General features: G+C 50.6%; 53 protein-coding genes and 1 riboswitch (1 of these 54 running past the window's edge). Of the genes, 27 read left to right on the top strand and 26 right to left on the bottom strand.

The window, feature by feature from the left end:
* The 4 genes in view from DFR42_RS22775 to DFR42_RS22760 are tightly spaced (at most 25 nt apart) and all read right to left on the bottom strand, a layout consistent with a single transcriptional unit that may run on beyond the window.
* A protein-coding gene (locus DFR42_RS22775; RefSeq protein WP_110257349.1) for a glutathionylspermidine synthase family protein crosses the window boundary here: on the bottom strand, nucleotides 1–1107 show its 5' portion. Its footprint begins 27 nt before the window's first position; only the first 1107 of its 1134 coding nucleotides appear in the window; it begins with the start codon at nucleotides 1105–1107; its stop codon lies beyond the left edge, outside the window.
* Nucleotides 1107–1580, bottom strand: coding sequence for a hypothetical protein (locus DFR42_RS22770; RefSeq protein WP_146218946.1), 474 nt, complete (start codon nucleotides 1578–1580; stop codon nucleotides 1107–1109). Before DFR42_RS22770 ends, DFR42_RS22775 begins: the two co-directional genes overlap by 1 nt.
* Nucleotides 1581–1605: 25 nt before the next feature.
* On the bottom strand, nucleotides 1606–2841 hold the full coding sequence (speE, locus tag DFR42_RS22765) for a polyamine aminopropyltransferase (RefSeq protein ID WP_110257347.1): 1236 nt from the start codon (nucleotides 2839–2841) through the stop codon (nucleotides 1606–1608).
* A gap of 10 nt (nucleotides 2842–2851) precedes the next feature.
* Nucleotides 2852–6247: a DEAD/DEAH box helicase gene (locus DFR42_RS22760; RefSeq protein ID WP_110257346.1), complete on the bottom strand. Its 3396-nt coding sequence runs from the start codon at nucleotides 6245–6247 to the stop codon at nucleotides 2852–2854.
* A 182-nt stretch (nucleotides 6248–6429) separates the two neighbouring features.
* Between DFR42_RS22760 and tkt the strand changes: the two genes are divergently transcribed.
* The 7 genes from tkt (at nucleotide 6430) to DFR42_RS22725 (ending at nucleotide 14216) form a co-directional block, all read left to right on the top strand.
* Nucleotides 6430–8433, top strand: a complete 2004-nt coding sequence (tkt, locus tag DFR42_RS22755) for a transketolase (RefSeq protein WP_110257345.1) — start codon at nucleotides 6430–6432, stop codon at nucleotides 8431–8433.
* A gap of 30 nt (nucleotides 8434–8463) precedes the next feature.
* The gene (locus DFR42_RS22750; RefSeq protein ID WP_245937052.1) at nucleotides 8464–9063 is read left to right on the top strand and encodes a GNAT family N-acetyltransferase; all 600 of its coding nucleotides are present in this window, start codon (nucleotides 8464–8466) and stop codon (nucleotides 9061–9063) included.
* A gap of 208 nt (nucleotides 9064–9271) precedes the next feature.
* Nucleotides 9272–10285: a type I glyceraldehyde-3-phosphate dehydrogenase gene (gene gap / locus DFR42_RS22745; RefSeq protein WP_110257344.1), complete on the top strand. Its 1014-nt coding sequence runs from the start codon at nucleotides 9272–9274 to the stop codon at nucleotides 10283–10285.
* Nucleotides 10286–10415: 130 nt separating this feature from the next.
* On the top strand, nucleotides 10416–11096 hold the full coding sequence (lepB, locus tag DFR42_RS22740; RefSeq protein WP_342766862.1) for a signal peptidase I: 681 nt from the start codon (nucleotides 10416–10418) through the stop codon (nucleotides 11094–11096).
* Between the two features lie 147 nt (nucleotides 11097–11243).
* A complete protein-coding gene (locus DFR42_RS22735) occupies nucleotides 11244–11711 on the top strand; it encodes a BON domain-containing protein (RefSeq protein ID WP_110257343.1) in 468 nt (155 codons plus the stop codon).
* 167 nt (nucleotides 11712–11878) lie between these two features.
* Complete coding sequence (locus DFR42_RS22730; protein ID WP_245937051.1) at nucleotides 11879–12340, top strand: cache domain-containing protein; 462 nt, start codon at nucleotides 11879–11881, stop codon at nucleotides 12338–12340.
* Nucleotides 12341–12683: 343 nt separating this feature from the next.
* The gene (locus DFR42_RS22725; RefSeq protein WP_170133643.1) at nucleotides 12684–14216 is read left to right on the top strand and encodes a M57 family metalloprotease; all 1533 of its coding nucleotides are present in this window, start codon (nucleotides 12684–12686) and stop codon (nucleotides 14214–14216) included.
* Nucleotides 14217–14320: 104 nt separating this feature from the next.
* Here the strand turns inward: DFR42_RS22725 and DFR42_RS22720 are convergent, their stop codons facing one another.
* Nucleotides 14321–15100: an IclR family transcriptional regulator gene (locus DFR42_RS22720; protein ID WP_110257474.1), complete on the bottom strand. Its 780-nt coding sequence runs from the start codon at nucleotides 15098–15100 to the stop codon at nucleotides 14321–14323.
* Nucleotides 15101–15328: 228 nt separating this feature from the next.
* Between DFR42_RS22720 and DFR42_RS22715 the strand changes: the two genes are divergently transcribed.
* From DFR42_RS22715 to DFR42_RS22640, 17 genes are all read left to right on the top strand, one after another.
* Nucleotides 15329–15727 (top strand): diacylglycerol kinase, encoded by a 399-nt coding sequence (locus DFR42_RS22715; protein WP_110257341.1) that lies wholly within the window; start codon nucleotides 15329–15331, stop codon nucleotides 15725–15727.
* 8 nt (nucleotides 15728–15735) lie between these two features.
* Nucleotides 15736–16773 carry a nicotinate-nucleotide--dimethylbenzimidazole phosphoribosyltransferase gene (gene cobT, locus DFR42_RS22710; RefSeq protein ID WP_110257340.1) on the top strand — a complete coding sequence of 346 codons (1038 nt, stop codon included), beginning with the start codon at nucleotides 15736–15738 and terminating at the stop codon, nucleotides 16771–16773.
* A 26-nt stretch (nucleotides 16774–16799) separates the two neighbouring features.
* The gene (locus DFR42_RS22705; RefSeq protein ID WP_110257339.1) at nucleotides 16800–17567 is read left to right on the top strand and encodes an adenosylcobinamide-GDP ribazoletransferase; all 768 of its coding nucleotides are present in this window, start codon (nucleotides 16800–16802) and stop codon (nucleotides 17565–17567) included.
* Between the two features lies 1 nt (nucleotide 17568).
* A complete protein-coding gene (locus tag DFR42_RS22700; protein WP_110257338.1) occupies nucleotides 17569–18117 on the top strand; it encodes a histidine phosphatase family protein in 549 nt (182 codons plus the stop codon).
* Nucleotides 18118–18163: 46 nt separating this feature from the next.
* On the top strand, nucleotides 18164–18508 hold the full coding sequence (locus tag DFR42_RS22695; protein WP_110257337.1) for a PilZ domain-containing protein: 345 nt from the start codon (nucleotides 18164–18166) through the stop codon (nucleotides 18506–18508).
* Between the two features lie 115 nt (nucleotides 18509–18623).
* A riboswitch (cobalamin riboswitch) is annotated at nucleotides 18624–18861 on the top strand.
* Nucleotides 18862–19030: 169 nt separating this feature from the next.
* Entirely contained in the window at nucleotides 19031–20905 is a 1875-nt protein-coding gene (locus DFR42_RS22690; protein ID WP_110257336.1) for a TonB-dependent receptor domain-containing protein, read from the top strand.
* 140 nt (nucleotides 20906–21045) lie between these two features.
* The gene (locus DFR42_RS22685; protein WP_425450901.1) at nucleotides 21046–22101 is read left to right on the top strand and encodes a FecCD family ABC transporter permease; all 1056 of its coding nucleotides are present in this window, start codon (nucleotides 21046–21048) and stop codon (nucleotides 22099–22101) included.
* A complete protein-coding gene (locus tag DFR42_RS22680) occupies nucleotides 22101–22874 on the top strand; it encodes an ABC transporter ATP-binding protein (protein WP_110257335.1) in 774 nt (257 codons plus the stop codon). The genes DFR42_RS22685 and DFR42_RS22680 overlap by 1 nt, the downstream gene beginning before the upstream one ends.
* Before the next feature lie 19 nt (nucleotides 22875–22893).
* The gene (gene cobO / locus DFR42_RS22675) at nucleotides 22894–23532 is read left to right on the top strand and encodes a cob(I)yrinic acid a,c-diamide adenosyltransferase (RefSeq protein ID WP_245937050.1); all 639 of its coding nucleotides are present in this window, start codon (nucleotides 22894–22896) and stop codon (nucleotides 23530–23532) included.
* Nucleotides 23526–24839: a cobyrinic acid a,c-diamide synthase CobB gene (locus DFR42_RS22670; RefSeq protein ID WP_110257334.1), complete on the top strand. Its 1314-nt coding sequence runs from the start codon at nucleotides 23526–23528 to the stop codon at nucleotides 24837–24839. Before cobO ends, DFR42_RS22670 begins: the two co-directional genes overlap by 7 nt.
* Nucleotides 24836–25414 carry a bifunctional adenosylcobinamide kinase/adenosylcobinamide-phosphate guanylyltransferase gene (cobU, locus tag DFR42_RS22665; RefSeq protein WP_110257333.1) on the top strand — a complete coding sequence of 193 codons (579 nt, stop codon included), beginning with the start codon at nucleotides 24836–24838 and terminating at the stop codon, nucleotides 25412–25414. The genes DFR42_RS22670 and cobU overlap by 4 nt, the downstream gene beginning before the upstream one ends.
* Nucleotides 25414–26361 (top strand): adenosylcobinamide-phosphate synthase CbiB, encoded by a 948-nt coding sequence (gene cbiB / locus DFR42_RS22660; protein ID WP_110257471.1) that lies wholly within the window; start codon nucleotides 25414–25416, stop codon nucleotides 26359–26361. Before cobU ends, cbiB begins: the two co-directional genes overlap by 1 nt.
* Entirely contained in the window at nucleotides 26354–27367 is a 1014-nt protein-coding gene (cobD, locus tag DFR42_RS22655; protein WP_110257332.1) for a threonine-phosphate decarboxylase CobD, read from the top strand. The genes cbiB and cobD overlap by 8 nt, the downstream gene beginning before the upstream one ends.
* Nucleotides 27368–27455: 88 nt before the next feature.
* Complete coding sequence (locus DFR42_RS22650) at nucleotides 27456–28370, top strand: cobalamin-binding protein (RefSeq protein ID WP_110257331.1); 915 nt, start codon at nucleotides 27456–27458, stop codon at nucleotides 28368–28370.
* On the top strand, nucleotides 28367–28567 hold the full coding sequence (locus DFR42_RS29965; protein ID WP_342766860.1) for a TroA family protein: 201 nt from the start codon (nucleotides 28367–28369) through the stop codon (nucleotides 28565–28567). The genes DFR42_RS22650 and DFR42_RS29965 overlap by 4 nt, the downstream gene beginning before the upstream one ends.
* Nucleotides 28500–29174, top strand: a complete 675-nt coding sequence (locus DFR42_RS22645) for an ABC transporter substrate-binding protein (RefSeq protein ID WP_342766865.1) — start codon at nucleotides 28500–28502, stop codon at nucleotides 29172–29174. Before DFR42_RS29965 ends, DFR42_RS22645 begins: the two co-directional genes overlap by 68 nt.
* Nucleotides 29175–29210: 36 nt before the next feature.
* On the top strand, nucleotides 29211–30632 hold the full coding sequence (locus tag DFR42_RS22640) for a cobyric acid synthase (protein ID WP_110257470.1): 1422 nt from the start codon (nucleotides 29211–29213) through the stop codon (nucleotides 30630–30632).
* On the opposite strand, the gene DFR42_RS22635 is transcribed toward DFR42_RS22640, so the two are convergent.
* From DFR42_RS22635 to DFR42_RS22615, 5 genes are all read right to left on the bottom strand, one after another.
* Nucleotides 30629–31036: a hypothetical protein gene (locus DFR42_RS22635; RefSeq protein WP_110257330.1), complete on the bottom strand. Its 408-nt coding sequence runs from the start codon at nucleotides 31034–31036 to the stop codon at nucleotides 30629–30631. The genes DFR42_RS22640 and DFR42_RS22635 overlap by 4 nt on opposite strands.
* 77 nt (nucleotides 31037–31113) lie before the next feature.
* Complete coding sequence (locus DFR42_RS22630) at nucleotides 31114–32715, bottom strand: PepSY-associated TM helix domain-containing protein (protein ID WP_110257329.1); 1602 nt, start codon at nucleotides 32713–32715, stop codon at nucleotides 31114–31116.
* 11 nt (nucleotides 32716–32726) lie between these two features.
* On the bottom strand, nucleotides 32727–33020 hold the full coding sequence (locus tag DFR42_RS22625; RefSeq protein ID WP_110257328.1) for a hypothetical protein: 294 nt from the start codon (nucleotides 33018–33020) through the stop codon (nucleotides 32727–32729).
* Nucleotides 33010–33276 carry a hypothetical protein gene (locus DFR42_RS22620; protein WP_110257327.1) on the bottom strand — a complete coding sequence of 89 codons (267 nt, stop codon included), beginning with the start codon at nucleotides 33274–33276 and terminating at the stop codon, nucleotides 33010–33012. Before DFR42_RS22620 ends, DFR42_RS22625 begins: the two co-directional genes overlap by 11 nt.
* Nucleotides 33277–33364: 88 nt before the next feature.
* Nucleotides 33365–35317 carry a TonB-dependent receptor domain-containing protein gene (locus tag DFR42_RS22615; RefSeq protein WP_110257326.1) on the bottom strand — a complete coding sequence of 651 codons (1953 nt, stop codon included), beginning with the start codon at nucleotides 35315–35317 and terminating at the stop codon, nucleotides 33365–33367.
* Nucleotides 35318–35583: 266 nt separating this feature from the next.
* Here DFR42_RS22615 and DFR42_RS22610 point away from each other — a divergent pair, with 266 nt between their 5' ends.
* The 3 genes from DFR42_RS22610 to DFR42_RS22600 are packed head-to-tail and all read left to right on the top strand — an operon-like array spanning nucleotide 35584 to nucleotide 37323.
* Nucleotides 35584–36078, top strand: a complete 495-nt coding sequence (locus DFR42_RS22610) for a MarR family winged helix-turn-helix transcriptional regulator (protein WP_110257325.1) — start codon at nucleotides 35584–35586, stop codon at nucleotides 36076–36078.
* 47 nt (nucleotides 36079–36125) lie between these two features.
* Complete coding sequence (locus DFR42_RS22605) at nucleotides 36126–36527, top strand: DUF1398 family protein (RefSeq protein ID WP_110257324.1); 402 nt, start codon at nucleotides 36126–36128, stop codon at nucleotides 36525–36527.
* 10 nt (nucleotides 36528–36537) lie between these two features.
* The gene (locus tag DFR42_RS22600; protein ID WP_146218945.1) at nucleotides 36538–37323 is read left to right on the top strand and encodes a hypothetical protein; all 786 of its coding nucleotides are present in this window, start codon (nucleotides 36538–36540) and stop codon (nucleotides 37321–37323) included.
* 75 nt (nucleotides 37324–37398) lie between these two features.
* On the opposite strand, the gene DFR42_RS22595 is transcribed toward DFR42_RS22600, so the two are convergent.
* The 16 genes from DFR42_RS22595 to DFR42_RS22515 form a co-directional block, all read right to left on the bottom strand.
* Nucleotides 37399–38091 carry a tetratricopeptide repeat protein gene (locus tag DFR42_RS22595; RefSeq protein WP_110257322.1) on the bottom strand — a complete coding sequence of 231 codons (693 nt, stop codon included), beginning with the start codon at nucleotides 38089–38091 and terminating at the stop codon, nucleotides 37399–37401.
* A 32-nt stretch (nucleotides 38092–38123) separates the two neighbouring features.
* Entirely contained in the window at nucleotides 38124–38807 is a 684-nt protein-coding gene (locus DFR42_RS22590) for a hypothetical protein (protein ID WP_170133642.1), read from the bottom strand.
* A 5-nt stretch (nucleotides 38808–38812) separates the two neighbouring features.
* A complete protein-coding gene (locus tag DFR42_RS22585) occupies nucleotides 38813–39451 on the bottom strand; it encodes a CatA-like O-acetyltransferase (protein WP_170133641.1) in 639 nt (212 codons plus the stop codon).
* Nucleotides 39452–39523: 72 nt separating this feature from the next.
* Nucleotides 39524–40459 (bottom strand): transaldolase, encoded by a 936-nt coding sequence (tal, locus tag DFR42_RS22580; protein WP_110257319.1) that lies wholly within the window; start codon nucleotides 40457–40459, stop codon nucleotides 39524–39526.
* 33 nt (nucleotides 40460–40492) lie between these two features.
* Nucleotides 40493–41551 carry a selenide, water dikinase SelD gene (gene selD, locus DFR42_RS22575; protein WP_110257318.1) on the bottom strand — a complete coding sequence of 353 codons (1059 nt, stop codon included), beginning with the start codon at nucleotides 41549–41551 and terminating at the stop codon, nucleotides 40493–40495.
* 153 nt (nucleotides 41552–41704) lie between these two features.
* Nucleotides 41705–43156 (bottom strand): DEAD/DEAH box helicase, encoded by a 1452-nt coding sequence (locus DFR42_RS22570; RefSeq protein ID WP_110257317.1) that lies wholly within the window; start codon nucleotides 43154–43156, stop codon nucleotides 41705–41707.
* A gap of 420 nt (nucleotides 43157–43576) precedes the next feature.
* On the bottom strand, nucleotides 43577–44767 hold the full coding sequence (bcsZ, locus tag DFR42_RS22565) for a cellulose synthase complex periplasmic endoglucanase BcsZ (protein WP_245937049.1): 1191 nt from the start codon (nucleotides 44765–44767) through the stop codon (nucleotides 43577–43579).
* A 109-nt stretch (nucleotides 44768–44876) separates the two neighbouring features.
* Nucleotides 44877–45671 (bottom strand): enoyl-ACP reductase FabI, encoded by a 795-nt coding sequence (gene fabI, locus DFR42_RS22560; RefSeq protein ID WP_110257315.1) that lies wholly within the window; start codon nucleotides 45669–45671, stop codon nucleotides 44877–44879.
* A 333-nt stretch (nucleotides 45672–46004) separates the two neighbouring features.
* Nucleotides 46005–47327 (bottom strand): metallopeptidase TldD-related protein, encoded by a 1323-nt coding sequence (locus tag DFR42_RS22555; protein WP_110257314.1) that lies wholly within the window; start codon nucleotides 47325–47327, stop codon nucleotides 46005–46007.
* The gene (locus DFR42_RS22550; protein ID WP_425450900.1) at nucleotides 47327–48700 is read right to left on the bottom strand and encodes a TldD/PmbA family protein; all 1374 of its coding nucleotides are present in this window, start codon (nucleotides 48698–48700) and stop codon (nucleotides 47327–47329) included. The genes DFR42_RS22555 and DFR42_RS22550 overlap by 1 nt, the downstream gene beginning before the upstream one ends.
* A gap of 247 nt (nucleotides 48701–48947) precedes the next feature.
* A complete protein-coding gene (locus DFR42_RS22540; protein ID WP_110257311.1) occupies nucleotides 48948–50648 on the bottom strand; it encodes an ABC transporter ATP-binding protein in 1701 nt (566 codons plus the stop codon).
* 9 nt (nucleotides 50649–50657) lie between these two features.
* Nucleotides 50658–51773: an ABC transporter permease gene (locus DFR42_RS22535; protein WP_110257310.1), complete on the bottom strand. Its 1116-nt coding sequence runs from the start codon at nucleotides 51771–51773 to the stop codon at nucleotides 50658–50660.
* A gap of 9 nt (nucleotides 51774–51782) precedes the next feature.
* Complete coding sequence (locus tag DFR42_RS22530) at nucleotides 51783–52721, bottom strand: ABC transporter permease (RefSeq protein ID WP_110257309.1); 939 nt, start codon at nucleotides 52719–52721, stop codon at nucleotides 51783–51785.
* A gap of 51 nt (nucleotides 52722–52772) precedes the next feature.
* On the bottom strand, nucleotides 52773–54605 hold the full coding sequence (locus tag DFR42_RS22525) for an ABC transporter substrate-binding protein (protein ID WP_110257308.1): 1833 nt from the start codon (nucleotides 54603–54605) through the stop codon (nucleotides 52773–52775).
* 92 nt (nucleotides 54606–54697) lie between these two features.
* On the bottom strand, nucleotides 54698–56494 hold the full coding sequence (locus tag DFR42_RS22520; protein WP_110257469.1) for an ABC transporter substrate-binding protein: 1797 nt from the start codon (nucleotides 56492–56494) through the stop codon (nucleotides 54698–54700).
* A gap of 115 nt (nucleotides 56495–56609) precedes the next feature.
* Complete coding sequence (locus DFR42_RS22515) at nucleotides 56610–56987, bottom strand: hypothetical protein (protein ID WP_110257307.1); 378 nt, start codon at nucleotides 56985–56987, stop codon at nucleotides 56610–56612.
* Nucleotides 56988–57671: the final 684 nt, after the last annotated feature.

Genomic DNA, 57671 nt, shown 5'->3' with positions numbered 1-57671 from the left:
ACGGCTGGTATTTTTTGTGATCAGGGTTTCATCTTCGCGTATGCCTATGCCTGCTGGTTCATCACCAACGATCCAGGCACCTATAGATGTATATGCGGGTGTAATACCATCATCAAACTTTGGTTGCGGCGCATAAGCCTGGTAGATAAAGCCTTCTGCACCATAGTCACCACCAGTATGCATGACTTCACCATTGGCATAGATGGAAATATTCTCACCCTCGCGTGAATACAAAGGCTTTTTCACATGATTGCCACTGATGCGCCAGGCATCAAAATAAGCAGGCAAGAGGTTAGGATGATTCGGGAACAGTTCCCACAATATCGGTAATATAGCCTTGTTAGACAATATCATTTTCCAGGCTGGTTCTATTATGCGCATGGGGCGCTTCAGCAAATGATTGGCAAAGTCTTCGCGGCACAGCCATTCCCAGGGATAGAGCTTGAACAGATTATCTATCCTGCTGTCTGCGTCATCGACAAACACGCCCTCATCTTCATCCCAGCCCAGGGATTCTATCGCGCACTGCTTGGTGGCAAAGCCCGCCTGTATGGCTGTGTCGCGCAGGTAAGAGAGATTGCCTTCATCTTCTTCATTGCCGCCCGCGCAGGCGAAATGCAATAAACCCAGGCCAGGGAATTTCTTCCATTGCTCTATGAGTTTTTCATGCAGGGAATTGAACTGGTCAGCATCCGGATGCACATCTTGCAACCAATACCATTGGGCGACACTGGATTCGACCAGCCCGGTGGGCGTGTCGGCATTGTATTCCAGCATCTTGGGTGCGCCATTGCCGTCCCAGCTCAGGTCAAAACGACCGTAAAGGGAAAATTCTTTGGCACGCCAGCTATCTTCAACTTGTGACCAGAACGCTGGTGGTATGGCAAATTTTTCCTGCATGCCGTGTTTGACGACATGCTCTACCGCTTGCAAGGACATCTGGTGCAGGTCCAGGCTGGCTTGTTCCAGCGTATCTATCTGTTCTGCCGTAAAACGATAGGCATAGCGTTCATCCCAGTACAGGCCATCTATGGAGTGGTAGCTAAAGCCCAGGGATTCAAATTGCTGCTGCCAGTTCGTGCGTGGTGTCAGGGACGTGCGTATCATCAACCGCCTCCGCTGCTGCGGGAACTACTACCAAAACCACCGCGGCTGACGCTGCTGCGAGTAGTCGTCGTGCTGCGACTAATGGCATGGTCACTGCCCGAATTGTGCGCGCCAAAACTTCTTTGCAGGGTATCACGGTAGCCAGGTGAATAATATGGCCCGAAAAAGCTATGGGAATACCCGGTATAGTGACTGCCACTACCCGTATAGCTGCTGCCAGTCGTAGAGGCTGGTGTGCTGGTGGTTTGCAGGTCACTGCTGCTGGCAACAGTTTCACATGCCGCACCGTCACCCCAGTCTTTGCGGCAATCTTCAAGGCTCTTGTATTGATCGCGGATAGTTGTCAGTTCCTGGCTGCCACCAGTGTCAGTGTTGCCGCTACACGCAGTCAGAGCGGCACTTGTTACCAGCATTAATGGCAGAGTCCTGCTGACTCTGCGTTTGCCATGTCGTTTTATTTTTGCGGCACTCACGGTTTCTCCTGTATCCCCATGTGGGTTAAGACATCAGCTCTTTTACATAATTGGGTAAAGCAAATAATGCCTGATGTATCTCGCCATTGTAATACTTTAGCAATGGCAATCCACGGTGTTTGATCTGAAGATTTACCGTTGACGCCGATATTGTTAACGGATTGCTGCGCTTGCTGGCAATCGCCATGCCCCAGAGCGCGCCGTACAATGGGATGAAAACGGTATATGGGTGCAACTGTGGAAATGTCGGGCGAAGTTTCTGCAAGGTATCTGCAAAGCGTTGCGGATGATAATAGGGGCTGCCCAGATGCAATACCAGCATGCCTTGCTCAGTCAGCCTTTGTGCACAGGCCTGGAAAAATTCTTCTGTCATGCAGGTGGCGGCCAGCGTGCTGCCATTCGGACTGACCGGGTCGGTCAGGTCCAGCAGTATCAGGTCAAATTGTTCTGCACTATTATGGATGTAGGCAAAGCCATCTTCATAACGGTGTTGTATTTTTGGATCATCCAGTGCGCCGCGATGGACACTGCCCAAATACTGGCGTGCCATCTTGACGACTTCTGCATCAATTTCGCAGAGCGTGATACTGCTGATGCTTGGATGTTTCAATAATTCTTCGCAGGAACCACCATCGCCACCACCGATGATGAGGGCAGTGCGTGGCTCCGGATGGGTCATCGCCGCAGGGTGCACCAGGCATTCATGATAAAAGAATTCATCTTTTTCTGAAGTCATCATGGCACCGTCTATGCGCATGACCTTGCCAAAATCTGTGGTATCGGCAATCTCGATATCCTGCATAGTGCTGCGCTGGCGCGCCAATACCTGATTGATACGGGTGGCGGCAAAGCTGTCTTCTGTCAGCGCTTCAAATGTCATGGCGTGGCTATGCTCACCGCGTTGCAATTCCTGGCGCGAGACTGTGCGTGGCTGGAAAACAGCAATCAATGCATCAACAATTTGCCTGGCCTTGCTGCCATTATCATGATTGAAGTTGCAGACATACACGTCCAGCGTCACTGCATTGCGTTCTGGCCAGGTATGGATGGCGACGTGCGACTCTGCCAGCAGCAAGGCTCCGGTGACGCCAGCCGGGCTGCCATCTTCATGCGTGAAGGGGTGAAATTTTTCCCCAACGATGGTCAGGCCAGCAGCAACGGTGATGTCGCTGAGGCAAAGACGCAGGCTTTGTGGGCTGACGAAATATTCTGGCGCTGCTTCACAATTGAAACAGTCGGCGGTCAGGTGTAAGCCTTCCATAAGTCTTTCTTTAATTCAATGGTTCAAAAATGCCCTGCAAATCTTCTGCAGTCAGTTGCACACTGGCGATTTCACCCTGGTCAAGTATGGCACGTGCCAGGTCTGATTTCTTGATCTGCATTTCCTGTATCTTTTCTTCCAGCGTGCCCTTGGCAATCAGGCGATAGACAAATACTGGTTTATCTTGGCCTATGCGCCAGGCGCGGTCGGTAGCCTGGTTTTCTGCTGCCGGGTTCCACCACGGGTCATAGTGGATGACGGTGTCGGCTGCAGTCAGATTCAGGCCCACGCCGCCAGCTTTCAAACTGATCAGGAATAGGGGGATATCACCTTCCTGGAAGCGGCGTACCACTTCACCACGGTGTTCTGTATCGCCTGTCAGTATGGCGAAGCGCAATTGTTTTTCAGTCAGCGCTTCGGCGATCAGGGCCAGCATGCTGGTGAATTGTGAAAACACCAGGATCTTGCGGCCTTCCGCCAGCAAGTCATCAATCATGCTCAGTAATTCTTCCAGCTTGGCTGACGGTGGCATCTTATCCTTACCAGCTTTTGCAGACTTAGTTGCGCTGGTAGCGTTAGTGGCTTTTGCACCAGTAATCTTGACCAGGCGCGGATCGCAGCATACCTGACGCAGTTTCAACAGCGCATCAAGGATGACGATCTGGCTGCGTGCCACACCTTTCTTGGCGATTTCTTCGCGGACTTTTTCATCCATGGCCAGGCGCACGGTTTCATACAGATCGCGTTGCGCGCCGCTAAGTTCTATGTGGCGCAAGACTTCGGTCTTGGCGGGTAGTTCTGTCGCCACCTTGTCCTTGGTACGGCGCAACAAGAAGGGTTTGATGCGGCGCGTCAGCAAGGCATGGCGCTGGCTGTCACCGAGTTTTTCTATGGGGTGCTGGAAGTCCTTGGTAAATGACTTGATGTCACCCAGCAGGCCAGGCATCAGGAAATTGAATTGCGACCACAGTTCGCCCAGGTGATTTTGCAGCGGTGTACCGGTCAGACACAGGCGGTGATTGGCCTGCAGCAGGCTGGCAGTCTGGCTGGCCTTGGCCTGGGCATTCTTGATGTATTGGGCTTCATCGAGTATCAGCAAATGATAGCGGTGCTGGCGCAGCGCTTCTTCATCGCGTGGCAACAGGGCGTAAGTAGTAAGTACCAGGTCTACCTGCGGGATTTGTTCAAATAATTTACTACGGTCTTTGCCTTGCAAGACCAGCACGCGCAGATCAGGCGTGAAGCGTTGTGCCTCGCTGGCCCAGTTATCCATCAGGCTGGTGGGGGCAACCACCAGTGCCGGCTGGGTCAGGCGGCCAGCTTCTTTTTCCATCAGAATATGGGTCAGGGTTTGTATGGTTTTGCCCAGGCCCATGTCATCAGCGAGTATGCCGGCAAGCTGGTATTCACGCAAAAACTGCATCCATGCGACGCCTTCTTTTTGATAATCGCGCAGGCTGGCCTGCAAACCTGCGGGTGGCGTGATGCTGTTGATACCCCCAAATTCTGCCAGACGCTTGCCAAAGTTTTGCTGGCGTTCGCCACCTATCCAGCGCAAGTGGGTAGTGGCAGACAATTCCGCCAGGCGTGCCGCATCCAGCATGGGCATGCGCAGCTTGTCTCCTTGCTGTTCATTGAAATACAACTCACCCAGGATCAGCAGGATAGGCTTTATGCGTGCATAGGGCAGGGCGACGCGGGTATTGTCAGGCAGGGCCAGCAAGACTTGCTCATCATCGGCGCGCTGGTTCACTTGTTGCAAGCTAAAGTCTTGCGGTGCCTGGCGTATCAGACTGACCAATAAGGGCAGCAATGAAATCTTGGCCTGGTTGACAACGATACCCAGTTCCAGCTCAAACCAGACAGATTGCTGGTTATCTTCATCAACCTCGGCATACCAGTCTTCCACTTCTTGCAGATTGTAGCGGTAATCGTTTTGCTGACGTATATCCCAGCCCTGGCTGATCATTTCAGGCAAGTCTCTTGTTGCAAAATTCAGCCAGGCATTCTGGTCTGGCAGGCAGAGCAACAGTTCTTTTTCATGGCCTGCCACAGCTTGCGCCTGAAAGCCCAGATCCTGCAGGGTTTGCCTGGAACTTAGTTCTGCTGGCAAATCCCTGAGTATTTTTTCCAGGCCATGCTGGCCACGGCGCAGCAAATGATCGCCTGGCTGCTCTGATTCAGCTACTGCGTCTTCATAGGCGAACCTCAGGATGGCGTAATCAGTGCACGTGCCGGATGACGTCAGACTATTCAGTTCCAGCACCGGGCGCATACGGATGTCTGCACGCAATTGTGCTTCCAGTTCTGCCGGTAAGGGAATCAGGTTTTGCAAGCCCATGTCCAGTAGACGGTTGGCTATCGCCTGCCGGGTTTCTGCGCGGCCAACAGCCAGGAGTGGCGCTTCCTGCACCAGGTTGATCAGGGCAGGTAGCGGGAACTTGTTGGTCGCTGCCACATGCAGCTCGCCACAGCTATCTTGTCCTATCAGCCAGGGTGGCTCGGTTGGCAGGATATATGGCGGGGCAGGTGCATCCTCTTCGTTGCTATCGAGTTGCCAGCGCAGGCGCAGGTAGTCATTTTCTTCGTGCCAGGCCAGGTGTGCCTGTTGCAAAGGCTGGTAAGCCAGCCTGGATAAATGATTTTGCTTATTCTCGGTATTGAGCCAATACAGTTTGCCAGCCTTGGCGACACGCTCAAGCAATACCGCACCCATCCGGCCCTTGGGAGAATAATGCGAGTAATAAAACGAATTCATGGTGCACATATTGAATAGTGCCAGCAATTCGTAATCTGCCTCCTGTAAAAAGCTGGCTGACTTCATCATGTCGCGCACAGCCAGTGACAGCTTGGTGTATTTCAGGTCGCCCTTGGCATTCTGCTTGGCCTTGCCGGGTATCAGGCGCACTTCCTTGCTGCCTGCTATGGTGGAAAGGCTGAAAATCAGCATGCCATCTTCCAGCTCGTCTTTGGCAAATTCTGTGTCGGCTAGCGGGGCTGGGGCAGGGGATTCATGCGTGGCAAATTCCAGCTCACGCAACCATTTCTGTTCATTGAAACCCAGTGCTGCATCATTGCCATCAGCATGGCCGGGCTGAGCATGGGCTTTGTTGTGATGGTCGAGGATATTCAGTAAAACTGCCGCCACATGTTTGCAATTATATTCAACCGGGCAACTGCAAGAGCCGTTCACGGCTTCCAGTTTGCCGTTTTCAAATACCAGCTCTATCTCTTGCGCATAAATATTGCGGCCACTGCCCTGGACTTCGCTCTCGACAAAGTCATTGTCAAAACTCCAGCCCCTGACCTTGCTTTCTGTTGCATAACTGATACCACGTATGAACACCTCATGAGGAAATTGCCGGGCAAGTTCGTCGAGGGAGAAGTGACGTTTTTTTGATGACATGCGTAAGCTTTATAGGTAAACCCAGTGATTTTACAGTTTAAAAGAGCAAGTTTGCGCTTCTGAAGCGTCGCAATTGTAGTATGGACCTCATGCTCTGGTAAAATATCGGGTTTTCGCGGGGAGAGTTTCATGTCCCCAGCTCGCAACACTGACCAGTTTTCTCAAGACTACCTTCTGACACCATGATTTCATCTCTTCAGCCAGCAACACTCACCAAAATGGCCAATGCAATTCGTGCCTTGTCCATGGATGCCGTACAAAAAGCCAATTCTGGCCACCCAGGAGCACCTATGGGCATGGCCGATATCGCTGTTGCTTTGTGGAAAGGCTTTTATCGTCACAATCCGGCCAATCCTAAATGGATCAACCGCGACCGCTTTGTGTTGTCGAATGGTCATGGCTCTATGTTGCATTACTCGCTGTTGCACCTGACAGGCTATGACCTGCCTATCGAAGAAATCAAGAATTTCCGTCAACTGCATTCCAAGACTGCCGGTCACCCTGAAGTACATATCACACCAGGCGTGGAAACAACTACCGGCCCACTGGGTCAGGGTATTACCAATGCCGTCGGTATGGCACTGGCTGAAAAACTGCTGGCAGCTGAATTCAATCAGGGTGACCTGAAAGTCGTTGATCATTACACCTATGTATTCATGGGCGATGGCTGCCTGATGGAAGGCATTTCGCATGAAGCCTGCTCACTGGCTGGCACGCTGCAACTGAATAAACTGATCGCTTTCTGGGATGATAATGGCATCTCCATCGACGGTCATGTCGAGGGCTGGTTCACCGACAACACACCAAAACGCTTTGAAGCCTATGGCTGGAATGTGATCCCTGCCATTGATGGTCACAATGCTGAAGCCGTGGCCAATGCGATTGCTGCTGCCAAAACATCTGACAAACCTACCCTGATCTGCTGCAAAACCGTGATCGGCAAGGGTTCGCCAAATATGGAAGGCACGCACAATGTGCATGGTGCCGCCCTGGGCGACAAGGAAATTGCCGCAGTACGTGCGCACATAGGCTGGGAATACCCACCGTTTGAAGTACCGGCTGACGTTTATGAAGCCTGGGATGCCAAAGCAGATGGCGCCAAAGCCGAAGCTGAATGGAATACGCAATTTGCAGCCTACACAACCCAGTTCCCGCAAAAAGCGGCTGAACTGACACGTCGCATGAATGGTGACTTGCCAGCCAACTTCGACGAAGTGGTGGCGAATGCGATTGCATCCTGCGTAGAGAAAAAAGAAAACATCGCTACCCGTAAAGCCAGCCAGAATGCGATCCAGGCATTTGCCCCATCGCTGCCAGAGTTCCTCGGTGGTTCTGCCGATCTGACAGGTTCCAACCTGACCAACTGGAAAGAGTGCGTCGCTGTACGTGGCAACCAGGCTGGTAACCATATCAATTATGGTGTGCGTGAATTCGGCATGAGCGCGATGATGAATGGTATCGCCCTGCATGGCGGTTATATCCCGTTTGGCGCAACCTTCCTGACTTTCTCTGATTACAGCCGCAATGCCATACGCATGGCTGCGCTGATGAAAATCCGTACTCTGTTTGTGTTCACCCATGACTCTATCGGCCTGGGTGAAGATGGTCCTACGCATCAATCCGTTGAGCACGTTTCCAGCATGCGCCTGATCCCTAACCTGGATAACTGGCGTCCATGCGACACAGTGGAATCTGCCGCTGCCTGGGCGCATGCAGTCAAACGCAATGACGGTCCATCGACCCTGATTTTCTCTCGTCAGAACCTGCCGTACCAAGAGCGCACTTCCCAGCAAATCGCTGATATCCAGCGTGGCGGCTATGTCTTGCAAGACGTGGCTGACGCAAAAGCGGTATTGATCGCCACTGGTTCTGAAATTGAACTGGCTGTTAAATCTGCGGCTGAACTGGCACAACAAGGTATTGCGGTGCGCGTGGTGTCCATGCCTTCGACGGACGTATTTGACCGCCAGGATGCGGCTTACAAGGCTGCAGTACTGGGCAAGGGCTTGCCGCGTATCGCCATCGAAGCCGGTGTCACTGACTTCTGGTATAAATATGTAGGTTTGGAAGGTGCCGTGGTTGGTATCGATACTTTCGGTGAATCTGCACCGGCTGGTGTCCTGTTCAAACATTTTGGCTTCACTGTCGACAACGTCGTTGCCAAAGTAAAAGCGACTTTAGTTTAGTATTGACTTAAAACAAGCTGGAAGACGGAATTGACAGACATTACTGTGAGCAGCATCAAAGAGGTCAGCCTGCGTCGTGCTACTGTAGACGACGCAGAGGCGATTGCTGCTGTGCGTGTGGAAAGCTGGCAGGCTACTTACCGTGGCATGATCCCGGATAATTATCTGGACGAAATGCGCGTAGAAGACAGCATGCTGCAATGGCGGCAAATTCTGCAAGCCATGGCGCAGGCAGAAGACCGCATCTGCGTGTATGTGGCTGAGAGCGAAGGCCATATCATAGGCTTCGCTTCCGGTATGATGCTGCCTGAACCCAAGCTGGGCATGCAGGCTGAGCTGACTGCAGTATATCTGCGACCAGCCTGGCAGCGTTCTGGTATAGGCCGTCGCATGGTACAGAAAGTTGCCCGTACCCTGCAGGCGCAGGGTGCAGATAGTTTGCTGGTGTGGGTCATCTCCGGCAATTCCATCGCCCGCAATTTTTATGAAGAGCTGGGCGGCGCGCTGCTGATAGAGCAGGCATTTAGCTGGGATGGCATGGATTTGATGGAAGTGGGTTACGGCTGGCGCGATTTGTCGGTGCTGATGGCATCTGTCAACGCCATGCGTACTTCCGCTTCTTTGCATTGAACGTATTTTTGAAGACCGAAAAGCTCACCACAGAGACACGGAGACAAAGAGGAAAAACAAGAGAAAAACTGATAAATGATGACACGCATAAGCAAAATAGCTTTTGCCGTTCTCTTGCAGTTCTCTGTGTCTCTGTGCCTCTGTGTTGAGAGGTCTTAAAGTTTTACCTATTGTATTTATTGTTGTTTAGTCCTTTGGAGATAAAACCATGACGATTCGCGTCGCAATCAACGGCTATGGCCGTATCGGCCGCAACATCCTTCGCGCTCATTACGAAGGTGGCAAGTTCAAGAACGAGATCCAGATCGTTGCGATCAATGACCTCGGCAATGCAGAATCCAATGCCCACCTGACCCGTTATGACACGGCCCACGGCAAGTTCCCAGGCACAGTCACGGTCGAAGGCGACACCATGATCGTCAATGGCGACAAGATCAAGGTATTTGCAGAACGCAATCCAGCCAATATCCCTTGGGGTGAATTGAATGTCGATGTCGTGCTGGAATGCACAGGCTTCTTCACGACAAAAGAAAAAGCCTCTGCCCATCTGGCTGGCGGCGCGAAAAAAGTCATTATCTCTGCCCCAGGCGGCAAAGATGTTGATGCAACCATCGTCTACGGCGTTAATCACAATGTATTGAAATCCACTGACACAGTGATTTCCAATGCATCCTGCACAACCAACTGCCTGGCACCTCTGGCCAAGCCTTTGAATGATGCCATCGGTATCGTCAACGGCTTGATGACAACTATCCATGCCTACACCAATGACCAGGTGTTGACTGATGTCATGCATGAAGACTTGCGTCGTGCACGTTCTGCCACCATGAGCATGATCCCGACCAAAACTGGCGCAGCTGCTGCCGTTGGCCTGGTATTGCCAGAACTGAATGGCAAACTGGACGGTTACGCAATGCGCGTTCCAACCATCAATGTATCCGTTGTTGACCTGACTTTCGTTGCTGCTCGCGATACTTCTGTTGAAGAAATCAACAAGGTATTGAAAGAGGCATCCGAAGGTGCCCTGAAAGGTATCCTGGATTACAACACAGCACCGCTGGTTTCTGTGGATTTCAACCACAATCCAGCTTCCAGTACTTATGATGAAACACTGACAAAAGTATCTGGCCGTCTGGTTAAAGTATCCAGCTGGTATGATAATGAGTGGGGTTTCTCCAACCGTATGCTGGACACTACTGTTGCACTGATGCATGCAAAATAATCTGCCTAATATGTTGTTCAGATAGTTTTTGCAGCATGCTTAAAAATACCCCGAACTTTCGGGGTATTTTTTTGTCTATTGAGGGTAAGCTTGGTTCAATGAACGATATTTTTTGCTCTGGGAGATAGTTGTGAAACTCAAGAAACTGATTGCCGACAATAAAGGTTTCATCGTACTCATGCTGGGCATGGTCTTTGTGCGCAGCGCGCTGGCTGATTACTATATCGTGCCTACCAGCTCCATGTACCCGACACTGCTGGAAGGGGATCGCGTCATCTGCGACCGTCTGGCCTATGACGTCAAATTGCCGTTCACGGATGTCGTTCTCAAGCATGTGTCTGATCCGCAACGTGGCGATGTGGTTACCTTCTCTTCGCCAGCAGATGGTGTGCGTCTGATAAAGCGCCTGGTCGCTGTGCCCGGTGATGTAGTGGAAATGCGCGAAGAGAAACTGTTCATTAATGGTGTTGCCGCCAGCTATGAACCTCTGGAGCCACGTAGTGACGATCATCTGACACCAAAACGTGAATACAAAGGCCAGCAATTGGTTTTTAGAGAAAAGTTGGGCAGTTTGCAACATGACATGATCGTCATGCCAGAACGCGAAGCTTTGCGCTCTTTTGCTCCCGTCAAAGTCCCTGAGGGCGAATATATGATGCTGGGGGACAACCGTGACAATAGCCAGGATTCCCGCTATATAGGCCTGGTCAAGCGTGAATTGATTACCGGTCAGGTAAAGCGCTTGATGTACTCACTGAATGGGGACCAGTATTATTCGCCACGGTTCGAGCGTTTTGGAGCGAAAATTTAAAAAAAACAGACAGGCGAACACAAGTAAATCAAAAGCCAGTGCCACCCCGCACTGGCTTTTTTATGGCATGCACCAATCCTGAAAATTGTTTAATATGCAAACTGTGATGTAGCAACTTTCATGTTGTAGCCACCAGTCGGAGTGTGCATGTCTCTCACCGCAAATCAAAGTCTGCTCGCTATCGCGTCCCTGATTACCTTGTTCATGGTGACAGCGCAAGCCGAAGAGGCAAGAAGCAATTATTTCAATGATCCTTTCCTCAATGTCACCTCGGCCATCAAGGACTGTCCGGTTCCTGCCGGACCTGTGCTCACCGAGGCACAAGCCAGGGCAGAAGCGCATTCCAGAATAGAGCGCGGCACCAGTTGTTACCACTCAGGGCAATGTCGCCTGCCCAATTCCTATTTGTATGACCAGGAAATTATTCCCAGAGCAAAACGCGCGATAGAGGCAGATGGACGCTTTGCAGAAACCAGCATCTGGATAGAAGGGCAGCGGCGCTTTGTCACTTTGAAAGGCTGCGTACAAACATCTGGCCAGGCAAAAGAACTGGAAAAACTGGTGCGAAGACTGGATGATGTAGAGGGTGTTGTTAATTTGCTTAACTACAAATAAGTTAAAGCACTATGCTGTAGTTGAACTAATTGCAAAGAAAGGCAAATTTATTGCACTGCACAGTGACTATTACTGGACTGTAAAGCGCAAGTCATGAATGATTGGTTCTGCAAAGCAATATTCACTAAGCGTCGGCTGAAATGGCCGGCCACACCAAGGAGAAAGTCATGAAATTAATGAGCAAACTGTTTTTGTTGGCAGTAATGGGTTTCTTTATGTCGTCTTCAGCGATGGCAAGGGAAGAGCGCGGCACGACTGCCCAGGCTCAGGCCATGGTCAAAAAAGGCATTGCCCATATCAAGAAAAACGGTAAAGAAAAAGCGTTTGCCGACTTCAATGATACCGCCAACAAGGATTTTCATGACCGCGACCTTTACCTGTTTGTGTATGACATGAATGGTCAGAGCTTGTCGCATGGTGCCAATCCAAAGATGATAGGCAAGAATTTGTTGGACTTGAAGGTGGAAGGCAAGCCCATCATCAAGGACATGATCACGGCGCTGAAGACCAAGAATGATGGCTGGATTGATTATCAATGGCCAAATCCGGTGACCAAGGCGCTGGAAACCAAATCCAGTTATTTTGAGAAAGTTGATGATTACTTTGTCGGCGCGGGCGCTTATAAATGAACTCTGTCAGCGTCATGATTTGACAAAAAATGCCCTTGGTTCCCAAGGGTTTTTTTTGTGGCAAGCATGTATCTGGCACATCGATATGAAAGTTTTATGCTTGATCTGGCTGCCAGAAATTTGACTTGTTTCCAACTTTCCAGGGTGCCTGGATGCAATAAAACCCCCTTAACATACTTTAACTATTGATCCCGGGTTTGTATCGGATTCACGACAAACACGCTTATTTTGTGGCGTAAAATAATTTAACTGTCTTGTGATTTGCTTTGTCGTTTGTGCTGTTGCGTCAGATTAATTTTTCCCTTATTTCACTAAGAATGCTTTTTATTGAATGGGTAGGATCATGCCAGACAAGACCGTTATTGCAAAACCGTTTTCAGGTGATTACAGGATAGATGTACTGATTGATGACATCAATTATCGCTGGAATGCAGGCAAGACTTTGGGTACTGCTGTAGAAATCAGTTACAGCTTTATCAAGGCGCCAGCTTCTTATGCTTCCGATTCTGACAAGAACGGTTTCAAAGCGTTTACCGCAGAGCAAATGGCAGCTGCCAGAGCTATCTTTACAGAAATTTCCCAGGTGTTGAATGTGACCTTTAAGGAAGTTGCTGACACTGATATCCAGTCCGGCATCAGGCTGGCAAACAATATCCAGGAAAAAAGTGCAGGGTATGCCAAGCTTCCCGTGCCGACGGCTGACGGTACGGCATTTTCTGCTGGCAGTGGCGATCTGTTTATGTCAACCACCTACATGAATGTCAGTTATGAAAAGGGGAGCGAGGCCTACAAGATACTGATACATGAGATAGGACATGCACTGGGGCTTAATCACCCGGGTAACTACAATGCAGGTGAGCCGCCGAGTGCAGAGGCGGGCAATTATCTGGCGACAGCGGAGGACAGTAGTTGGATTTCCATCATGTCCTATAACGCGATCGCGCAAAACCAGCAAGGCGAGTTTTTTGCCACCTACGATATGCTGGCTTTGAAGTATTTGTATGGCAGCAAGGCCTTCCACACCGGTGATGATGTTTATGCCTATAGTGACGTCGATGGGCGTACGCTCAAGATCATCAACGATACAGGAGGTGTTGATACCATAGATGTATCGAAGGTCAGTGCTGCAGTGACCATCAACCTCACGCCGGGATCGTTGAATTCTGTTGGACGCATTGCAAATGGCGATGCAGCGATCAATAATTTGTCCATCGCATTTGATGCAACGATAGAAAATATCATAGGTACAGCTTTTAACGACAAATTGACAGGTAATGCTGCGAGCAATCTCATCCGTGGTGGTGGCGGTGATGATGTGATTGATGGTGGCGCAGGGATGGACACTGCTCAATACTCCGGCCTGAGATCGGCTTTTACTGTGACGGGAAGTGGCAGTGGTTTTACTGTATCCAAGCCAAGTTCGCAGGGGGTAGACACGCTTAGCAATGTTGAACGACTAAAATTTTCAGACCTGTCTGTCGCGCTGGACATCGATGGTATCGCCGGACAGGCATACCGTATCTATCAGGCGGCTTTTGGCCGCACGCCTGATCTGGCGGGTCTTGGTTACTGGATCAAGGACATGGACAAGGGTTCCAGCCTGACAACGGTGGCTGCAGGATTCATGCAATCGAAAGAATTCCAGACACTATATGGCGCCAATCCTTCGGTTGATACTTTCCTGACGACCTTGTACAAGAATATTTTAGGGCGCGTCCCTGATCAGGCTGGCTACGATTATTGGAAAAATGAAATAAGTGCTAATAGAATTAGCTTTGCCGGAACGCTGGCCAGCTTTACTGAAGGGCAGGAAAACAAGGTGAAAGTTATCGGCACCATACAGAATGGTATCGATTTTATTGAGTATCTTGGTTAGAGCAAAAGTATGAGGAAACCCAATATCCCTGTAATAAATTGATGCTCACCGTAACAAGCTTACTGGGGCAGGCTTGCTGGATCTGGAATTCTTTATCGGTTGATTTACCTGCCCTCGACAAAGCCCAGTGTCAATGAAATCTGTCTGGCTGTGTCGGTCAGGTTGCTCAGCCATTCTTCCTGCAAGCGGTCTGCCGGGGCAGAAATCGACAGGCCAGCGATCATTTTTCCACTGTCATCATGGATGCCTGCTGCCATGCAGCGCACACCCAGTTCCAGTTCCTCATTATCCCTGGCATAACCGTTGTCTCTGACTGCGGCCAGTTCTTTTTCCAGTTTGGCCAGGTCAGTAATCGAATTTTTATTATGGCCCGCCAGCCCGGTCCGGGTTGCATAGGCGCGTATGGCCTTGGGTTCATCCAGTGACAGGAATAATTTGCCAGTAGAGGTCAGGTGCAAGGGGGCGCGGCCACCAATGGCACGCACCACCTGCATGCCGGAACGTTCAGAAAATGCCCTGTCTATATACACAATTTCATCGCCCTGGCGTACCGACAGGTTGATGGTCTGGTTAGTCTGGCGGTGCAGGGCGCGCATAAATTCCAGTGCGGCTTCACGCACATTCAGACGGCTCTTGACGATATTGCCCAGTTCAAGCAAGCGCATGCCCAAGCGATAAGAGCCAGTGTCGGCACGGTCTACAAAACGGGTTAGCACCATATCATTCAAGATACGGTGTGCTGTCGATGGATGCAAACCAGTAACTATGGCCAACTCCTTCAGGCTGACAGGATCCTGGTAGCGCGACAGGGCATCCAGCAAGGACACCATGCGCTCTATGACCTGGATGGAAGTTTTGTCTGAAGATGCCGTATCGTTTTTCATATTATGGTTGGTGCGCTGCAATATATAAGTTATACCATAATGTGAAATGTACGTCACGATTTCGTCGCCAAAATGCTGCGTCAGCTTAGGCATATATCAATGGCCCGGTCAATAATCCAACTGGCCATCAGCAAATCTGCTTGTTCCAGACATATAGTCCTGTAAAATTCGCCACCTGAGCGAAGGCAAGTGCTTATGCCTTCTGAGCATATGGTTTAAGGAAGATAAATGTCTGAAAAAGAACAAGCAGTCAGTGAATTTAAAAGCAAAAGTGGTTTGCGCCGCATATTTTCGGCCATCCTGTATTCCATAGATGGTCTGCGTTCTGCCTGGAAAAATGAGCATGCTTTCCGTCAGGAACTGGTACTGGTTGTAACTGGCGCCATCATCGCCCTGATTTTGCCAGTGTCGGCTTTTGAAAAACTGATGATGATTGCGGTATTGATACTGATATTGATCGTGGAATTGATTAACTCTGCGATTGAAGCAGTGGTTGACCGCGTCTCGCTTGAACGTCATACCTTGTCCAAGAATGCCAAGGATTTTGGTAGTGCTGCAGTCTTGTTGACCGTATTGATCGCCCTGGCGACCTGGGTAGTAATTTTGCTGGATCGCTTTTACTACTGATTTCTCTTATGCAAAGTACAAACATAATCGCTATCGCTAATCCAGCACTGGAAGCAGAGCTGGCTGCCGCCATCAATAATAAAACCAAGCCTCCTGGCAGCTTGGGCCGCCTTGAGCACCTTGCTGCGCAAATAGGCTTGATACAGCAGACTACGCAACCTGCATTGCATGAGCCTGCCATCATCGTGTTTGCTGGCGATCATGGTGTTGTGGCAGAGGGTGTTTCTGCTTTCCCTCAGGATGTGACCTGGCAGATGGTTGAAAATTTCCTGGCGGATGGTGCAGCGATCAATGTTTTCGCAAGGCAAAATGCTATTGCCCTGCATGTCGTGGATACCGGTGTCAATCATGACTTTGGTCCACGTGAAAAACTGCTGAACATGAAAATAGCAGGCGGCACGCGTAATTTTGCCAAAGAAGCTGCAATGACGGCTGAACAATGTCAGGCAGCCATGCAAAATGGCGCTGAGTTGGTAGCAGGTTTGTCAGGAAATGTACTGGGTTTTGGTGAAATGGGCATAGGCAATACCACGGCTGCCGCTGCACTCATGCACAAGCTGACGGGTATTCCGGTAGCTGATTGTGTAGGTGCAGGTACTGGTTTGACGACAGAAGGCATACGCCACAAGCAGGCTGTGATAGAGGCAGCAGTAAGCTTGCATGCAGACGCGAACGAGGCCGCAGATGTGCTGGCGACATTTGGTGGCTTTGAAATTGCTACCATGGTCGGTGCGATGCTGGCAGCAGCCCAGCGCCGCATGGTCTTGCTTATTGACGGTTTCATCGTCAGCAGTGCCTTACTGGTGGCGGCGAGAATGCAGGCAAACATACTCGATTATTGCGTGTTCTCACATCAATCAGATGAAAGTGGTCATGCACGCATGTTGCAAGCCTTGCAGGTCAAGCCTGTATTGCAACTGGATTTGCGCCTGGGTGAGGGGACGGGTGCGGCCCTGGTATATCCAATGTTGCAGGCTGCGGTCAACTTCCTGAATCAGATGGCGACTTTTGCTTCGGCACAGGTAAGTGGAAAAAGTAGCGACTAAATAATCCCTATATTGCAGGAGCTGGTTTGCATCAACTACGCCTATTTTTCATTGCCCTGCAATTTTTTACCCGCATTCCCATTCCCGCATGGGTGGGGTTTGAGCCTGACTGGCTGCGCCAGTCTTCGCGCTATTTTCCGACAACTGGCTGGGTAGTAGGAGCAGCGTGTGCTGGCGTCTATATGGTTGCGGCACAGTTATGGCCGCATGCAGTGGCAGTCGTGCTATCTACTATCGCTGGTATCTTGTTGACCGGTGCTTTTCATGAAGATGGCTTTGCCGATGTCTGTGATGGCTTTGGCGGTGGTATGACGCCGGAGCGCGTGCTGGAAATCATGAAAGATTCACGCGTTGGCGCCTATGGTGCCATAGGTATTTTCCTCATGCTGGCCTTGAAGCTGACACTCCTGATCAGCCTGTCTGTATTACTCGTTGTACCTGCATTGTTGCTGGCCCACCCCTTGTCACGACTGGCTTCCTGCAGCCTGATCTGGCTTATGTCTTATGCGCGGCATGAAGGCAAGGCCAAGCCACTCGCGCAAGAAATGAGCCACGTCGAATTCATGATCGCCTGCCTGACTGTGCTATTGCCTGTTGCGGTACTACTGTACTACTTCCCGCTACCCATGCCTTCTGTATTGCTGGCTGTTGGCCTTATGTTATTGCTGACCTGGCGCATGGCAAGTATGTTCCAGCGCAGGATCAGTGGCTTTACCGGTGACTGTCTGGGCGCAACTCAGCAAGTGGCAGAAGTTGCTGTCTATCTGGGTTTGCTGGCTTTCCAGGTGCGTTGACATGCGCTTGCATTTGATCAGACATACCAGGCCACTGATTGCTGATGGACACTGTTATGGGCAAGCTGATATGGATGTTTCCGAGGCAGAATGTCTGGCTTTGGCGGGACAGTTGTCCGCACAATTACAAGCTGGTTTGCCCGTATTTTCCAGTCCCTTGCAGCGTTGTGCCAGGCTGGCGAAATGTTTGCATAATGATCCCCGCTTTGACTTCCGCTTGAAAGAAATCAATTTTGGCAAATGGGAAATGCAGGTATGGGATGCTATTTCTAGGCATGAAATAGATGCCTGGGCTGCAGCGCCAGCGAGTTACAAGCCAGGCGGGTCAGAATCAGCAATTGACCTGGCGCAACGCGTAATTCATTGGCTGGATGATTTACACCAGTTGAATATACCGGAAGCCATTGTGGTGACGCATGCAGGCGTTATACGCATGCTGCTGGCCTGGCGAGATGGCATGAACGCAGAGGAATTGGCACAATTGGTATGCGCGCAAAACTTGACTCTGGCCTTTGGTGGGCATCAGGAAATACTGGTATTCCAGTCATAATGCAGATAGTATTTACGCAAGACTGACAACAAACCATGGTCATCGCATGTTAGAACTCAGGAGATCTCCACGTGTTACCGTAACCTGGCGTGCTGGTGTCAAGTTGCCTGATGGCAGGCTGGTACTTGCCAAAATAGTTAATATTTCCGCCGAAGGCGTGCTCCTGCACACCGCCGAAAACATGATTCCGCAACGCAGTTACCATATGCTGATAGAAATTCCTGGCATCTTTCAAGAAGCCGATATCCATAAGGTCAGTTGCAAAGGTATGGTCAGGCATGCCATCCTCAGTGGCGAGGTTTATCACGTAGGTATACAACTCTCAGAAATGTCACAACTGCATGCTGAACTCGTAGGTGCCTGGATTTCCAAGACGGCGCATCTTGCCTGAATCCGGGCTTGCAACAAGGTAAATTTGCTTTGTTTTCAATCAGTTAATAAACTGATTTGCCTCAGCGCGGCCTCAGTGTTTAAGCGCCTTAACTTGCAGCTACCCCCATCTGTCTATAGAATGGCGGGGTTTTGGTGCTCGTGGATATATTCATATCTACGGTTAAACGGGAAACACTAAGCTTTTGCAAAAGTGTGCTGCCCCCGCAACGGTGTACAAGTTGCTGCGAATTCGGAAGACTTATGTCATTCATGCGCAGCCAGCCATTTTCCAATACCACTGTGCAATGTGCATGGGAAGGTCAGATGGTGATACTTGTCAGCCCGGATACCGGCCAGAATAAGTGAAGCAATACGGACGGGGAACTCGTGAAACAGTAGGGCATGGATTGCCATGTCGCGAATTTTTGTCAGCGCAGACTGCTCTGGTAGCATCGCCGCTAACGACCAATTGTCCTTATTGCTTTGTTCAAAGTAGCCTGCGGGGACGTCGGCCACTTGCTCCATTTTTTTCTGAATTATCATGACATCTGCATTCAAACCGCTCGCCCTCAGCCTGGCCTTGGCCGCTGCATTCCCATCTTCCATCGTATTGGCGCAAACTGCAACTGTAGGCGCTGCTTCCAGTGTGGTGATTACCGCTGGTCGTCAGACACAAGCCGCCAAGGACGTGCTGGCTGACAACGTCGTCATCACTGCTGAAGACATCGCCAAATCCGGCGCTGCTTCTGTTGTTGATCTCTTGCAAAAGCAACGCGGCATAGAAATTACCCGCAACGGTGGTCCAGGCACCTCTGCTTCCGTCTTCTTGCGTGGTGGTAGCAACGCGCAAAACGTGGTGTTGATTGATGGTGTGCGCATAGGCTCGTCCACTACAGGTGGCGCTACCTGGTCTTCCATTCCATTGTCACAGATCGACCGTATCGAAGTCGTGTATGGCCCGCTGTCCAGCCTGTATGGCGCTGATGCCATGGGCGGCGTGATACAGATATTCACTAAAAAAGGCACTGGCGTTATTACGCCTACCGTATCGGCTGGCTTGGGTAGTTATGGCACTCGTAAATTGCAGGCAGGTATTTTTGGTTCTGTGGCCGATAACCTTAGCCTGAGCTTGAATGTGGCGCGCGAAGAAAGTGATGGTTTTTCTGCTACCAAACCTGGCATAGGCGCTGGCAGCTACAACGCAGATAAAGATGGCTACAAGCTGGATAGCTTCAATGGCCGTCTGGTATGGGAAATCAGCAAGGGTTATGAATTGGGCGTCAGTGTTTTGAACAGCCGTAATGACGCACAATATGATTCTGGTGCAACGAGCGATGATCACAACATCGGCAAGCTGGAAACTGTTGCAGTCTTTGGTCGTGGCAAATTCACTGATATATGGTCAGCTTCTTTGCAAATCGCACAAACGGCAGACAAGGGATTCAGTACCGGTTTTGGCTCCAGCCAGATCGATACACGTCAAGACAGCATCAACTTCCAGAATGATATCCGCATTGGTAAAGATGTATTGCAACTGGTCGCTGAAACGCGTGAAGAAAAAGTTGATTCGGTCTCTGGCGCTACCCGCGCCCCAACAAAGGGAATCAACGGCACGAAACGTACAACGAATTCTTTTGCTGCTTCTTATGTTTTGAAACAAGATGCGCATCTGGCCAGCGCCAGCATACGTAATGACCGTAGCTCGCAATATGGTTCCAACACCACAGGTAGCGTAGCTTATGGTTACCGTTTCACTGATGCCTTGCGCGTCAATGCCAGCTACGGTACCAGCTTCCGCGCACCGACTTACAATGAGTTGTATTACCCAAATTATGGTGTTGCCAGCAATAAGCCTGAAAAAGCAAAAAATGCAGAAATCGGCATTTATTTCGAACAAGGCGATACGCAATTAAGTGCTGTGTATTATCAGAATAAGGCAACTGATTTGCTGGTTTCTGCTGGTTCCGGGGATTGCCCTGCTGGTTATACTTTTGGTTGTGCTAAAAATGTCAATAAGGCTACTTTATCTGGCCTGACAATGGGCGGCACCACTCGTTTTGCTGACCTGACATTGCGCGCCTCCATCGACATCCAGGACCCTAAAGACGACACGACAAACAAGCGTCTGGCACGTCGCTCGAAACAGCATGGTACTTTGGCGGCAGAGTATTCCTTTGCAAACGCAAAAGTCGGCGTGGAAACCATTTTCTCTGGCGATCGTTATGATGACGCAGCTAACAACCGATTATTGAGTTCTTATAATTTGCTGAACCTGTATGCAACCTATGAAGTCGCAAAAAACACGACGGTACTGGCACGCTGGAATAATGCTCTTAACAAAGACTACGAACTGGCAAAAAATTATGCTACAGCCGGTTCCAATGTATTTGTTGGCGTGAACTACGGCTTTAAATAAGTCTGCAATTGCTGTGTAGCGATGCGGCTGATTTGCTGTATCGCTTATCACATTGCAAGTGGATAGCCTGATGTGCAGGTCTCAATTTTCAAAAGACGCTGCACATCAAAACCTGTTTTTCCTTTTGGATCAGACTGATGATGGCATCTTTTTTTTCTGCACTGCAGCGCAAGCAATCCCCCAGGATGGCGGTCGCTCAACGTGCTGGTCTGGTTCTCCCTATTTTATTCGCCGCCGCTGTAGGCAGCATATTGATTGCCTGCGTCTGCGGTTCAGTGTCCCTGAGCTTTGTCGAGCTGTGGCAAGCTTTGCTGGAATTGCTGCGCGGCCCACCAACTACTTTGCCTGGCAGCCTGCTGGATTTGCGCCTGGGCCGTGCATTGACTGGTTTTGTGACCGGTGCCACGCTGGCACTGGCTGGCGTCATGATGCAGGCGCTATTACGCAATCCGCTGGCTGACCCGTATGTCCTCGGTATATCTGGTGGCGCATCTGTTGGTGCGCTGGCGACCATCTTGTTTTTCGGTGCATTCTGGCTGGTCGATGTGGCTGCCTTTGCCGGCGCGATTACCGTTGCGCTCTTGTTATTTGGCCTGGCTTACCGCGACTTGCGCGGTGCGGGTAGTACCGATGGTAGTGCACCTATTCTGCTGCTGACAGGCGTCATCGTCGCTACCGGTTGCGGTGCCATCATTACCCTCATGCTGTCGATTGCGCCAGACAGCCGCTTGCGCGGGATGGTGTTCTGGATGATAGGTGATCTGTCGAATACCCAGTCACGCTATCTGCCCTGGTTGATACTTGGCGCCATCTTGCTGTTCGTCATGCGCAATGCGCGTTCGATTAATGTCGCAGCCATGTATGCCGACAATGCCAGCACCCTGGGTGTCAATATTGGTCGTCTGCGACAACTGCTGTTTTTATGTTCTGCCTTGCTGACTGCAAGTGCCGTCAGTAATGCAGGCAGTATAGGTTTTGTTGGCCTCATCATGCCGCATATCTGCCGTTTTGCCTGGGGGCCGGATCACCGATTGCTGGCACCTGCTGCGACCCTGGCTGGTGGCTGTTTCCTGGTGTTGGCAGATACAGTGGCCCGTACCGTGGTCGCGCCACAGCAGTTGCCGGTCGGCGTCATTACAGCCCTGGTAGGTGTACCCATGTTCCTGCTGCAATTGCATCAGTTGCGGAGGCGTTGATGGATATCCGCAACCTGAATTTATCGGTAGGCAAGCGCGTGCTGGTGCGTGATCTCAACTGGCAAATACAGCCAGGTGAATGCTGGTGCATCATAGGCCGCAATGGCGCTGGTAAAAGTACCTTGCTGCGCACGCTTGCTGGCCTGCGTCCCATAGAAAGTGGCCAGGTCTATTTGCGTGATAAACCTTTGCAAGACTGGGCATTGACGGCCCTTGCCCGTGAGCGTTCTTTCTTGCCGCAGGGCAGGGTAGATGCCTTTGGCTATTCTGCGCTGGATACTGTACTCAGTGCCCGTCATCCCTACCAGAATTCGCATTACTGGGAAAATAATGACGACATGGATCTTGCCATGGCTTCCCTGCGTGAAATGGATGTCGCCGACATGGCAGAGCGCGATGTGCGCAGCCTGTCTGGTGGTGAAAGACAGCGCGTTGCGATTGCTGCCTTGCTGGCCCAGGATGCGAAGTGGATGTTGCTGGATGAGCCGGCGAGTGCGCTTGATCTTGGACACCAGGTCAGCGTCATGCAATTGTTTGCCAGCTTGTGCAGTAAAGCAGATGCACAACAAAACAAGGCTGTCGTCATGGTCAGCCATGACCTCAATATGGCTTATCGCATTGCCACTCATGCCCTGTTGCTGATGGGTGATGGTAGCTGGCAAGCCGGGCCAGCAGATGACATATTCAGTGCATTCCAGCTCAGTCTCTGTCTGGGACACCCGATAGAACGCTTCACCCATGGCGGGCAAACCATATTCTTGCCGAAAAACTGAAAAATAAAGACAGACAATCATGACAAGTGCAATGCCACCAAAGCCGGACACAGAGACTGACAATATCAACACCCGTCATGAACGCCGCATGCAGCGCAAGAAGGCGATGATGGATGAAAAGATAGAAAAAGCCCAGCGCAAGACCGGTGTCTTGCTGGTACATACCGGCAATGGCAAGGGTAAAAGTTCCAGCGCCTTTGGCATGGTCATGCGTGCCATGGGACATGGCATGAAGGTCGGTGTGGTGCAGTTCATCAAGGGCGCAATGTCGACAGGAGAAGAAATTTTCTTGCGACGCTTTCCGGATGAAGTCGAATTCCATGCCATGGGCGAAGGCTATACCTGGGTCACGCAAAACCGTGAACGCGATATGGAAAAAGCCGCCGTAGCATGGGAACAGGCAAAACGTTTTCTGAATGACCCGACCATAGGTCTGGTCGTGCTGGATGAACTCAATATTGCCCTCAAATATCATTACCTGGATTTGCAGATGGTCATCGATGATCTCGATGGCAGGCCAGAAATGCAGCATGTCGCCGTCACCGGTCGCGGCGCCTTGCCAGAGATTATTGCGATTGCCGACACCGTCACAGAAATGAATGTCATCAAACATGCTTTCAAAGAAGGCATCGTGGCACAGGCGGGTGTGGAATGGTAAGGCCCAGCGCCAAGGTTGTACTGATCTCGGCCATTGCATCAGGCCAGGGTAAGACCACGACTACCGCAGCACTGGCCCGCAAGCTGGTGAAGCTGGGCAAGACAGTACGCGTCTTTAAAACCGGGCCAGACTTTATCGACCCCATGATGCTGGAACGCGCTTGCGGTTCAGCCGTACATTCGCTGGATTTGTGGATGGTAGGGCAGGCTGATTCTGAAGGCATGCTGGCACGGGCTGCGCTGGATACCGACGTCATCCTCATCGAAGGCGTCATGGGCCTGTATGATGGCAACCCCTCATCGGCTGATCTGGCGCGTGCCTTTGGCGTGCCTGTTGTGGCTGTGCTTGATGCCTCTGCCATGGCACAGACTGTCGGCGCGCTGGCCATGGGTTTGCGTGATTTTGGTCCTGTGCATTTGGCTGGCGTCATCGCCAACCGCATAGCCTCTGAAGGCCATGCCAAGATGGTGGCGGCTGCCATGCGCGATATACCCTTGTTGGGTAGCCAGCGCAGGCAGGATGAAGCCTTGCCAGAACGCCATCTGGGCCTAGTCTTGCCACAAGAAGTGGACCGCATTGAAGCCATACTTGATACCATGGCCGACAGCCTGGAGCTGGACATGCAAGCCTGGGATGCCTTGCCTGAAACCAGTTTTGAATTGCAAGACCACTCATCACAGCATGTAGCTCAGTCAGCCGCCAGCCTGGCAGGCAAGACCATTGCCATCGCACGTGATGCCGCATTTGCTTTTATCTATCCAGCCAATATTGAATGCCTGATAGGACTGGGTGCAGAACTGGTTTTCTTTTCACCTTTGGCAGATGAAGCGATACCTGCGCAAGCGGAAGCCTTGTACCTGCCCGGTGGCTATCCTGAATTGCATGCAAAAACACTGACACAGGCCAGCAACTGGCTGGCATCACTGCACGCCGCTCATGCGCAAGGCATGCCTATATTGGCAGAATGCGGCGGCATGATGGCAATTACTGAAGGCCTGGTGGATCAACAAGAACAAAGCTGGCCCATGGCGGGCATCTTGCCAGGCAAAGTCATCATGCAAAAACGGCTGGCAGCGCTGGGTGCACAAGCCCTGGCTACACCTCAGGGTGAATTGCGCGGGCATACCTTTCATTACTCACGCTTTGAAACCTCGTTGGCTGCCAGCAGCTATACCATCAAGCACTCCACCCAGCAACAAGGCGAAGCTATTTATAAGATTGGCAATGTGCGTGCTTCTTATTTTCATGCCTACTTTGCTTCCAATCCAGCGGCAACGGCAGCATTGTTCTTAAGGGATAAAATATGAAACCCGCACACAGTACCAGCCTGATTTTTGGCGGTGCGCGTTCGGGCAAGAGTGCCTTTGCCGAGCAAATGGCAAGCAAGCTGAGCGACGGCAAACAAGAAGTACTTTATCTGGCAACTGCCAGGGCAGGCGATGCTGAAATGCAGGAGCGCATTACGCATCACCGTGCACGCCGTCCTGCAGATTGGGGCACGCTTGAACAGAGCCTGGAACTGGGTGCGACCATCATGTCGCATAGCCGTGCGGATAATATCATCCTCGTCGATTGCCTGACAGTCTGGTTGTCGAATCTGCTGTTTTCAGAAGAGGTAGATTTTCCTGAGATAGGGCATATCACACCACCACCACAGTTTGCCGTGCAACGACAGGATTTGCTGGATGCACTGGTGCAGGCACCGGGGCAGATTATCCTGGTATCAAATGAAGTGGGTATGGGCATCGTCCCCATGGGCGCAGTGTCGCGCTGGTTTGTCGATGAAGCTGGGCGTTTGAATCAGGCGGTGGCGGCCATCGCAGACAATGTGGTCTGGGTCGCTGCCGGTTTGCCACTGTATTTGAAAGGCCAGCCATGCTGATGCTGGATGGCGTGGTCATGGTGCTATGCCTGCTGCTTGGTATCTTGCTGGACCTGGCGCTGGGCGAAGTGCGCAAATACCATCCGCTAGTGGGTTTTGGTAATCTGGCCAATGCCATAGAACGGCTATTGAACAAGCCAGCAGCCAGCCGCTGGACCGGTGCCTTGGCCTGGTGTCTGGCGGTTTTACCACTAGTAGCATCAAGTGTGCTGGTACTGCTGCTGGCCCAATATTTAAACTATTGGCTGGCTGCTATATTTCACATCGTATTGCTGTATTTTTGCCTTGGTTTGCGCAGCCTGCATGAGCACAATGCCGCCATCGCTACTGCTTTACAGGCGGGTGATTTGCCAGAGGCGAGAAAGCGCACTTCGTATATCGTCAGTCGCGATACAGAGGATGCGGATGAAGCCTACCTGGCCAAAGCCAGTGTTGAGTCCGTCCTCGAAAATGGCTGCGATGCTGTCTTCGCCACCTTGTTCTGGTTCATCTTGCTGGGTGGCCCCGGTGCCATCTTGTATCGCCTCGTAAATACTCTCGATGCCATGTGGGGTTATCGCTCCGCGCGCTTCCTGCGCTTTGGTTGTGTTGCAGCACGCATTGACGACGTCATGAACTGGATACCTGCACGCCTGACTGCATGCACCTATGCCGCGTTGGGTAAGAGCCGTCTGGCCTGGCAATGCTGGCAGCGTCAGGCACCTGGCTGGCCCAGCCCGAATGCCGGCCCTGTCATGGCAGCAGGTGCTGGTGCGCTTGGCCTGGCACTGGGTGGTGCGGCCAGTTATGACGGCGTGGCAGAAGTGCGCCCACCGCTGGGTGGCGGTGATGCAGCAAAGGCGATTGATATTTTGCGTGCCCTGCGCTTGGTAGAGACTGGTGCTGCCTTGTGGTGTGGCATAGCCTTGTTGGCAGTCTTATTTTTGAGTGGAGTCATCCATGCTTGAACACGGTGGTAACCTGCGCGATGCCGTGCGCCATTTTGGCCGCCCGCTGGAAGACTGGCTGGACTTATCGACAGGCATCAATCCTCATTTTTATCCGGCACCGCAATTGTCAGCGAATGCCTGGCATCGTTTACCTGAATATTCTGATGCACTGGTGCAAGCCGCTCAGGCTTATTATCGCGCGCCACAGATGCTCGCCGTGGCGGGATCACAGGCGGTGATACAAGCCCTGCCACGCTTGCGTCCAGCTGCGCGGGTCGTCGTATCTGCCCCCAGCTACGCTGAACATGCATACCAATGGCGGCAAGCTGCTCATGCGGTGACAGAGTGCAGATATGCAGAACTGGATGCAGCCGTTGAGCAGGCGGATGTTGTGGTGCTGTGTAATCCCAATAATCCTACCGGTGAATTTATCCCGGCAGCTCAGCTTTTGCGCTGGGCTGAACAACTGGCAGGGCGTGGTGGCTGGCTGGTGGTTGATGAAGCTTTTGCTGATACCGTGCCCGATATCAGCGTTGCTTCTCATGCAGACCAGCCTGGCCTGATCGTCTTGCGCTCGGTAGGCAAGTTCTTTGGTCTGGCTGGTATACGCCTGGGTTTTGTGGCTGCTGAAAAAAATCTGTTACAACAATTAGCGAATTATCTTGGCCCCTGGAGTGTCAGCGGGCCTGCCCAGCAAATCGCTATTGCTGCTTTGAATGACTGTCAGTGGCAAATGCTGACTGCGCAACGCTTGCAGCAAGATGGTGAACGGCTGCGCCAGCTTTTGAGAGCACATGATATACGTTCATCAGGTACTGATTTGTTCCAGTGGTGCAGTCATAAAGACCTTAACAATAAATCGGAACAATTGTGGCAATTCATGGCAGAACGAGGCATCTGGTTGCGCTGGTTTGCGCAAGGGCCACACAGGCCGCACGGTTTGCGTTTTGGCTTGCCTGGGAGCGAGGCGGGGTGGTTGCGGCTGGAACAAGCGCTGGATGACTTTGTTTTAAAAGACCGCTAACCACAGAGGCACAGAGACACAGAGTAGGCACAGAGAAAATGCAAAAAGGGTGTGGTATTTGCGTTGATATTTTGAATATGGGAAACTTATGTCCAAGCTTTTGAGCTTTGCAATGGTGGTTTGTTTTGCGACGCTGGGTAGTGCTCACGCAGCTATTACAGTGACTGACGATATGGGTAATCAGGTAACCCTGGCCAAGCCTGCGCAGCGAATTATAAGTTTATCGCCGCATGTGACGGAAATGATTTATGTCGCAGGGGCAGGTGACAGGATTATTGGTACGGTCAAGTATAGTGATTACCCGGCTGCGGCAAAGAATATCCCGCGGGTTGGTGACAATCGCCAACTGGATATTGAGCGCATACTGGCGATGAAACCAGATTTGCTCATCGTCTGGATGCATGGGGCATACGAGCGTCAATTGGAAATGTTGCACAATTCTGGTATTCCCTATTTTTTCAGTGAACCGCATAAGCTCGATAATGTGGCAGAAACTTTGCTCAAGTTTGGCAGTCTGTTCGGCACCGAAAAACAGGCGCAGGTAGCGGCTGCAGAGTTCAGGCAGCAAGTGCAGCAACTGAACAGCCAGTACCAGAATAAAAGCAAGGTCAAGGTTTTCTATCAGGTCTGGGGGAAGCCACTCTATACACTGAATGATAGTCACATCGTCAGTGACGCTATTCGTACCTGCGGAGGCGAAAATATTTTTGGTAAGCTAGCCACTACCGCACCCGTGGTCGGTACAGAAGCAGTCTTGCAGGAAAGCCCTGAAGTCATCATCACTGGAGACAGTAAAAACCAGGCAGTGAGTGGCGTCGAACAATGGAAGACTTTTCCTACCTTGCTGGCAACAAAAAACAATAATCTGATCTCGATAGAGGGTGACCTGGTTAACCGCTCCGGACCGCGCATCATCGAAGGCGCGAAGCTGATATGCCAGGCACTGGATCAGGCCAGACAAAAGCGCGACAAAACCATGGCGCAGCCACAAGGAAAAAAATGACAACAGCCAGCCTGTATCAACGTATTGCCTGCCTCTCTACTGAAGCTGTGGAAGTCTTGTATGCGCTGGAGGCAGAAGACTATGTGGTTGGCATCTCTGGCTATACCACCAGGCCAGCACGTGCCCGTGATGAGAAGCCACAAGGTCAGTGGTTTTTCTTCTGCACAGATAGACCGCATTCTGGCAGTCAAGCCTGACCTGGTGATTGCCTATTCAAACATGCAGTCAGAGATTTCGCGTGAACTGATCAGTGCCGGTGTAGAAGTACATGCCTTCAACCAGCGCGATGTTGCCGGTATTTTGCATATGATCGGGGTATTGGCGAACCTGGTAGGCAAGCAGGAGCAAGGCGCAGTATTGATCGCAGAATTGCAGGCGCAGATAGACACCGTCAAACAGCAAAGCGCAGGCTGGACACGCAGACCAAAAATTTATTTCGAAGAATGGAATGATCCTCTGATGTCCTGCATAGGCTGGGTTTCAGAACTGATCCACATCGCTGGTGGCGAAGATGCTTTTGCTGACCTGGCGCAACACCATAGTGCCAAGGAGCGCATTATTGCAGACCCGGCAGAAATCATACGGCGTGCGCCAGATATCATCATCGGTTCCTGGTGTGGTAAAAAATTCCGGCCTGACAGCGTGATTGGGCGCGACGGCTGGGATCATATTCCTGCTGTAAGAAATGGCAGAGTGCTGGAGATAAAATCGGCAGATATACTTTCACCCGGCCCATCAGCGATACAGCATGGGCTGGTGCAATTGCATATATTGATTGCTGAATGGCAGTCCGCACAACACTGAGAACAAGAATTTTATTCCATGAAAATATCCACACTGATGGTGCAAGGTACGACCTCTGATGCTGGCAAAAGCACGGTGGTTGCAGCCCTGTGCCGTTTGTTGCATCGCCAGGGCGTGCGTGTAGTCCCCATGAAACCGCAAAACATGGCGCTCAATAGTGCCGTGACCATCGATGGTGGCGAGATAGGCCGCGCCCAGGCCTTGCAGGCAATGGCTGCGGGTTTGCCTGCTCATACCGATATGAACCCGGTCTTGCTGAAGCCATCTTCGGATACTGGTGCGCAAGTCATCATCCACGGCAAGGTCAGGGCAGACATGGATGCACGCGATTACCACCAATACAAGACCATTGCCATGGGGGCGGTGCTGGAATCCTATGAACGCCTGCAACAGCAATATGAGGCGATTATCGTTGAAGGTGCTGGCAGCCCGGCAGAAGTGAACTTGCGTGACCGCGATATCGCGAACATGGGTTTTGCCGAGGCCGTAGATTGTCCTGTCATCCTGGTGGCCGATATAGACCGTGGTGGCGTGTTTGCTCATTTCGTTGGCACCCTGGATTGTTTGTCCGAGTCAGAGCAAAACCGCATCATAGGCTTTGTCATCAACCGCTTTCGCGGTGATATCCGTCTGCTGGAACCTGGCCTTGAATGGCTGGAGAAAAAGACCGGCAAACCTGTATTGGCAGTCCTGCCTTACCTGCATGGTCTGCAACTGGATGCTGAAGATGCGATACAGTCCAGCCAGGGCAATGCGGGCAAGTTCCGCATCATCGTCCCCGCTATACCGCGCATATCCAATCATACAGATTTTGATGCTTTGCGTGCCCACCCTGATGTTGACCTGCAATTCATAGGCCCGGACAGGGCGATTCCACCTGCCGATCTGATCATCCTGCCCGGCAGCAAAAACACACGTGCTGACCTCGCTTTCTTACAGGCACAGGGCTGGCAGCCTGTGCTTGAAAAGCACTTACGCTATGGCGGTAAAGTCATCGGCATTTGTGGAGGCTATCAAATGCTGGGTCAAATCATCAGCGACCCGCATGGTGTAGAGGGGCAGGCTGGTGATTCTGATGGGCTAGGCCTGCTGGATATCACCACTGAGCTGACGCAAGAGAAACGTCTGCAGCAAGTGACCGGTGTTTGCGCATTCAACGCCAGCACTGCACAAGTCAGCGGCTACGAAATCCATATGGGCATCACCTACGCCAGCAATGACACGCAACCCGTTTTTACCATCAATGGCGAAGACGAAGGCGCACGTTCACCAGACGACCTGATACTCGGCACTTACCTGCACGGCCTGTTTGACCACCCCGAAGCCTGTGCTGCCTTGCTGGCCTGGGCCGGGCTGGAAAGCGAACACAAGGTCGATCTGGCTGCTTTGCGTGAGCTTAGCCTTAACAGAGTGGCAGATGCCTGTGTGCCGCTGTTGGATGCCTTGCAAAAGCTCTAATCAGTTACTGCCTGTTTTTCAACAGGCAGTAACTGCAAAATCCCAAAAGCGATTTCAAATACGGTGAAGGCCAGTATGATCTGGCTGGCTCCATGAGCAACAGCATACAGCTGCCACATGCTGAACAGGATACGCCCGGCAGCGTCATAGCGACCATATTCCATGCGCGTGTCACGCAGGCGCAGGATGGCCCAGATGGTGACGATGGACCCCAGCAGGTTTGCCATCAATACATGGGCTGCAGCGAAAGCGGGAAATTCGCCTGCAATGCCCAGGCTGCTATTGAGTTGTGTCAGGCTTTGGTGGATGAGGGTGAAACTCCAGGGTGTGGCAAAACCTATGGTGACAATCAGGTCATACCAGGCACTGGCGCGCACGATGCGCAGGTAGTTTTTAAGTTGCATAAGTCTCTCCGGGATTAGGAGAAACTATCTTGAACCCTGGAGTAAACACCAGGGTCAAGCTAAATTTAAAGAAAATGTCAGGTGCTTGTCTGCAAAGACCAGACACTGTCTTTTGCTTCATTCCTGATACGCTTGCCGGTCTTGCGTGCCGCGTAGATAAATGCCAGCGCCATAGTAATGGCAACCAGTTCTACGCCAAGGCCAGTGAGGCTGTTATTGGAGGTGGATCGCAAAGCCATGAATGCAGAACTGCAAGGGATGGACAGCGCTGCAATCACGCACAACCATAGCAAGTCAACTGAAGAACGCGCAGCCCCGCGCAGATATGCCCAGGCCAGGGCTCCAAGGAAGACGCTGTAGTAGACGAATAGATAAACGAAATTGATGTTTTCTGCCGTGGTAGCAAATAACTTGCCAGCTACCAGGGTGAAGCACACTCCTGCCACTGTGCCCAGACATACACCAACCGTGCCAGCAGCCATCATCCTGGTAGACAGGGTTTGTACGGGAAGTGCCTGATTTGGGCGTTGTACTTTGCGGCGCTTTTCCAGCCACAGCAAATTACCCGAATAAAACAGAAAGGCACCACTCAGTCCAAACGCGAAATATACCCAGCGCATCATGTCGCCGCCATAACTGCCGAAATGAAGAGAGAAGAAAGGGCCGACGATGGCGCTCCAGGTGCTTTCCTTGCCCGGTAACATACTGGCATTGATGACGACACCAGTGTAGGGATGCACGATGAGGTAGCCAGCTTCTGGCCCTTGCACCAGATAGCGTGGATTGACAAGCGCTACCCTGGCCATAGGGCGTGGGCTTTCCAGTCCAAAGAACTGTATCTCTGAAATTCTTGAATCACCTGCTTCGGCTTTGACCTTGCTGATGATACTGGTCAGCGGCAGCATGTCTTTGGCTTCATAGGGTCTCGCTGCAGCCGCTGGTGGCCTGCCAAACATGGCCTGGTTTTTATAGACTACCTCTGCCAGGCTGTCGTAAAACTGATCATGAAAGGCAAATACAATGACGGTAATACTGATGACGATATGATAGGGAAGGCTGGTAATGCCGATGATATTGTGGGCATCCAGCCAGAAGCGTTTGCGGTTTTTGCCAGGGCGCAGGGCAAAGAAATCCTTGACCAGGGTAGGCAGTAATAAAATCACGCCGGATACTAAAGCCAGGAAATACAGGATACCTGCCACGCCCATGAGATAACCACCCAGGTATTCATCTCCTATTTCTCCAGGTATCCCGCCCGTTCTGTGCAGCATGTCTATCATTTGCGCCAATATGGATGGCAACGCTTCTTTCGCCTGCAGCTTACCCGTTTCATCAAGGCTGGCAGTCCATTGTTTGGCCGAGAAATCCAGCTCACGGCCGGGTCTGCCTGCGGTCCAGTTCATGGTCGCAGCAGTATTGTTATCATGCCTCAGATGCACGCTGAAACCCTTGCGCGCAGCAGGGTACTGTGCGAGTGCCTGTTGCGCCAGGCTGTCGATGTGCTGCTCACTCGTCACTGCTGGCAATGGTACTGGTGGGCTGACCCATTGATCCAGAGGCTGCTTGAACATGGTCAGGGCACCGGCAAAAAAGCCGATGAACAGCAAGAGGCCTGCACTGATCCCTACCCAGGTGTGCAGGGACTGATAGACACGTAAGATGTCACTTCTGATTTTCATTGACTACTCGACTAAGTTTTTACAAGAAACAGCAAGGCATAGGCCAGCGCATTGGCAATCAGCAACCCTGTCAGTGCACGCACACCAGTGCGCACCAGATAAATCAGGCTGAGTATCAGCATCCACACTGGTGTGATGAGCCACATGACAAACTGCACTTTTTGTGGGGCAGCGATACCGCCCGGGCCTACCCAGGCAAACAAGCCGGATATTGCTAGAGCCAGCGTAAAGCCCAGTACCAGGCCGGATATGGTTTTAGTCCACCAGTCAGCACGGATGGGTGCTTTTTTTGCTTTATTCTCCATGTGTTTTCTTTTTCTTGAGTAAAGAGAAAAATGGCAGCAGGCCCAGAACCAGCATGGTAATTACCAGCCAGGCAAATATCGCAGTGGCGATGCTGAAAGCCTGCCACCCACAATACAAGGCCATTGCCATGAGCAGGCTGGCTACGGCAAGCACGGGTGTTGCTGGCAAAGCTTTGGTCAGCCAGGCCTGATGCCTGTGGCTCAGGTACAGCAGGACAGAGGCTGCCAGTGTTAGCAATAAAAACAAAATAGACACAAGACTATTCCCGTTTGAGTAGGTAAAACAATGTTTGCAGCAAAAAGCTGCAGGCACGAATACACCTGCAGCTTTTCAGTCAACTCACTTAGAAAGCCAATGTGGCACTGACGTAATAATTACGGCCTAATTCAAAGTAGGCAAAGTCTTTACTCTTTTGTTCCAGGTTCACATTGGTGAGGTTTTTTACGCCCACACGCAGAATCAAATTGTCTTGCAGACGGGCAGACAGGTTCCAGTCCAGGCGGGTATACGCTGGCAGTTCCTTGGTTTCATAGAACTGGCTGCCTATGTAATGTGCCGTCAGGCCTGTTTGCAGACGTTCAGTTGCTTTCCAGTTGACGCCCAGTTTGGCGACGTTGGCAGGACGGTTGTCCAGCTTGGTTTCTTTGCCTGCCTCATCTGTGTAGTCAGCTTTCAGATGTGTATAGTTAGCATTGATGGAAAAGGAGGGGCTCAATTCCACATCGCCTTGCAGTTCTATGCCGCTGGTTTTTGCTTTGGCAATATTGATCCAATTCCTGGTATTTTTAACACCGTCATAATTGGCAACAATCATGGCATCGACATCATTTTTGAATGCCACTGCACTCATGTTCCAGCCTTTTTGATGGACTTCAACACCCGCTTCAAAGTTGGTGCTGGTTTCAGGTTTCAGGTTTGGATTGCCAGACAGATAGCAAGCACCACCGCAACTGACCACACTGTATTCAGGGCTTAACTGATAGGCATCCGGTGCCTTGAATGCCTTGCTGATACCGCCTTTGACGGTCACGGCATTATTAACCTGGTAAGACAGGTATGACTTGGGGGAAAAGTGATTGCCAAAGGTATTGCTGTCATCGACACGTCCAGCCAGTGTCAAGTGCAGGTCTTTGCTCAAACTGATTTCATCTTCCACAAATATGGCAGAGCTGCGTGTGCTGATTTCGCCGGTTTTCAGGTAAGTCAAAGGGTCTTTGATTAACTGGCGGCGCAAATCGATGCCAGCAGTCAGGCTATTAATGCCCAGTTCAGTATTTGCATACACTTTTGCGTAGGTATTTTTTTCTTTCAACACGCGCTGTTGCGGTTTGTTATAGCGACTGTTGAAATCATCAATGGAAGTGTCTTCCTGATTCAGGAACGCAGTAGTCGTACCCCAATCCCATGATGCCTTGTGGCTGATGCCATAGGTATAGCGCGTGATTTCCTGCTCGCGATAATCCTTGGCTTCATAATTCCATTGAGGGAAATAAGCATAATAAAACAAGGCACGCGGACGTTTGTCCTTGTTATAGCCAAAGTCGAAGTCCAGAGACTGAGTGTCTGACAGCTTCAGTGTCGTTGTCGTCACCAGGTTTTGCGATTGCTTTTTTTCCAGACGGGCAGGGCGGGTAGGATCAGATGCTGTGGTGCTGAACCATGGTTGCCTGTCATAGACTTCGCCAGAAATAGCCATGCTGAGCTGCTCATTGAAGGCGCCGCTGGTCGCTGCACCTATACGGTATTGATCGCCTTGCTCACCGGTCGCGATCTTGCGGTATTCGGTATTGAATGTGCCTGTCCATGTTTTGGCAGGCGTCTTGGTAATGATATTGATGACACCACCAATGGCGTCAGAGCCATACAGGGCAGCCATGGGGCCACGCACGATCTCTACCCGTTTGATACTGTTCAAAGGGATGGAACTGAAGTCAAAATCACTGCCGCGCCATAAGGCACCGCCAGACGAAATACGTTTGCCATTGACGAGCATCAAAGTGTATTTGCCACCCAGGCCACGGATCTGGATTTCATCACGGCCCGTGCCATCGGTCTGATTGTTGACACCGACTGTTTCGCGCAATAAATCTGCCAGGCTGTTGACTGGTGATTTGGCGATATCTTCAGCAGTTACCACCGTAGTAAAGGCGGGTGCTGAGGCAATGCTGTGATTGCGCAAAGTCGCGGTGACTACGACTTGTTGCCCATCTGCCGGTTCTTGTGGTGCAGCATATACAGCTTGTCCTGCAGCCAGATTGGCCAGTACTGCAACGATCAACTTCCTTTTGAAATGCATGGTTTCCCCTTTTGTTAAGGGCGTGATAATAATGCAAATAAATATTGAATGCAAATAGTTCTCATTTACATTTATTGTGGTGAACGTATTGAAACATCGGGGGAAATCTAGGGCATAAGTCTGGAAATATGCTTGTGATTATGTTTTGTATAAGCCTTTGCCTTGTGTAATGACGTTTGATCAAGCGCAATAAAATCGCAAAAAAACTTGATTTTAGTTTCCTTGGAAACTAAAATACCTGAAATGAACATTCTCAGGGTTTAGCGATGAGCAAAAAAAAGACTGACGCATCACATGTTTCACCTGCTCAGGAGGGTGTCAGCTCCTTGGAATCGCATGCCGGATTTTGGCTGCGTTTTGTCTCCAACCACGTATCCGCCAGATTTGAAGCGAGTGTGGCAGCCGAAGGGGTTTCGCTTTCTGAATGGGTTGCATTGCGCAGCTTGTTTGACACCGGCACATCTGATCCTGCTGCATTGATGCGTGAATTGGGGATGACCAAGGGGGCTGTGTCCAAGATCATTACCCGCCTGGAGCAAAGAGGGCTGCTGTCTCGCCAAATATCTGCTGCCGACAAAAGGGCGACACAAATTCACTTGACGGTGGCAGGAAAAAATTTGGTGCCTAAGCTGGCTGCATTGGCAGATGAAAACGACGCCCTGTACTTCGGGCATTTGTCTGGCAATCAGCGATCAGAATTGATTGCGCTGATGAAACAGATTGTCGATATACACGGTTTGAAAGTTGTACCTGTCAAATAAATAGTTAAATTAATCAAAACCTGAAATTTAAAACAAAGAGGCGTGAAATGGAGTATTCAGTATTACAGGCGATCGAAGCAGTTGCCCATGATTCATACGCGGGCAAGCTGACTTTTGGGCATGTGGTTGGCAGCTTGATGGCGGCGGGCGTGGAGTCATATTTTGCTGACTACCGTACTGGCAATACCAGCTACTATATGGCGGATGGTAGTGTGCATGTGGTAGCCTTGGGCAAGAAAGATCACACTATTCCCACAGCGTTTGATGCACTTGCCCTGGTTGAGGCAATTCGTGGTGCGCAACGTGATGAGGTGCGCTACCCAGAATTTATACGGCTATCGATGGCTGCAGGTTGTGTCGGCTATATTGTCTGGATAGCGGGGCGGCATGTCAGCTACTTTGGTCATGGGGGCGAAGTGCATGTAGAGCATTTTCCCAAAGCAAATTAAGCCTGAATCAATGGATGTTGCACTCAGTCGCCCAATAAAATTTATTTCATCAATAGGAAAAACATTCTTGAACATAAAACCGGTACTTATTACTTGCTTCTTATTTACTTCCATGAATGTTCAAGTCCCCGCGCATGCTGCTGAAGAGAATGCGGCATTAGTGGAAATTTCCAGTACCAGGGATCCTGAACTGAAGTCATACAGGCAGATGTATAAAGGGCTGGAAGCATTTGATCAGAAACGCCAACTGGCACCTGATGCCATATTGAAATTCAAATTGCTACCTGTCAGTGCAGATATCAGTCTGCATGACCTGAGTATGCGCATTGCCAGCGACGACGACTCAGTTCACGTGGAAGTTGAGCCGGATGGTAGTTTTATATTGCCAAAAAATCCCAGGGCTTTGCAAGAAAATGCAGACTTGCTGTTAAATCGTAAGAAGGGCCTATTCCGCTGGCGACCCGACATTCGCAGTGCAGGTGTGCCAACTGATCAACGACGTCTTGGTGATTTGCGTCTTGAATGTGAAATCTGGTGGGCAGTGGAAAATGATAGTATGCCGTACGAAACGCGTAATCTGTTTCGCCTACTTGGCGGTGCCTGTCAGTCGTCTATTATTGATATCTCATACTGGTCACCTAAAAAACTGAGTGCAGCTTATCTGGTGAGTAAAGACCGCAGAGAAAAAATTCAAATCAGCCAGGATGGTCTGCAATTCATACCACCTCTGTACAAAAAAGACTGGGCAGATGCAAGCTTGATCGAATTTGAATTTGCAGCTTCAAGTGAAAAGTAAGAATTATGCGCCTTCAGTAGCAATCGCATGACTGGCACATGAACTTAGGTTGAGATTTAAGTGCTTCCTGGTCTGCTATTCGGCAGCCTTCTCAGGTTTCCAGTCCTGCGCCAGGGCCTGAGCTTCTGCAACTTCTTCCTTGCTCATTTTGGCGGCGATGTATTTCCTGAAGACTTCACTGTCTTCGTAATCGCCGGCCAGGCTCAGCCATTTATAGGCTTCGACAAGATTGACTGCTACGCCGCGACCTTTCTGATACAGCAGGCCTAATTGATACTGGGCGCTGGCATTGTTTTGATTGGCTGCTTGCTGGAACAGTGCCCTGGCCTTGTTGTAGTCACGTCCCACGCCTGTGCCTGTGACATACAAGATGCCCAGGCTGTACTGGGCATCGGCATAGCCCTGGTCGGCTGCTTTTTTGAACCATGAGGCAGCGATGCCATGGTTCGAGAGCATGCCTTTGCCTTTCGCATACATGCGCCCTATATTGACTTGCGCCCTGACATTGCCCTTGCTGGCGGATTGTTCGAACCAGTTGAGTGCCTGCTTATAGTCTTGTGGCACGCCCTCACCATTTAAAAACATCAAGCCCAGATTGAATTGCGCATCAGCATTACCTTTGGCGGCGGCAGCCTTGAAAGAGTCAAGTGCAGAAGCAAAATCACCTTGCTCGTAGTAACTGACGCCATCGCTGAAGTCATCGGCATAGGCAGTGCCCACTGCCAGCATGCAACTGAGTAAAAAGATGGCGGGATGAAGTCTGCGCATGATCTGTCCTTGAAAGGAGGTTGGCTTTACTTTTAATTCGCTGGCTTGGGAACCCAGTCATTATTGTTTTGTTTTATTTGCATCTTGCCTTTTTTGAAGGGTATCTGTATGTCGATATTGCCTTGCATTTGCCCCCTGAAACATAAGCCTCCCTTAGCAGGTTCAGTATAGCGCGTACTGAATTCAGCGTCGGCATAAAGAGTGACATGCATGGAGGTATTCATTTTAACTATGCAGGCTGTATCGGGATCGGCCCATATCTTGATACTGATCTGTTTGCCTGCCCCGTCATCGCTAAGCAAAAAGACGCCCAGTTTTTTTCCGTCGAGGACTTCGTTCTCCAGGCGCTGGATCTTGATGCCTTCTTCAAAGAGGCTGGATTTCAGTTCATCCAGCCCGGTAAGCATTTTGTTGATGGCATCTGCAGATTTTTTTTGTTCGGGCAGGGCTTGCCAGTTACTGTCAGTGTTGATACTGGCATATCTGGCTTCCTGCTTTTCCCAGCCACTCAAGGTGGATTTGATATAACTTGTTTTGTTGCCCTGGTCTTTACGTTCTGCATCAAGCTGGGTTTTTATCTCTTTGGGAACCCATAGATTGCTTGCCTTGTATTGCGCCAGGACTTTGTTCCAGAGTGGGTCTGTTTCCGTAGCGGCGCTTGCATTTGACAGGGTCAAAAAACTTAACAGTAACAGGATTTTTTTCATCAATGTCATCATGTTTATTTGAATTTGCCAGATAAGCCTGCTTCCAGGGTTTCAACAAATTGGTGTACGTGATAGGCATCGACCAGCCCATGATGAACAAAAATGGCGACAGGCAGCATCAGGTGCTGATCTTGTTTGAAGAATTTGCCGACGGAAATCTTGGGCACGCTATCCTTGCGGTCATATTGCCGCGCATGGGTCAGCCCTGTGAAGCTGATCCATGGTATGGCAGAGAAGTGGATCACATCTTCACGTGCGCATTCATCATTAAAGCAAAGGCCGCTGCTGTTCTTGATTTTATCCATGGCGATGTTTGCCCCGGTTACGAAGGCGGCAAAATCTTTTTCATAATAAATGGGACAAAAACCAAAAGTATGGTCAGCACGTTGCACGGTCGCATTTGCATGTATCACTTCATAATCAAATACTTTGCCGTCTTCTATGCGGTAACGCATGGCGTCGGTGCGCATGATGGCATTTAATATTTGATGCAGATAAAACAGGAAAAAGGAATGCTGTTCTTCCTTGCAATGCTGGTAAGCCCAGGTGCAGTCCACATTCAAGCTCAGGCTATGGAAGGGCTCCTCTTTGCGGGAAAAGAAGGCGTAATGTTCGCGCCTGTTCCAGTTTGCTATGTCTAACTGCTTTTTCATATCCGGGTCATTCAAAATAAAAAGGGGCAGAAAATTCTGCCCCCTCATCATAACCTGTCAGGTGGTGTTGATTCAACGCATTGCGGCAATCATCTTTTCCAGCTTGACGGTATCAGCACAGAAAGCACGTATGCCTTCTGACAGTTTCTCTGTTGCCATCGCATCTTCATTGAGATCAAGACGGAAAGTTTTTTCATCCATGCTGATTTTTTCCAGATCTGACGAAGCCGCCAGTTCTTTGCTCAGTTTTTGTGTGACATTGCTATTGCTGTCGCTGAGTTTTTGCAAAAGGTCAGGGCTGATAGTCAGCAAGTCGCAGCCAGCCAGCTCCAGGATTTGTGAGGTATTGCGGAAGCTGGCACCCATGACTTCTGTATCGTAGCCAAACTTGCGGTAGTAAGTGTAGATTTTCTTGACAGACAATACGCCAGGGTCATCTGCACCAAAGATTTCCTGGCCAGTCTTGTTTTTGTACCAGTCGTAGATACGGCCAACGAAAGGTGAGATTAGTTGTGCGCCTGCTTCAGCACAGGCTATCGCTTGTGCCAGGCAGAACAACAGGGTCATGTTGCAGCGTATGCCTTCTTTTTCCAATACTTCTGCAGCGCGTATGCCTTCCCAGGTAGAGGCTATCTTGATCAGGATACGCTCACGCGGTATGCCTGCGGCTTCATACATGGCAATCAGTTGGCGACCCTTGGCAACGGTACCAGCGGTGTCAAAAGAGAGGCGGGCATCGGTTTCAGTAGAAACACGGCCAGGGATAACTTTTAAAATTTCCAGGCCAAAAGCAATCAACAAGTGGTCGATGGTTTCATCAATGGACTTGCCTGCTGTGTCCTTGACTGCTTTTTCCAGCAAAGGCAGGTATTCAGGCTTTTGCACGGCTTTCAGTATCAGGGATGGATTGGTCGTCGCATCGCGCGGGGCGTAAGCCTGGATAGCCTGGAAATCGCCAGTGTCAGCGACCACGGTAGTGTATTGCTTCAGTTGTTCTAATTGGTTCATGGTATTTGCAAAAGTGGGGGCAAAATCAAAAAATCAGGGCAGGACAGTAATTAAAGGCTCACCAGTAACAATATCACCAATCACAGCAGCTTCCAAGAAGCCACCCTGATGGAAAATTCTTAAAACATCGTCTACTGCTGCAGGATCGCAAGCGACCAGCAAGCCGCCCGATGTTTGTGGATCAGTCAACAGGGCTTGCTGGGCAGGGCTGATTTGTGCATCAAGTATGACAGACTGGCCATAGGCCTCCCAGTTGCGGGCAGAGGCCCCGGTGATATAGCCATCGCCTGCCAGTTGTTCTACGTTCGCCAGTAAAGGCAGGGCCGACATATTCACACTGGCTGCCAGTTTCGATCCGCGGCAGACTTCCAGCAAATGACCAAGCAAGCCAAAGCCGGTGATATCGGTCATGGCATGTACGCTATCAAGGGCAGAAAGTGCCTGACCGGGTTTGTTCAGTTTGGTGGTGCTGTCTATCATGGTGGCATAGCCAGCTTTATCCAGCACTTGCTTTTTGAGTGCGGCGGACAAGATACCTACGCCCAGCGGTTTGCTGAGTATCAGCTTGTCACCCAACTTTGCATCAGCATTGCGTTTGACTTTGGATGGATGAATCAAGCCCATGACGACCAGACCGTAGATAGGTTCGACTGAGTCTATGGTGTGACCACCGGCTATGGGTATGCCTGCCTCGGCACAAATACTCTCGCCACCCTGAAGTATCTTGCCTATGACGTCCAGCGGTAATTGCTTGACGGGCATGCCAACCAGGGCCAGTGCCATGATGGGGGTGCCACCCATGGCATAAATATCTGAAATGGCGTTGGTGGCAGCGATACGACCAAAATCATAAGGGTCGTCGACGATGGGCATGAAAAAGTCAGTGGTGGCGATCAGCGCTTGCTCGTCATTAAGTTTGTAGACGGCGGCATCGTCTGCCGTTTCTATGCCCACCATTAGGGCGGGTGGAATTGGGAAACCTGAGGATTTTTTTAATATTTCAGCAAGTACGCCGGGCGCAATCTTGCAACCGCAGCCGCCACCATGCGAGAAGGAGGTCAGTCGGACGGGGGCGTCAGTTTCTTTGCTCATGAGGCTTATACTTTTGTGTTGGTCAGAAGCTGAGGATTATACGCTTGACCAGTTAGTATAAAAAAAGCGACCACCGAAGTGATCGCTTTTTCATGATATTGCTTATGCGGCAATGTCTATGTTGCTTGCTCTACTGAGTAAAGCTTTGGCAAATTAGTAATCGCCAAATGTACGACGTGCACCGCTATCGTTAGAGCGGTTGCCTTTGTAGCCGCCGCCTTCTTTACGTGGGCCAGCGCTGGTGCCTGTGGATGCGCCAGCTGGTTTGCTGAAGCTGCGTTGACCTGGCTTGTTGTTGCCGTAGCCACCGCCGCCGCCTGTTTTACGGGCATCGCCTGGTTTCCAGCCGTTAGGTTTGCGCGCTGCAGAGCGTGCTGGTGCTGCAGACTTCTTAGGTTCAAAACCTTCGATGACATCAACAGGGATCAATTGCTTGGTGAAGCGTTCGATACGTTTGACGTGCATGCCTTCAGCATGGTTCACCAGGGAAATCGCCAGACCTTTACGACCAGCGCGGCCAGTACGGCCAATGCGGTGGACATAATCTTCAGGGAACTTAGGCAAATCGTAGTTGAATACGTGCGTAATTGCAGGAACGTCGATACCACGGGCAGCAACGTCAGTTGCTACCAGTACACGTACCTGGCCACGGCGCAATGCGTCCAGTGTGCGGTTACGTGCGCCTTGATGCATGTCGCCATGCAGGGCAGCAGCAGCGAAGCCAGCGATGTTCAGACGGTCAGCGATGGTGTCTGCATCACGTTTTGTAGCTGTAAATACAACGGCCTGGTCAACAGTAGTGTCGCGCAGCAGATGATCAAGCATGCGGTTTTTGTGGGACAGATCGTCCACAAAGTGTACGCGTTGCTGGATGTTTTCATGCTTGCTGGCAGAACCGGCGATCTGGATGACCAGAGGCTCAGTCGTGATGCGTTTTGCCATGTTACCGACTACGCCGTCCAGTGTTGCAGAGAACAGCATGGTTTGACGTGTAGGAGGTGTAGCAGCAACGATTTTTTCGATATCGTCGATGAAACCCATGTCCAGCATGCGGTCAGCTTCGTCCAGAACCAGCATTTGCAGTTCAGAGAAATCGATCTTGCCAGATTCCATATGATCGATCAGACGGCCAGGTGTTGCCACCAGGATTTCTGGATTGCGGGACAGCAATTGCATCTGCTTAGGATAAGGCATGCCACCCAGGATGGATACAGCCTTGATACGGCGGGAGTAAGCGCTGTATTTGTCAGTTGCCGTAGTGACTTGCAAAGCCAGTTCGCGGGTTGGAGTCAACACCAGCATTTTTGGTTTTGCGGCAACGAAACGTGGTTTGTCGCCACGTGAGCGGGCAGCCTGACGCTCTTGATTAGGGGTTTTGCCATTGCCAGCGTCATAGCTGACAACTTCAGCGGAAACCAGTTTATGCAGGGCAGGCAGCATGAAAGCGGCAGTTTTGCCGGAGCCGGTCTGGGATGAGACCATCAGGTCACGACCTTCAATCGCGGCAGGGATTGCCTGTTCTTGTACCGAAGTTGGCTTGGTGTAGCCAGAGTCAGTCAGAGCGCGGATGATGTTGACGTGTAGACCTAGTGCTTCAAAACTCATGAATTTCTTTCGTGATTGGGACGTTTGCAAAATGCGGCAGCAATGCCAAGCTCACCGGAGATAAGGCCGGTTTGCAGCATGTTTTGCCGGAACGTTTGCTTCTGTCCCAGTATAAATTAGCGCGTTGCTAACGAACGCGCGCAACAATGCAGCGCCAACCAAACGAAATGAACACAGAAAATCCAACAAGGGACGACAATGAAATTTCGGCACAAAAGCTTTGCGCCGGGATGATGTCTATGGATTACTACCAGACATGCGAGGCGGGAGGGCTTTTACATGCACCATCCTGAGGATGTGCACAGGCTTGCGATGCTACTTGGTTTTGGCTGTAATTTTTATATTGCAGCGCAAAAAACGAAACTATACAGGATTTTTCAGGAAAAAGCAGCCAGTTTCCAAAGAATATCTTGCTTTGGCTTAAAATAGTTTCCAGCAGAAATGTTGCCAGTAAAAGTCGGCATTCCCACGTGCGTCAAAGCGAAAACGTTTTTCTTGCCAGCCAAGGGCGAACAATGACAGGACCTGATCGTAATAAGCATCTGGCTTTATGGCCTGCGCTTGCAGGCGCAATTGCTGTTGCACCAGGGTTTTTTGTGCGCCATTGACTTGCAGGAGGGGCAGCAGGGCGGCACTGAATCCGCTGGACCCTGGCCCATTAATCTCGCCGCTAAGGATGTCGATAAACTCTGGCGGATAACCCTTGCTGTCGACCAGTTGCAGCATGGGGCGCAGCAATTTCAGCAGGTTGGCTCTTTCTGCATCCTGGCTGGCCATCATGCCTGCCCAAAGATAAACCCGTATGGCGTTATAGCCACCCTGGCCTTTTTCCACCCCCTGGCTATCGGGCAAAAAGCCTTTTTGCGCATCGTAAATGATCCAGTCGGCAGCATAGCCCTTGGGCGCACTACCTGCGATGAGGCGCATAGCCGGAGCTATCATGCGCTTCCAGCGTTCATCGCTTTCTTTTTGTTCAAACCAGCGCAGCAAGGGCAGGGGCAGGTAGCTGGCGTTGAGCTTCCATTGGTTATTGGGCAGATTAAAACCGGTCGGTGCGGGTAATAAACTCAGGCCAAGTCCAGGCAGTTCTGCGGTTTCCTCATTCAATATTCTTTGCGCCAGCAAGCTCGACAGGGCAGCATAACGCTTTTCTTTCCAGACTTCTCCGGCGACGCCAAGGCTATAGGCTATCCACAGATCAGCATCAGAAGCCGGGTTCTTGTCGATGACGCCCCAGCTATTGTCTTCACGTTGCCCCCATTGCCAGGCAGGCAGGCGCGCCGTCAGGTCGCCGGCTGCCAGGTTATTTTCAGTCCAGGTCAGAATGCGCTGAAATGCGGCTTTGTCATTGGCACTCAGGGCAAAGAACAGGGCATAGGCCTGGCCTTCCGAGGTCGTGGGTTTGCGCGCACCGCTATGGTCTATTACCCGGCCATCTTCAGCGATGAAGGTTTTCTTGAAATGCTCCCAGCCTGGCCAGGTGTCATTGCAGGAAGCTGCCATGGCAGGAGCAGCCTGCATCAGCCACAAGCTGAGCATGATCAGTAACAGTCGTTTTGTAAGCCGGGACAGGTCGTTCAAGATGTTGAACATGCGGGGAGGTGTATTCATTTCACAGCAGCATTGCAAGACGGAAAGGGCTATCTTATCCCGTCATGCAATGCTTGAGCTGGTTTGAGCTGATTATCGAGTTGATTATCGAGTTGATTATTCGAGCTGATTATTTATCGTAAGAATCAGCGTTCAGGCCCATGACATGCGAAAAGCCGCCGTCGACATAAGTGATCTCGCCAGTAATACCGTTTGCCAGTGGTGACAGCAGGAAGGCGGCAGTATTGCCTACGTCTTCGATCGTCACATTACGGCGCAGAGGTGCGTGCTCGGCAACAAAGCCCAGCAGTTTGCCAAAGTCCTTGATGCCGCTGGCAGCCAGGGTTTTGATAGGGCCAGCAGAGATACCGTTGACGCGTATTCCCTTTTTACCCAGGTGCTCTGCCAGGTAGCGTACCGATGCTTCCAGCGAAGCTTTTGCCATACCCATGGTGTTGTAATGCGGGATGGCACGGATAGCACCCAGGTAAGACAGGGTCAGCAGGGCAGAGTCTTCACGCAACAGTGGCAGCGCAGCTTTTGCCATTGCCGGGAAACTGTAAGCAGAAATGTCATGCGCAATGCGGAAAGCTTCGCGGGAAAAACCATCGAGAAATTCACCGGCGATTGCTTCGCGTGGTGCAAAGCCGATAGCATGTACCAGGCCATCGAGTTTGTCCCAGGATTTGCCCAGGTCAGCAAATACCGCTTCAATTTGTTCGTCGCTGGCGACGTCGCAATCAAAGATCAGTTTGCTATCGAATTCAGCCGCAAAATCAGTAATCCTGTCTTTGAAACGTTCGCCTACATAGGTAAATGCCAGTTCAGCGCCTTCGCGTTTGCATGCCTGAGCGATGCCGTAAGCGATGGAACGGTTGGACAGCAAACCGGTGATCAGAATTTTTTTGCCTTGCAGAAATGCCATGTTGACTCCAGATATGACCGCAATATGCTAAAGACGCTCAGTAAAAAGTTTGTCTATAGCCTTGTTTATTGCGCTGTGGGTTTTTATAACTTGTTGTTTCTACACCAGGTATCGTTCCTGATGTGGAATGCTTGAATTGCAGCCTTTTCCGCAACAGGTCCGAATTGTAGTTGCTCTCACCGAAACGGGCAAATGCTAAGTTCGCTAATGCTTATCTGCGCTAAAGATGATGTGTACTTATCATCATAGTGACTATTTGAAAAAATGCAGTATTTTGCCTGAATGCATTGCAACATCGCTTTTCTTGGCACCAAAATGCTGCATATTGTCAGGTTAAAGAACGAAGCGCATTTTCTTTAATAGCGCTCCGGGCAACACTGCACCACCCGTATGCCGTTCACCATAAGAGCGGTCATCCATGATCACTTCGGTTTCCTGGCTCAGTGCCAGCAAGTTTTCACCCAATATCCTGAACAGGGAGTCATCAAAACGCATGACATTCAGCGGGGCAATAATTTCACCATTTTCCACCCAGAAACTGGCAAAGCGGGTCATGCCGGTGATGCGACAGGTAGCACGGTCAGAAAAATTCAAATACCAGAGATTAGAAATATAAATACCGGTGCCCAGTTCCTTGAGTATGTCTGCATTTGCCAGTGTACCTGCACGCATGACCAGGGATTTTGCTGACTCATCGTCCGGCGCACCATTGGCGATCAAGCCAAATTCTTTGGCGCTGCGCGGTGAAATCATGCTGCCGCTGAGTTTGCCAGCCTGTATCAGGGGGATAACATCGGGTTTGATGAAACCTTGCGCCTGAAAGCCCGGTTCCAGGCCCGCACGGCTGTCTTCGCAGATATCCACCATGGCATGCATGCTGGCTTCACCTGACTGCAAGCGACGCAGGCAGCTATGACGGGTGCGCAAAGACTTCTCAGACAGACCGCCCCAGTTGAGCATCATGATCAATTCATTCAATGCCGTTGGGCTGAGATAAGCACGGTAATTGCCTGCCGCAACGGTGACAGGCGGGCGCGCAAGCAAAGCCAGCTTTTCGCGGGCATCGGCAAATTTCTTGAGGAATACAGCCTCATCCCAATGGAAGCCAGCATAGTTGGATTTGACAGCCTTGTCTGTTGAATGAAACAAGCTCCAGTCAAAATTGACATTGCTGCTTTCATACCAGTTGCGCTGACCATGGGAGTTGGCAAAACCGCGATATTGCGTACCTGTAGTGAGCAAGCCCACCATGTCCACATCTTTTGCGGCAGCCAATATCTGTTCCAGCATGCTGGCTACCGGCGGCAGAGAAGAAGGCAGGATTTGTACGCTACTGTTAAGCTCAGTGGCTATCATCAGGTGCGGGTCTGCTGGTAAGTCTGATAATTGCGCACGCAAATCGTCGATTGCAGCATTGATGGTAGGTAAGTCCATGTCCATTTCGCCACTGAGATTGAAACTCATGGCCGCATGGGTTTGCCCCTGTATCAATTGCAGGTTCAGTATCAGCTGCAAGACATGGCCAGGCTGGCGTATTGCACTGTGATTAAAGCGCACGAAATCGCTGGATTCTGCCGACAGCCAGGTGGTGCTGGTTTCATTTGCTGCCAGCTGCGTTTCTATATGTGCTGCCAGGGATAAAAAATAATCTTGCATCAGGCTTCGCCTCCAAATACTTCCACCTGATCGAACAGGCAGGCTGGTGAAGCGTGGCCCACGCGTATGACTTGCGATGGTTCACCTTTGCCGCAGAAGGGTGTACCCATGACTTCCAGGGTGGATGCATTACCCACCATTTTCAGCGAACGCCAGAAGCTTTCTGAGATGCCGCGATAATTCGGGTTCTTGACCAGTTCCTGCAATTTGCCATTGCGTATCATTTGCCCATATTCACAACCAAACTGGAATTTATTGCGGGAATCATCAATAGACCAGGACACATTGGTATTCATCAGTACGCCATATTCAACGCTGGCTATCATTTCATCCAGGCTGCTGCTGCCCGCTTCTATATTCAGGTTGGCCATGCGGTCTATTGCAGGACGATTCCAGTCGCAGGCGCGTGAATTGGCAACACCTGCCGTGCCAGCGCGGGCTTGCGAGAGCGCGCTGCCCAAAGGTTTTTCCAGTATGCCGTTTTTAATGATCCAGGTTTTTTCTGCAGTGCTGCCATCATCATCCCAGCCAAAGCTGGCAAATTGTTCGGCACGGCTGGGGTCATAGGTGACGTTCAGCAATTCAGAACCATACTGAAAATGGCCGAACATGTCGGGCGTGACAAAACTGGTGCCAGCAAAATTGCGTTCATCGCCCAAGATGCGGTCCAGCTCCAGTGGATGACCTATGGATTCATGAATTTGCAGCATCATCTGTTCTGGCATGAGCAGCAAATCCATGCGGCCACTGGGGCAGTTCGCTGCATGCAATAAGGCAAGCGCCTCCTCCGCAACGCGTTTGCCTGCGCCATGAAAGCCGGATTGCTGCAAAACTTCCATGCCACCCTGGCGGCAGAAACCATTGTATTGTCCACCCAGGCTGCGGGTCTGGGTTTCCAGTCCTTCATTGGCGGTCACACTGAGATTGGGAATGAGGTAATTAAATTGTTGGTGTATGTCTGCACCGGCGCTACTGATAAACAGTTGCTCAGTCTGTGTCACGCCTATTGAAGCGCTCCAGTCCACGATCTTATTACTGAGATGTGATGCGGCAGATTCCTGCATCAGCAAGGCGATCAGGTCCTTTCTTGGCGATATTGACGCACGGGGACTCTGGTATTTGCCAACTGCGCTCGCTTGTGGGATTTTGCTGAAATCGGTAACCGTTTTTCCGGCACTGAGTCTGGCCCAGTGCAAGGCATGCTGCATCGCGGCATTCAATCCATTGCGGGATAAATCGCTGGTTGCGGCATAGCCATAACCACCGTCGTGAATGACAGTCAGCATTGCGCCATGGCTGCGGGCATTGCGCAGTGGTTGCAATACATTTTGCCTGACCAATAGTTCTTCACTGCGCTCATCCACGATGCGCATGGAACAAAAATCCACAGCGGGCATTAATTCCCGGAATAAACTTCTCAATGCTTCCAATCCTGGCTCCAGTGAATTTGCTGCATAAGGGACATGTGGCGAAGCTGTGCCTGTTTTGTCATGGTTTCGTCATGTCGCAGGCGAATGCCATCTTGCCAGTGTTTGCAGGATTGGTCAAAAATATAAGTGTAAGGGGATTTTTCAAGCAGGGAGAGCGCGAACCGGCAGACAGCCGGTTCGCGGGTACAACTTAGTGTTGCAAGCCTTTGGGTATGGCGTTCAGCAAAGTCCTGGTGTATGCCTGGGTAGGGTTCAGATACAGATCATCTGAATTCGCCAGTTCGACAACCTTGCCTTTGTTCATCACCATGACCTGATCGGCAATGTATTTGACCACTGCCAGATCATGTGAAATGAAGATATAGGAGAGTCCGAATTCTTCCTGCAAGTCTTGCAGCAGATTCAATACCTGCGCTTGCACAGATACGTCCAGCGCGGATACTGATTCATCACAGACCAGCACTTCTGGTTTCATCGTCAGGCAGCGCGCAATGGCGATACGCTGACGCTGTCCACCAGAAAACTCATGCGGGTAGCGGTGGAATGCGGCGGTAGGCAGACCTACTTTTTCCAGCAATTGATAAGCCATGGCAGAGCGCTCACTGTCGTTGGCACCGATATTATGGATGTGCATGGGCTCCATCAAAATCTGCCCAACAGTGAAGCGCGGGTTTAACGATGCATAGGGGTTCTGGAAAATGATTTGTATACGGCGCTTGTAGTGATGGAATTCCTTGTTTGACATGGACAAGATATCTTTTCCTTCAAACAGAGCTTGGCCAGAGGTGGCCTGATGCAGGCGCATCAATGTCAGGCCTACTGTGGTTTTGCCTGAGCCGGATTCTCCGACAACACCCAGGGTTTTGCCACGCGCCAGTTTGAACGAAACACCTTCAACAGCCTTGAATTCTTTCTTGCCAAAGAAGCCTTCGCGAGAGTAGAAACTCTTGCCCAGGTCTTTGACTTCGAGCACGATTTCTTCGCCGCCATTGAGGCCACGCGGGCGCTGTTTTTGATCAACCAGCGCACCGTTATTGTTCATGAAGTCGGCAATCACCGGCAGGCGCCATGGGCGAGTATCCAGCGTTGGACGGCAGTGAAGCAGTGCCTGGGTATAGGTATCTTTCGGGCTTTCAAAGATTTGTTCTACCGTCCCCGCCTCGCGGATTTCGCCATTACGCATGACGATGACATGATCAGCAATTTCACCGACCAAAGCCAGATCATGGGTGATGAACAAGACGGACATTTTGTGCTTGATACGCAGCGCATCTATCAAGTCGATGATCTGTTTTTGTATGGTGACGTCGAGAGCAGTAGTCGGTTCATCGGCAATCAGCAATTTGGGTTCGCAGGCAATCGCCATCGCAATCATGACCCTTTGTTGCTGCCCGCCAGACATCTGGCTGGGGTAGGCGTCGATCTTGTTTTTTGGATCGGGGATGCCGACTTCTTCCAGCAATTCGATCGCTCGTTTTCTGGCTTGTTTGGCATCCATGCCCATGTGCAGACGCAAGACTTCTCCTATCTGAAAACCAACGGTAAACACCGGGTTCAGAGATGTCATCGGCTCCTGGAAAATCATGGAGATTTCCTTGCCGCACAGATCACGCCTTTCAGCAATGCTGAGTTCCAGCAGGCTGCGGCCTTCAAAAATGATTTTGCTGTCAGCGGCGATACTGGATGTATCTGGTGGCAGCAAGCCCATGACGGCGAGTGAGCTGACTGATTTGCCACTGCCTGATTCGCCAACCAGGGCAACGGTGGAATTACGTGGTATTTCGAAGGAGATACCCTTGACGGTTTCCACGCTGTCTTTTTTATTGACGCGGAAAGACACGCGCAGATTTTCTACTTTCAGCAAAGCTTGATTTGGGTTTTCTTGACTCATGATCTGTCCTTATTTCAACTTGGGGTCAAGCGCATCGCGCAAGGCATCGGTGAACAAAGAGAAAGCCGTTACCAGCACGGCCATCGCTGCGGTTGCGGCAACCAGTTGCCACCATTTACCCAAAATCAATTCATTCTGCGCTTCATTGAGCATACTGCCCCAGGACACCACGCCGACCGGTACACCAAAGCCCAGGAAACTCAGGATAACTTCGGATTTGATAAAGCCAACAACAAGGATAGATACCTGCACCAGTGCCACATGGCTGACATTCGGGAAGATATGCACGAACATCTTGCGCCAGTGCGAAGCGCCGATAGCATCTGCCGCCCACACATATTCACGCGCCTTGTGCTTCATGTATTCAGCGCGGATCAGGCGGAAAGGGCCAGTCCAGCCCGTGAAAGCCAGGATCAGGATGATGGTGGTCACGCCTTTTTGCTGCAATACAGCTGCGACTGACAATATCAACAGCAGATAAGGGATGGAAGTGAAAATGCTGTAAAACCAGTTAAAGAAATCATCGACTTTGCCGCCAAAGTAACCAGCCAGTGCACCGAAGATGGTGCCCAGCAGAGTGGCTAGGAAGGCGGCAACCAGACCTACCACGATGGAAGTCTCAGCACCTTTGATGGTTTTTTTGATGATGTCATGTCCCCATTTGTCAGCACCAAAGGGCAGGGTGGTCAGGCGTTCACCCACGACAGCCTTGCCAGACTTGGCCAGCTCAGCACGGATTTCTGCCATTTCCTTTGCCAGCGGATCAGGGATGCCGTAGTCATTGACGATGACGGCCTGATCAGCATCTGGTTGCTTGCGCAATTCACGGATGATGTCGGCCAGAGGATCGAGAGGATTTTCTGGTGGCGGTGCTTCGACCTCAACCTTGGCGACGGCGCTTGTATCTGCGCCAACAAAGCCGGGTGGTGCATAACTGACGCCACTTTCCTGTTCCCAGTCAGAGGCGATGACACCGGTTGCAGACAGCAGCAGCGCAATTAAAAAGGCAGCCACGATGCCCATGGCTATCATGGCGACCTTGTCAGCGCGCAAACGGCGCCAGGCCAGTGCCCATAGTCCGGGTGAAACTGCGTGTACAGTTGGATTTGTGATAGTCGTGCTCATGAATGATCCTTATTTCAACTGTACGCGTGGATCAACCGCCTGGTACAGCAGATCGGTCAACAAATTAAAAAACATGGTGGCTGCTGCGACATACACGGTGATCGCTTTGATCACGGGGAAGTCACTGCGTTCCACAGCCAGTATCACTTCACGGCCTATGCCGGGGATGGAAAAGAAACGCTCAATCAGGAAGGCGCCAATCAGCAAGGCCGGCAAGTTGGACATGACGTGGGTGATGATAGGTATCGATGCATTGCGCAAGACGTGCACCCATTTCACGCGGCTTTCGCTAACGCCTTTGGCACGGGCGGTACGCACATAATCCTGGTTCACTTCATCCAGCACAAAGGTGCGGAACAAGCGCAGGTTTGGTGCCACGCCTACAGCCAGCGCAATCAGGATAGGCAGGGCAGAGAACTTGAACAGATTCTCGGAAAAATGATTACCCCAGCCCTGTACCGGGAACATGCCCAGTTTATAAGCAAAGAAATACTGGCCAACGATGATGTAGACCAGAATACTGACGGACATGCCGACAGTACAGGCTATCATCACGCCACGGTCTGTCAGCGAACCGCGTTTGAAGGCAATAGCCAGCGCCAGCGCAATCGCGATGATGGTTTCGATAATCGTCAGCGGTATCAGCACTGTCAGCGAAGGGCCAAGACGTGTGCCTATGATGGATGACACGGCTTCACCGGTACTCCAGCTATTGCCAAAGTTGAAGGTAACGATTTGCTTGATGAAGATCCATAGCTGTACATAGTAGGGCTGATCTATGCCCAGTTGGGTACGGATATTGGCAATCTGTTCGGCATTCGACATCTTGCCTGCCAGTATGTAGGCGGGGTCACCACCCACCCAGTTAAACAGGAAAAACACCAGCAGGATGACACCCAGCATCGTGGGTGCCATCTGCCATAAGCGGCGCAGTATATAAGCGGTCATGTTTATCTCTCGGTTTTCAAATTTCAGTCAGTCTGCAGCTCATTTTTTTGTCTATTTGCTCTTGTCGATGTCAATCTGCATCCATTCTATATGCATGATGGGGTGTTTCTTATGGCCTATTACGCGTGGCTGTGACAGCATCATACGATGGCGGGCATAACCCAGGCGTTGCGCTGCATAAAGTTCCATGATGCGTGTCATCTTGTGATACAACAGGTCGCGCTCTGGCCCCGGAGCCAGTTTTTGTGATTGTTCATACAGCTTGTCATATTCAGGGATGGTGACGCAGCCATTATTATTCATGTGTATGTTTTTGCCGTAAAACAGCTGCATGAAATTGTCGCCATCGGGATAGTCAGCTATCCATGGTGAAATGCGCTGCATTAACTGGCATTGCTTTTCAGCTTTGAGGATTTCAGCAAAAGGGCGGAATTCGGCACGCATCCTGATGCCTATGCCGTCATAGGATTTTTTCCAGACTTCAGCTTGTAAATGGCCGCGTGATTCTGTCTGGGCAGTGTGCACAATTTCCAGTGGGCTGCCGTCTGGCATGGTGCGATAACCATCCTTGCCTTTTTTGTAGCCGAATTTGTCGAGCAAGGCATTGGCAGCGGCGGGATTGTACTGGATGCTGCTTTTATAGTTGGGGTCATGACCCACTACACCAGGGGGAATAGGGTATTGCAACGGTATTGCGTGACCATTGTCGACGATGCGTATTTCTTCTTCTACATTGTGTGCCATAGCCATGGCGCGGCGCAGGGCGATTTTTTCTTTGCTCAGGCCACCAAATGCCGGGTCTTGCATATTCCAGTAATAGATAGTCAGCTCAGGGTCGACTATGCGCGACATTTGTATGCCACGTTTGACAAATTCAGGTTTTAAATCTGGGCCATTCAATACCTGGGGGGCCAGGCCGCCATATAACTGGAACAGATCAATTTCATCTTTCTGGAATGCCAGCAGGCGTGACTGGTCTTCCAAAATCACATTGACGACAACGCGCCCGATTTGCGGCATGCGCTTACCTTTCATGGCAGCGATAATTTTCTGGTCATTCGGATCAGAACTGGCCTGGAAATCCCATATCGTTTTATGGAAATCAGGATTGGCATCCAGTATCATTTTCGAACCGCGTACCCATTCAGTCAGTTGATAAGGGCCTGTACCTACCGGGTTTGCCATGGCAGCACCCTGAACATCCTGGTATTTTTCTATGACCTCGCGCGCAACGGCAGACATGGCGGTGTAAGCCAATATCATGGGCAGGTTAAAGTCCGGACGTGTCAGGTGTATGCGCAAAGTGTATTTGTCGACGACTTCCAGACCTGGTACTTTGGCAGAATAATCAAATTTACCGGATTTCTTTGCCTGTGCCGCCAGTTGATCCAGGCCCGCAATCTTGTCCTCAAGCAGCCAGACGTGGGTGGAAGCGATTTTCGGGTCCATGATGCGTTTGAACGAATACACATAATCGTCCACGGTCAGTTCACGTTTTTTTCCATTGAAGGCTGCATCAGGTGTGAAGTAGATGCCTTTCTTCAGCTTGATGGTATAGGTTTTTCCATCTGCAGAAATCTCGGGCATGCCGTCGGCGGTTTCGGGAATGATTTTCGCCGGGCTGGCCAGGTAGTCATAAGTGAACAGGCGCTCAAAAATCGCTTCGTTGATGGCGTTGGAATACAGGTCACGTGTCGCAGCAGGGTCGAAGCCAGTCTCGGCAACTGGGAAGATTGTGCGTAACACTTTTTCCGGATCAGCAAATTCAGGTTTGGCGGCCTGAGCCTGCAAGGGCAGGGTAGATGACATCATACCGGCTAGTGCCAGGCATATCGCCATTCCTGTTCTGGTCAGCTTGTGCTGAAACGGATGAGTGGACTTCATTAACAAGTTCTCCTGCTATTTTTGTGCGATGATAATAAAAGATGCTGATAAAAATGAGATTGGGGACACAGGACTGTTCCGATAAGTTCAGCCTAATGCTTTTCTACATCAATAAATGCCCAGTCAGAATGCAAGATGGGATGCTTCTTGAATCCAGTAATCCAGGGGCGATACAACCAGCTACGGATGCGGGAAGTGTGTACGATCCACGGTGTATCAGCTTCCACCTGACGGTTCATTTGTGCATATACCTTGTTACGTTCTTCACCCAGCGGCAGCGATACTGCCTTGCGAAACAGCGCATCATAGGCAGGTGATTCATAGCAGGCATGGTTGCCAGCACCGGCTTTTGGGCCATAGAGTAATTGCAGGAAGTTTTCACCATCAGGGAAGTCAGCATTCCAGGCACCGCCCCACATATTTAACTTGCAGGCCGAGGCAGCTTTCAGGTTGTCAGCGAAATTACTGACCGGAAAGTCTATGCGCAGGCCAATTTTGTCCAGGCCCCGTTTGTAAATTTCTGCCTGTACTTTATATAGCGCTGCTGGCTCTATGGTTTTTTTGAGGGTAAGAGGGCTGCCGTCTGGATTGTTCCTGTATCCATCCGGCCCGCGCTTATAGCCAAAATGATCAAGCAGTTTGTTGGCCAGTTTGATGTCATAGACCAGGCTGCTGCGATAAGCTGGATCATAGCCAACAATATCTTTGGGGATCAGCATCTCTGAGCGTATGGCTTGTCCCAGTCGCATCTGGGCGATTTCATCTTCATAGCTATAGGCCATGCTGATAGCGCGGCGCAAGGCAATTTTTTCCTTGGTATAGCCACCGACTACTGGGTCGCGCATATTAAAAATCGTGAAGGTGATGCCCGCATCAGTCACTCTGTCCATCTTGATGCCCTGATTTATCAGCTCAGGTTTTAAGGCAACTCCATCCAGAGCCGCCGTGGCTGCGCTTTGTGGCAACTTGTCTATATCCAGTTGCGAATCCTGGAAAGCCAGCCAGCGTGATTGCTCTTCTTCTATGATGCTGATGTCGACTTTGCCAACCTGGGGCATTTTCTTCCCCTTCATTTGCTTGACGATTTCTTCATCGCGGGTGCTGCCAGTTGATTTGAAGTCCCAGGTGTAGCCACGATATTCCGGGTTGGCCGTGAGCACGATCTTGCTGCGCGGCAGATATTTCTCAATCATGTAAGGGCCGGTGCCAACAGGATGCAGGCCAGTCTGGTCGCCATAAGCCTCGATGACTTCGCGAGCTACTGCACCAAACCCACCATAGGCAACTACATAGAGAAAATTGTAGTCAGTAGCCTTTAACTCTATTCTTAATGTGTACTTGTCGACGGCTCTCAGCCCTGCAACCGGGGTGTCGTAGTCAAACTTTCCCGTCTTTTTTGCTTTGGCAGCGACGTCATCAAGGCCAACAATTTTGCCTTCTATAAAACTGGCATTAGGCGAGCGATTGACCGGGTCGAGCAGGCGTTTGAAGGTGTAAATATAGTCATGCGCGGTCAATTCATGTTTCTTGCCTTTGAAGGCTGGGTCAGGTGCAAAGTAAATACCTGGCCTGATCTTGAAGGTGAATACTTTTCCCTGCTCTGTCACTTCGGGCATGGCTTCTGCTGCCAGAGGCATGAGACGAGCAGGGCGCGAAAGGTAATCATAGCTAAGCAAGGGTTCGAAAATAGCTTCGCTTACCCAGCCAGAATAAAAATTCTGGGTTTTTGCCATGTCAAAGCCATCATCTGCTGCCTCAAAAGCCTGGCGAACTACTTTGCCAGGATCTGCTGGATTGGCAGCCTGCACAGCTTGTAAGGCAAATGCCGAAAGTAGCGCAGTGAATATGCGGGCAATCCGGACAACTCGGCTAATTTGAAGCGTACGCATGTACATACCTTTTTAATCTTGTGATGCAAACCTGCTTGTTAAGCATGGATCAGGCCTGATAAGTAAAACTGTAGATCTGACCAGAAAAAAACGGGAATAAAACAATTTAGTTAGATTAATTTACATATTGCAGATGCAAATTAATTTTCCTTCTTGCTTTTAGAGCATTTATTGTTCGTTCATGCGCTAAAAAAGCCGTAACCATAACGCAAGAGTCTTGCGGATGGGGAAAGGAAAGAAATTTTAATTTCATGTGCATATGTTGCGGTGTGACATTTTCTTTCAATTTGATATTTTTGAGTGCATTTTGGCAAGAATTGCGCATTATTTCAGGGATGGTGATGCTGCTTTGCACTATCGTGGTGCAGTATTCGCACGCAACTTTAGATAGTTTGAGGCTCAAAAACAGCATCAAAAAAAATTTAATTTTGGTGAGAGGGGTGCCCAGCAAATTTATCTGTGTAAGGAAGTGTAAAAAAAGCTGCGCTGGCATAATTTATGCTGCATAGCACAAGAAATTAGGTTTCCTATGCGTGTGTTTTTTTGGCAAAATGCGCCATGTTGTTTTTTTGATGGATGAGCTGGCACGGCACTTGACAGCTTCTGTGCTGAAGTGGTTTTATGCGCCTTCGGAAAATTTTCTGACGCTTAAATTTACATTTTGCTGATGTGAAGCAGGTTTTTTTTACATGAGCAATTCAGGTCGTAAGCTAATCTAAAAGTGTTGCACTGATGCCGCTGTATCGCTGCAAGAGACAATTAAATTTTCCGGGGCCGTCTTGCCAGCTTTCGTCTTTAGGGACTTTGCTACTTGGCTGATGGAACAGATCAATAATTTTTATTATTTGGTCAATTGCTGACGTAGTCGGTAAAGCTTGATATTTGAGCTGCAGGCAAAATTAAATAAGTCAGTTTCATAAAAAAACTCGATTTATATTTTGATGAGTCTGCCGCTTATGAATTTATAAGTGGTTTTGTATCGGTATGGCTTTTTATCGATGTTCAGCCCTTATAATCACTTTTTTGTTTGAGTTGTTTTGACTTGCGTCAGACAGTAGACCTTGTGGTAGTGGAGGAGCAGTAATGGATTTTTCAAATCGCCAGCAAGAGCCGGGGAAGAAGTTTATAGGCATAGGGCTGGTAATCGCATTTCACGTACTGGTGGTATATGCCCTGG

Origin of the sequence: Undibacterium pigrum (assembly GCF_003201815.1) — a bacterium.
Classification (GTDB): Bacteria; Pseudomonadota; Gammaproteobacteria; order Burkholderiales; family Burkholderiaceae_D; genus Undibacterium; species Undibacterium pigrum.
This window is presented reverse-complemented; position numbering and strand designations above follow the sequence as displayed.

Coding starts and splice junctions, on each gene's coding strand:
- DFR42_RS22695 (WP_110257337.1), top strand. CDS start 18,164: ATGTTAGAACTCAGGAGATCTCCACGTGTTACCGTAACCTGGCGTGCT.
- DFR42_RS22605 (WP_110257324.1), top strand. CDS start 36,126: ATGGAGTATTCAGTATTACAGGCGATCGAAGCAGTTGCCCATGATTCA.
- DFR42_RS22540 (WP_110257311.1), bottom strand. CDS start 50,648: ATGAGTCAAGAAAACCCAAATCAAGCTTTGCTGAAAGTAGAAAATCTG.
- DFR42_RS22600 (WP_146218945.1), top strand. CDS start 36,538: ATGGATGTTGCACTCAGTCGCCCAATAAAATTTATTTCATCAATAGGA.
- DFR42_RS22685 (WP_425450901.1), top strand. CDS start 21,046: ATGGCATCTTTTTTTTCTGCACTGCAGCGCAAGCAATCCCCCAGGATG.
- DFR42_RS22615 (WP_110257326.1), bottom strand. CDS start 35,317: ATGCATTTCAAAAGGAAGTTGATCGTTGCAGTACTGGCCAATCTGGCT.
- DFR42_RS22720 (WP_110257474.1), bottom strand. CDS start 15,100: ATGAAAAACGATACGGCATCTTCAGACAAAACTTCCATCCAGGTCATA.
- fabI (WP_110257315.1), bottom strand. CDS start 45,671: ATGGCATTTCTGCAAGGCAAAAAAATTCTGATCACCGGTTTGCTGTCC.
- DFR42_RS22715 (WP_110257341.1), top strand. CDS start 15,329: ATGTCTGAAAAAGAACAAGCAGTCAGTGAATTTAAAAGCAAAAGTGGT.
- DFR42_RS22535 (WP_110257310.1), bottom strand. CDS start 51,773: ATGAGCACGACTATCACAAATCCAACTGTACACGCAGTTTCACCCGGA.
- DFR42_RS22690 (WP_110257336.1), top strand. CDS start 19,031: ATGACATCTGCATTCAAACCGCTCGCCCTCAGCCTGGCCTTGGCCGCT.
- DFR42_RS22735 (WP_110257343.1), top strand. CDS start 11,244: ATGTCTCTCACCGCAAATCAAAGTCTGCTCGCTATCGCGTCCCTGATT.
- cobT (WP_110257340.1), top strand. CDS start 15,736: ATGCAAAGTACAAACATAATCGCTATCGCTAATCCAGCACTGGAAGCA.
- DFR42_RS22730 (WP_245937051.1), top strand. CDS start 11,879: ATGAAATTAATGAGCAAACTGTTTTTGTTGGCAGTAATGGGTTTCTTT.
- DFR42_RS22530 (WP_110257309.1), bottom strand. CDS start 52,721: ATGACCGCTTATATACTGCGCCGCTTATGGCAGATGGCACCCACGATG.
- DFR42_RS22680 (WP_110257335.1), top strand. CDS start 22,101: ATGGATATCCGCAACCTGAATTTATCGGTAGGCAAGCGCGTGCTGGTG.
- DFR42_RS22550 (WP_425450900.1), bottom strand. CDS start 48,700: ATGCGCATCGTGGATGAGCGCAGTGAAGAACTATTGGTCAGGCAAAAT.
- DFR42_RS22590 (WP_170133642.1), bottom strand. CDS start 38,807: ATGACATTGATGAAAAAAATCCTGTTACTGTTAAGTTTTTTGACCCTG.
- cbiB (WP_110257471.1), top strand. CDS start 25,414: ATGCTGGATGGCGTGGTCATGGTGCTATGCCTGCTGCTTGGTATCTTG.
- DFR42_RS22610 (WP_110257325.1), top strand. CDS start 35,584: ATGAGCAAAAAAAAGACTGACGCATCACATGTTTCACCTGCTCAGGAG.
- DFR42_RS22670 (WP_110257334.1), top strand. CDS start 23,526: ATGGTAAGGCCCAGCGCCAAGGTTGTACTGATCTCGGCCATTGCATCA.
- DFR42_RS22645 (WP_342766865.1), top strand. CDS start 28,500: ATGAGAAGCCACAAGGTCAGTGGTTTTTCTTCTGCACAGATAGACCGC.
- speE (WP_110257347.1), bottom strand. CDS start 2,841: ATGGAAGGCTTACACCTGACCGCCGACTGTTTCAATTGTGAAGCAGCG.
- bcsZ (WP_245937049.1), bottom strand. CDS start 44,767: ATGAATACACCTCCCCGCATGTTCAACATCTTGAACGACCTGTCCCGG.
- DFR42_RS22650 (WP_110257331.1), top strand. CDS start 27,456: ATGTCCAAGCTTTTGAGCTTTGCAATGGTGGTTTGTTTTGCGACGCTG.
- DFR42_RS22640 (WP_110257470.1), top strand. CDS start 29,211: ATGGTGCAAGGTACGACCTCTGATGCTGGCAAAAGCACGGTGGTTGCA.
- DFR42_RS22595 (WP_110257322.1), bottom strand. CDS start 38,091: ATGCGCAGACTTCATCCCGCCATCTTTTTACTCAGTTGCATGCTGGCA.
- DFR42_RS22525 (WP_110257308.1), bottom strand. CDS start 54,605: ATGAAGTCCACTCATCCGTTTCAGCACAAGCTGACCAGAACAGGAATG.
- DFR42_RS22760 (WP_110257346.1), bottom strand. CDS start 6,247: ATGTCATCAAAAAAACGTCACTTCTCCCTCGACGAACTTGCCCGGCAA.
- DFR42_RS22520 (WP_110257469.1), bottom strand. CDS start 56,494: ATGCGTACGCTTCAAATTAGCCGAGTTGTCCGGATTGCCCGCATATTC.
- DFR42_RS22585 (WP_170133641.1), bottom strand. CDS start 39,451: ATGAAAAAGCAGTTAGACATAGCAAACTGGAACAGGCGCGAACATTAC.
- cobO (WP_245937050.1), top strand. CDS start 22,894: ATGACAAGTGCAATGCCACCAAAGCCGGACACAGAGACTGACAATATC.
- tal (WP_110257319.1), bottom strand. CDS start 40,459: ATGAACCAATTAGAACAACTGAAGCAATACACTACCGTGGTCGCTGAC.
- DFR42_RS22635 (WP_110257330.1), bottom strand. CDS start 31,036: ATGCAACTTAAAAACTACCTGCGCATCGTGCGCGCCAGTGCCTGGTAT.
- DFR42_RS22725 (WP_170133643.1), top strand. CDS start 12,684: ATGCCAGACAAGACCGTTATTGCAAAACCGTTTTCAGGTGATTACAGG.
- DFR42_RS22700 (WP_110257338.1), top strand. CDS start 17,569: ATGCGCTTGCATTTGATCAGACATACCAGGCCACTGATTGCTGATGGA.
- cobU (WP_110257333.1), top strand. CDS start 24,836: ATGAAACCCGCACACAGTACCAGCCTGATTTTTGGCGGTGCGCGTTCG.
- cobD (WP_110257332.1), top strand. CDS start 26,354: ATGCTTGAACACGGTGGTAACCTGCGCGATGCCGTGCGCCATTTTGGC.
- DFR42_RS29965 (WP_342766860.1), top strand. CDS start 28,367: ATGACAACAGCCAGCCTGTATCAACGTATTGCCTGCCTCTCTACTGAA.
- DFR42_RS22555 (WP_110257314.1), bottom strand. CDS start 47,327: ATGCAAGATTATTTTTTATCCCTGGCAGCACATATAGAAACGCAGCTG.
- DFR42_RS22515 (WP_110257307.1), bottom strand. CDS start 56,987: ATGCCAGCGCAGCTTTTTTTACACTTCCTTACACAGATAAATTTGCTG.
- selD (WP_110257318.1), bottom strand. CDS start 41,551: ATGAGCAAAGAAACTGACGCCCCCGTCCGACTGACCTCCTTCTCGCAT.
- tkt (WP_110257345.1), top strand. CDS start 6,430: ATGATTTCATCTCTTCAGCCAGCAACACTCACCAAAATGGCCAATGCA.
- DFR42_RS22570 (WP_110257317.1), bottom strand. CDS start 43,156: ATGAGTTTTGAAGCACTAGGTCTACACGTCAACATCATCCGCGCTCTG.
- DFR42_RS22625 (WP_110257328.1), bottom strand. CDS start 33,020: ATGGAGAATAAAGCAAAAAAAGCACCCATCCGTGCTGACTGGTGGACT.
- gap (WP_110257344.1), top strand. CDS start 9,272: ATGACGATTCGCGTCGCAATCAACGGCTATGGCCGTATCGGCCGCAAC.
- DFR42_RS22630 (WP_110257329.1), bottom strand. CDS start 32,715: ATGAAAATCAGAAGTGACATCTTACGTGTCTATCAGTCCCTGCACACC.